Below are 55,529 nucleotides of genomic sequence, written 5' to 3'. Positions count from 1 at the left end.
AGCTGTTCTCCACGTTCCTGATGTGGCTGCTCGCGGACCTGTTCGAGACGCTGCCCGAGGTGGGCGACCCCGAGAAGCCGTCGCTGGTGTTCTTCTTCGACGAGGCGCACCTGCTGTTCGAGGGCGCGTCCAAGGCGTTCCTCAGGTCGATCACCCAGACCGTGCGGCTGATCCGGTCGAAGGGGGTCGGGGTTTTCTTCGTCACCCAGACGCCCAAGGACGTGCCGGCCGACGTGCTCGCGCAGCTCGGCGCGCGCGTGCAGCACGCCCTGCGCGCCTTCACCCCGCAGGACGCCAAGGCGCTGAAGGCGACCGTCTCGACGTTCCCCGCCTCCTCCTACGACCTCGAACGGCTGCTCACCGAGCTCGGCATCGGGGAGGCGGTCGTCACGGTCCTGTCCGAGACGGGGGCCCCGACGCCGGTCGCCTGGACCCGGCTGCGCGCGCCGCGGTCGCTCATGGCGCCGTCCGCCCCGGCGGTCGTCCAGGGGGTGATCGCCGCGTCCCCGCTGTTGCCGAAGTACGGCACCGCAGTGGACCGGCAGTCGGCGTACGAGATCCTCGCCGCGCGTCTGGCCCGGCAGCAGGAGCCCGAGCAGGAGGCACCGGCGAAGAGACCGGCGGACAGGCCGGAAAGATCGGAGAGACCGGCGGGGGCGCACCCGGGGTCGGTGCTCGAAGAGATGCTCGCCTCGAAGGAGTTCCGCTCGCTGGCCCGCACCGCCGCGACCGCGCTCGGCCGGGAGATCACCAGGTCGATCTTCGGCACGGCGAGACGGCGGCGCTGAGCGCGTCCGCGCGGTCCCGGTCCCGGGACTGTCGGTGAGGCGTGCGAAGGTGGGTGGCATGGGTTTCAGCGGGTTCCCTGACGAGGCGCTCATCTTCTACGAGGGCCTCGTCGCCGACAATTCGAAGGCGTACTGGACGGCCCACAAGGGGTTCTACGAGACCGGGGTCCGCGCGCCGATGCTCGCGCTCATGGACGAGCTGGAGCCGGAGTTCGGACCGGCCCACCTGTTCCGGCCGTACCGCGACGTCCGCTTCTCCAAGGACAAGTCGCCGTACAAGACGCATCAGGGGGCCTACTGCGGAGTGGGCGTGGAGGGCGTCGGCTACTACGTCCAGGTGGACGCCGACGGCCTCTTCGTGGCGGCGGGCTGGTGGTCGCCGGGTGAGCAGGTGGCACGTTTCCGGGAGGCCGTCGACGACGACACCGCCGGGCCCCTGCTGGAGGAGATCCTCACGGACCTGCCCGGTGATCTCGCGGTCGGCGGCGACCGGCTCAAGACCCGTCCCCGCGGCGCGCCGGAGGACCACCCCAGGCTCGGCCTCCTCCGGCACAGGACGCTGCACGCCGGGCGGCGGTTCGAGCCGGAGCCGTGGCTGCACACCCCTGAGACCCTCGACCGGGTCCGCTCGACCTGGCAGGCACTGGTCCCGCTGGTCGACTGGCTGCGCCGCCACATTTCCTGACACGGCCGCATCTCCCGAACGCCGCCGCGAGGCGACGGACCGGGTCAGGCGGCGTGGACCTTGACGACCCCGCAGCCGATCCGGGCACCGGCGTCGCCGGTCTTGCGCGTGGTCGCGTCCGGGCCCGTGGCGCCGGCGGCGTCGGGCCGGTGGAAGTACCGGTCCGGGATGTGCGCGAAGTTGTCCGGCTCGGCGTGCACCACGAACGCGCTGCCGTTGGCGTCGCCCAGCTGCTCCAGGGTGAACCTGTCGGTCACGAACGACGCGGAGGCGGTGCCGTCGGCGGCCGCCAGCAGCGGCGGCATGTCCCCGGCTCCGCCGCCGTGCTGCCCGGGGCCGAGGTGGCTTCCGGCGCTGGAGAACGCGCTGTCCGTCGCCCGGTCGACGGCGCGCGCGTCGCACACGCCGGTGGCGTGGACGTGGAAGCCGTGGAACCCGGGAGTGAGCCCCCGCACGCTGACGCTGACCCGCGACTTCTTCGCGTCGTACCGCTCGACCCGGACGGTGCCGAGGGTGCGCCCGGCGGCGTTCTTGATGACGGCGGTCGCCGACGCGCCCGCCGCCTGGTCCACCGGCTCGTGGGGGTGGGCCCGCTCGGCGGAGGCCGTCACCATCGTGGCGGACAGCACCGGCACGGCCGGGGCGGCCGCGGCGGCGGCGAGCCCCAGGGTGAGCCCGGCGGCCAGGGCGAAACGGGTTGTGCGGGGCATGGTCGCTCCTCCTCAGACACTCGTTGCCTGCGACAGCAGAGCACGGCCGGGTGGGCGGGGAGCGGCACACGACGCCATCCGTACCGGCCGTTTACCCGCTCTTGCCGGTGCGGCCCCCGCCGGCCCGGAGCTAGGCGGTGACGGGTGCGTCCCAGTGGATGTGGTGCTTGTGGACGGGGGCGAACATCTGCTCGGGGGTCGGCATGGCGGGCCTTTCGCCGGCCTGGCCGGCCTTGGCCTTGTTCTTGGCCGCGGCGTCTCCGCCGATCATCTCCACCCGGGGGCGCCGGAGGCGCTCGAACACCGCGAACGCCTCGGGCGCCGGCAGGTCGCGCAGGCAGCGGGCCAGTTCGACGGCGCTCTCCGCCGCCAGAGAGGCGCCCTGGCCGGAGCTGGACGACGGGGCGTGGGCCGCGTCGCCGACGAGGACCATGCGGCCGCGGTGCCAGTGGGGCACCGACGGCATGCGCTCCATCGGGCCGGTGATCATGAGGTCGCCGGGGTCGGTGCCCGCCAGCAGCTTCTCTCCCGGGACGTGACCGGAGTAGAGGTCGCGCAGGCGGGCCAGCCACTCCGCGGCGGGCACGCGGACGACCTCGGCGTAGGTGAGGGCCTCGGTGCGGGGCAGGCTCGCGAACCAGCAGATCCGGCCGTCGGGCAGCCGCCAGTAGCCGATGAAGGTGCGGCCGAAGGCGAAGTACATGACGCCGGGCTCCGCCCGCACGCCGCCGTCGCCGGCGTAGCCGCCGAAGCTGAGGACCCCGCCATACTCCGGGCCGGGCGCGCCGGGGTCGATCAGCGTGCGGACCGTGGACCGGATGCCGTCGGCGCCGATCAGCACGTCGGCGGTGGCGGTGGTGCCGTCCGCGAACGTGGCGGTCACCCCCTCGGGGGTCTCCTCGGCGGAGATGAGCCGCTTGCCGTACTCGATCCGCACGCCCGCCGCCACCGCGTGATCGGCCAGTGCCCGGAAGAGGGCGGCGCGCGGCATCGCCAGCGTGGGCGGCAGGCCGGGGAATCCGCCGAACTCGGCGAGCCGGGTTCCGGCGCCGTCGGCCATCACGACGCCGGGGACCTGCTGTCCCACGCCTCGCACCACCTCGTCGGCTCCCACGATCCGCAGCGCGTCGAGCCCGTTGGGGGCCAGGCTGAGCATCGCGCCGACGCCGTCGGCGGCGCTGTCGTGGGCCTCGTGCACGGTCGCCCGGATGCCCGCCTTGGCCAGAGCGAGCGCCGTCACCGGCCCGGCGATGCCGCCGCCGATCACCAACGCGCTGGTCACCTTGCTCATGCTCACCACTCCTCGTCTGCAGCGAGCCGTTGATCGCTCGCAGTGGAATAGTCGCATTGAAACTAGTTGCTCGTCAACTAGTTCGTTTGCGGCTAGGATGCGGGACATGAGTACAACCCTCCGCAGTTCCCCGCTCGCGCTGACCGTGCTGGCGCTGCTGCACCACGAGCCGATGCATCCGTACGCCGTGCAGCGGCTGATCAAGCAGTGGGGCAAGGACCAGGTCGTCAACGTGAGCCAGCGGGCCGGGCTCTACCGCACGATCGAGCGGTTGCACGCCGAGGGGCTGATCGCGGTTCGCGAGACCACCCGCGACCCGGCCTATCCCGAGCGGACCGTGTACGAACTCACCGACGCGGGACGGCGCGTCGCCCGTGAGTGGCTGGACCAGATGCTGGCCGTGCCGAAGCAGGAGTTCCCGCAGTTCCCCGCGGCGCTGTCACACCTGATGATGATCCCGCCGGCGGACGCGCTGCGGCTGCTGGAACGCCGTGCCGAGCGGCTGGCGGAGACGAGGGCGGGCCTGGAGGCCGCCCTGACGGCGCAGACGGGCGACCTGCCCAGGGTCACCGCCATCGAGAGCGAGTACGTGCTCGCGGTCACCGACGCGGAGGAGCGCTGGCTGCGGTCGGTCGTGGACGACCTGCGCGCGGGCCGGCTGACCTGGCCCACCGCGGACTCCTGACCGCTCGGCGTCGCGGCAGGCCCGGGAGCAGGACCGGGAAGGGCCGGGCGCGGTCCGCGGAGGCGGGCGTGGCCGGCGAAGGCGGGCGAAGGCGGGCGAAGGCGGGCGAAGGCGGGAAAGCCGAAGCCCCCGCCGATCGGATCCGCGGGGGCTCGGGATGACGGAGCTCAGCTGCCGCGCTTGGCGCGGGCGGCGGCGCGGCCACGGCTGGCCGAGTCGAGGACGACCTTGCGGATGCGCACGGTCTCCGAGGTGATCTCGACGCACTCATCGTCGCGGATGAACTCCAGGGCCTGCTCCAGGGACAGGACGCGCGGCGGGATCACCTTCTCGGTCTCCTCGCTGGTGGAGGAGCGCATGTTGGTGAGCTTCTTCTCCTTGGTGATGTTCACGTCCATGTCGTCGGAGCGGGAGTTCTCCCCGATGATCATTCCCTCGTACACCTCGGTGCCGGGGGAGACGAACAGCGTGCCGCGCTCCTGCAGGTTGAGCATGGCGAAGGCGGTGACCTGACCCGCGCGGTCCGCGACCAGCGAGCCGTTGTTGCGGGTGCGCAGCTCGCCGAACCACGGCTCGTACGTCTCGAACACGTGGTGCACGAGACCCGTGCCGCGGGTCTCGGTGAGGAACTCGGTGCGGAAGCCGATCAGGCCGCGCGCCGGCACCAGGAACTCCATGCGGATCCAGCCGGTGCCGTGGTTGGTCATGTGCTCCATGCGGCCCTTGCGTACGGCCAGGAGCTGCGTGACGGCGCCCAGGTACTCCTCCGGGCAGTCGACGGTGAGACGCTCGACCGGCTCGTGCACCTTGCCGTCGACGACCTTGGTCACGACCTGCGGCTTGCCGACGGTCAGCTCGTAGCCCTCGCGGCGCATCTGCTCCACGAGGATCGCCAGGGCCAGCTCGCCGCGGCCCTGCACCTCCCAGGCGTCCGGGCTCTCGGTGGGCAGCACGCGCAGCGAGACGTTGCCGACCAGCTCCTTGTCGAGGCGGTCCTTGACGAGGCGGGCGGTGACCTTGGAGCCCTTGACCTTGCCGACCAGCGGGCTGGTGTTGGTGCCGATCGTCATGGAGATCGCCGGCTCGTCGACCGTGATCAGCGGCAGCGGGCGCGGGTCCTCGGGGTCGGCCAGCGTCTCGCCGATCATGATGTCCGGGATGCCGGCGATCGCGATGATGTCGCCGGGCCCGGCCTCCTCGGCGGGCTTGCGCTCCAGCGCCTCGGTCATCAGCAGCTCGGAGATCTTGACGCGCTGCACGCTGCCGTCGGTGCGGCACCACGAGACCTGCTGGCCCTTGCGGATCGTGCCCTGGTGGACGCGGCACAGCGCGATCCGGCCCAGGTAGCTCGAGGCGTCGAGGTTGGTGACGTGGGCCTGGAGCGGCGCGGACGGGTCGTAGACCGGCGCCGGGATCGTGCTCTTGATCGTCTCGAACAGCGGCTCCAGGTCGGGGGAGTCCGGCATCCCGCCGTCGGAGGGGCGCTCCAGCGAGGCCCGCCCGGCCTTGGCCGAGGCGTACACGATCGGGAAGTCGATCTGCTCCTCGGTCGCGTCGAGGTCGATGAACAGCTCGTACACCTCGTCGACGACCTCGGCGATGCGGGCGTCCGGCCGGTCGACCTTGTTGATGCACAAGATCACCGGCATCTTCGCCGACAGCGCCTTGCGCAGCACGAAGCGGGTCTGCGGCAGCGGGCCCTCGGAGGCGTCCACCAGCAGGACCACGCCGTCCACCATCGACAGGCCGCGCTCGACCTCGCCGCCGAAGTCGGCGTGGCCGGGCGTGTCGATGATGTTCAGCGTCATGCCGCCGTGCCTGACGGCGGTGTTCTTCGCGAGAATGGTGATCCCCTTCTCGCGCTCCAGGTCGTTGGAGTCCATGACCCGCTCGTCGACGTCCTGGTTGGCCCGGAACGCGCCGGACTGCCACAGCATGGCGTCGACCAGCGTGGTCTTGCCATGGTCGACGTGCGCGATGATCGCGATGTTCCGCAGGTCGTCGCGGGTGTTCATAGGCATAGTGGAGTTTCTCGCTCTGGTTCGTCGGGGTGTCGTCCGCGTCCCGGGACCGAAGCGAGACGCACATCCGCCGCATGACACGGCCCAGCCATTTTAGTTGATCCCGGTCGCCGCCACGCGCCGCCGCCGTACGGGACCCTCGAAGGCAACGCCGTCGGCGCGAGTCGCATTCCATCCTGTCTAAAGGCCCGCCGTCTGGGCAGGTGGCGCGGCTGTGACGGATGAAGGTCTCGTGCTGCTGATCGCCTGGGCCGAGTTTCTCGTGCCGATCCTCGTCCTCGCCTACCTCCTGCTGCGGCGGCGCACATGATCCCGTCGGTCCGGCTGGCGCCGCCGGCCCTCCTGGCGGCGCTCCTGCTGTCCGCCTGCGTCAGCCCCGCGTGGGACGACGACGACTACGCGCTCAAGGCGGGGAAGACGGCGGAGTCGGCCGTCTCGGCCGTGCGCTTCGCCCGTTCCACGGTGGCGTACCGGGACCGGATGACCGGGCCGTACGCCGAGGTCGTGCTGACCGAGGCGGCGCGGGACCTGAGCAGCGTGAACGACCAGTTCGGCGGCGTGCAGCCGCCCTCGGACGCCTCCGACCGGATCAGGGACGAGGTGCTGCGCCTCACCGAGAAGGCCGAGAGCGAAGTGGAGGACCTGCTCATCCAGGTGCGCCGCGACGGGGTGAAGGACCCGGCGGCGGCCGTACGGGAGCTGGACAGGCTCGCGAGCGAGCTGAGCGACTTCGCGGAGAAGCACAGGTGAAGAGACTGGTCGCGGTCACGCTCGGCATCCTGACGGCCTTCGGCGGCTTCGTGGACATCGGCGACCTGGTGGCGAACGCCGTCGTCGGGTCGAGGTTCGGGATGTCCCTCGCGTGGGTGGTGGTCGTCGGCATCATCGGGATCTGCGTCTTCGCCGAGATGTCCGGCAGGATCGCGGCGGTGTCGCAGCGGCCGGTCTTCGACCTCGTCCGCGAGCGCATGGGTCCCCGCGCGGGGCTGGTCAACCTCGGCGCGTCGTTCTTCATCAACGTGCTCACGCTCGCCGCCGAGATCGGCGGCGCGGCGCTCGCGCTGGAGCTGGCGACCGGGCTCGACTATCTGCTGTGGGTGCCTCCCGTGGCCCTGGTCGCGTGGCTGGTGATGTGGCGGGTGAAGTTCGACACCATGGAGCGGGTCTTCGGGCTGGCCGGGCTCGCGCTCGTCGTGTTCATCGTCGCGCTGTGGCGGCTCGGGCCCGACTGGGGCGAGCTGACCACGCAGCTCACCCGGCCGCCGCAGGACGAGGGCGTGCCGACCTACCTCTACTACGCGATCGCGCTGCTCGGCGGGGCGATGACGCCGTACGAGGTGTTCTTCTTCTCCTCGGGCGGCGTCGAGGAGAAGTGGACCCGCAGGGATCTGGTGACGGCGCGGGCCAACGTGTTCGTCGGCTTCCCCCTCGGCGGGGTGCTGTCGCTCACGATCGCGGCCTGCGCGGCGACCGTGTTCATGCCGGTCGAGGCCGAGCCCGATTCGCTCGGGCAGATGGTGCTGCCGGTCGCCGAGGGACTGGGCAAGGCCGGGCTCGGCGTGGTGATCCTCGGGGTGTTCGCGGCCACGTTCGGCGCGACGCTGGAGACCGCCCTGTCGTCGGGCTACTCGCTGAGCCAGTATTTCGGCTGGCAGTGGGGCAAGTATGTGGCGCCGGGCCGCGCCGCCCGGTTCCACGTGACCGTGCTGGCCTCGGTGATCGTCGCGACCGCGCTGATCCTCACCACCATCGATCCGATCAAGGTGACCGAGTATTCGCTGGTCTTCTCGGCCGCGGCCCTTCCGCTCACCTACCTGCCGGTTCTCATGATCGCCAACGATCCCGACTACATGGGCGCGAAGGTCAACGGCAGATTCAGCAACGCGCTGGGAAGTTTCTACATGGTGCTGCTTCTCGTCGTGGCGCTGGCGGCCATCCCCCTGATGCTCGCGACGAAGGCGGGACAGTGACGGCACGGCAGAGGAGGGTGAGGCATCGATGAGCGAGCCCGCGCGGGTGCTGCACGCCCGCCTGCACCTGCTCGACCGGCAGGTCGTCAGGGAGAGCGACGACCGCCTGCTGTGCAAGGTGGACGACCTGGAGGTGCGGCCGGGCGACCGGCCGTACGTCACCGCGATCCTCTCCGGGCCGCCGGCGCTCGGCCCGCGGCTCGGTGGCCTCCCCGGGTGGCTGATGACCGAGACCGACCGCCTCTTCCGCGACGAGGAGCGGCCGGGGCCGTACCGCATCGAGATGAGCATGGTCACCGAGATCGGCAGCGCCGTACGCGTGGCGGGCCGACGGCAGGACCTGGCGCTGGAGCGCTGGCTGACCGGGAACGTCGTCGGCCGGATCCCGGGCGCGGCGGGCGTCGAGGAGCAGGACGCGCCGGACAGGGCCCTCCGGGTGCGGGAGAGGTGGGAGGACAGGCCGGACACGCCGCGAATCGGCGGACTGATCGGCCGCACCGTCCGCGGTCCGGCGGGGGAGGTCGCCGGCAACGTCGCCGACGTCTGCCTGGTGCAGGACGGGCCGCTCCTCGCGGAGGTCCACCAGGCCTTCCGGACGGCCGGGCTGCTGATCGCCCGGCGGCGCGCCGGGCGGCTCTTCGGGTACGAGCGCGGCCCCGGGCTGTGGCGGCCGTCGCTGCTCGGCGCCCTCGTCCGGCGCATGCACGGCGAGATCCGGTACGCCGAGTGGGACCAGATCGAGTCGCTGGACGACGGGGAGGTCAGGCTGGGGGTCGCCTGGGACCGGCTGCGCTCCACGGCCGACCTCTGAAAGATCCCCGTCGCACAGGGGGTGAAGTGGTGGGAAATAAGGTCGGGGGCATGGCTCTCGCTGCTGCTTTCGGAGCGATGCTGCGTACGGCGGACGGTGTCCGCATCGACGCGGCGCACACGCCCAACAGCTCACTCGGCCCTGCTTCTCTCGATCTGGGCATCGTCGTCGCGCACGGCTTCACCGGCACCTGGAGGGGGCTGGACACCCGGCGCATCGTGCACGTCCTGTCACGGTACGGCGGCGTGGTGTCGTTCGACTTCCGGGGGCACGGCCACTCCGGCGGCCGGTCCACGGTGGGGGACCTGGAGGTCCTCGACGTGGACGCGGCGGTCAAGCACGCCCGCGCGATCGGCTACCGGCGCATCATGACCGTCGGCTTCTCCATGGGCGCCGCCGTGGTCGTGCGGCACGCCGCGCTGCGCGGCGGCGTGGACGGGGTGGTGTCGGTGAGCGGCCCGGCCCGCTGGTACTACCGCGGCACCAAGCCCATGCGCCAGGTCCACTGGGCGATCGAACGCTGGCACGGCCGGTTGGCGGCCCGGCTGGTCAAGCGCACCAGGATCGCGGTCGGCGGATGGGACCCCGTGCCGCTCCCGCCGTACGAGGCTGCGGCCATGATCGCGCCCACGCCGCTGCTGATCGTCCACGGCGACAGCGACCCGTTCTTCCCCCTCGAGCACGCCTACCAGTTGTACGAGCACGCCGCCGAGCCGAAGGAGCTGTGGATCGAGCCCGGCTACGGCCATGCGGAGGCGGCGGCCACCCCCGACCTCGTCCGGAAAATTGGTCATTGGATCTCTCGAACCAAAACCCCATAAGGGTCGTCTATACGGATTGTGTGGTGAAGCGGGAACTCCAGACACCGCACCGTCGATTGGGGGATCGGCGCACACCCTCGCAGGGTGTGGCCCAGCGTCGCGGGGGCGCGCTGGGCGGTTTCACCGGCCCGGTGCGGCAGGCACGCCGCACCGGGCCGGAGGGACGCGTCAGCCCAGGCGGGCGATGGACTTGGTCTCCAGGTAGGCCGCCAGGCCCTCGGGTCCGAGCTCCCGGCCGAGGCCGCTGGCCTTGAAGCCGCCGAACGGCGTGTTCGGGTCGAGCGTGTGCATCATGTTGACGCCGTAGGTGCCGGTGCGCACCCGGCGGGCGACGTCCATCCCGTGGTCGGTGTCGGCGGTCCAGACCGAGCCCGACAGGCCGTAGTCGCTGTCGTTGGCGATCCGCACCGCGTCCGCCTCGTCCTCGTACGGGATCACCGTCAGCACCGGGCCGAAGATCTCCTCGCGGGAGATGCGCATGTCGTTGGTGGCCCCGGCGAAGACGGTCGGGGCGACGTACCAGCCCCGGTCGTACGGCCGGTCGAGGCCGCCGACGACGGGCTTGGCGCCCTCCTCGATGCCCGTCCTGATGTAGCCCTCGACCCGCTCCTGCTGCCGCCTGGCCACCAGCGGCCCGATCCCGGTGGCCGGGTCGGCGGGGTCGCCCACCTGCTGGCCCGTCACCATCTCGGCGACGGCCTGGACCACCTCGTCGTAGCGGTTGCGGGAGGCGAGGATGCGGGTCTGCGCGACGCACGCCTGGCCGTTGTTCATCAGCGAGGCCATCGAGAGGAAGCCCATGGCCGAGGGCAGGTCGCAGTCGTCCAGGATGATCGCCGCCGACTTGCCGCCGAGTTCGAGCGTGCAGCGCTTGAGCTGCTCGCCGCAGATCGAGGCGATCCTGCGGCCCGCGGCGGTCGATCCGGTGAAGGCGACCTTGTCGACGCCCGGGTGGGAGATGAGGTGCTCGCCCGCCTCACGACCGGCCGCGACGATGTTGACGACGCCGGCGGGAATGCCGGACTCGTTGATCATCTCGGCGAGCAGGTAGGAGTCGAGCGGCGTCTCGGGGGCCGGCTTGATCACCACAGTGCAGCCCGCGACGAGGGCCGGGGCCAGCTTGGTCATGAGGACGAACTGGGGGACGTTCCAGGGGACGACGGCCGCCACCACGCCGACCGGTTCGCGGCGGACGACCACCGGGCCGAACAGGCCGGGCCGCTCCTCCTCGACGGGGAACGTCGCGCCGAGGCCGGCGAAGTACTTGAGCATGCCGAGCGGCTGCGGCGCCTGGGCGAGCTGGGAGAAGGTGATCGGCGAGCCCATCTCCGTCGTGATGATCCCGGCCATCTCGGCCTGGCGCGCCTCGTAGATCTCCGCCAGCCGGCCCACGACCGCCGCGCGCTCGGCCATCGTCATCTGCGGCCAGGGCCCGTTGTCGAAGGCGTCCCTGGCGGCGGCGACGGCCCGGTCCATGTCGGCGGCGGTGCCGTCAGGGACCCGGCCGACGACCTCCTCGCTGTGGGGGGAGATCACCTCGATCGTGTCCGTGCCCGCGGGGGCCACCCAGTCGCCCCCGATGAACAGCGTGTCGTGGTGCAGCATGCCTGCCTCCTGCTCGGGCGCGTCTTCGCGCACTCAGTCAGACCGAACCATGTTCTGATCGGCCTTGGCAAGAGCTGCCGGAGCCCGGCCCGCGCCGGGTGGCGCGGGCCGGGCCGCGGGTCCTACGGATGCGCCCGTCCGAGCAGATGCGTCATGGCCCGGCGCGCCAGGTCCGTCCGCATCGCCTGGGTCGTCGCGCCCTCCGCGCCGAAGCCGAAGTAGACCGTGTCCTTCGTGGTGATGCCCGCGCCGTCGTCGAGCGTGCGGTCGCTGCGCGCCCAGTCGTTCAGCGCGGTCGCCGATCCGGGAGGCGGTCCGGCGACGGTCCAGCCGCCCAGGTCGTCCTCGAACGAGGTCTCCGCGACGGTCGCGCCGTCCGCCCTGACGGTCATGTCGTCCAGCCACACGCCGAGGCCCTGGGTGCCCCAGTCGCTGATGTAGGAGATCGACACCTCGACCTTCTTGCCCGCGTACGGCGTGAGGTCGGCCGACCACTGCTGCCAGCCGTTCGACGAGCCGGAGGCGGCGTGCCACGCGCCCGTCGTGCCGGTGGCGGTGCACGACGACGCGCCGTCGTACGTCTGGTAGTGGGCGGTGAACGGATGGATGTCCACCCAGCCGCTGGCGCAGCTGTCGCCCGCCTCCTGGGAGGTGTGCCCGTTGGCGTCGGGCAGCGTCGTCCAGTCGTCCTGGCCCGCCGTGTGCGCCTCGACCGTCAGGAAGTCCCAGCCGGGCTCGGTGTTGTACGACGTCCAGAACGACAGCTCGCCACTGGTCTTGCCGGTGAGGTCGATCGTCCTCGTCAGGCGCTTGTAGGACACGTCCGCCTGGCCGCTCTGCACGTCCCAGGTGCCGGTGTGCGGGCTGAACGGCGATCCCGCGCCGTACTGCCACTTGAGCGGGGCCGAGCTGGCGAACTGCGGGAACCGGTCGGCCGGCAGGACCGAGGACGTCGTGACGAACGCGGAGGTGTGGTCCTGGTTGCCGGGCGAGTCGCCGCCGTTGAGCGTGCCGGTGAAGCCGGCGAAGGCGCCGCCGGCGCCCCACAGCGGCAACGTGTTCCCTTCGGCGTCCTGGCCGCCGCCCTCCACGTAGGTGTAGGCGCCCAGGTAGTACTGCACGAAGTCGTTGCTCAGCGAGAGGCAGGGGGGCTTGCTCAGGGTCGTGCACTCGGGTTGCGCCGGGTAGTCCGGCTCATACCAGTAGGAGCCGTTGGTGTTCTGGGCGTACAGCGCGTACTTGCCGGTGGCGAGCAGCTTGCCGCCCTCGTTGAGGTAGTCGCGGAACGCGAGTTCCAGAGCCTCGGCCAGGTTGGCGGCGCTGCCTGCGGGCTGCCCGGACGCGCGGGGGATGACGTCGTCGCCGGTCTCCCAGACGACGGCCTTGTAGTGGCTGAGGACCCCGAGCGGGTGGGGCGCCTTACGGCCGTTCCTGTCCACGTCGTACACGTCGGAGGAGTAGCCGGCCGCCGCGAGCGCCTTGGCGTAGTCGTCGGCGTACTTCGCCTCGGTGACGCCCTGGGCCGGGCTGACGCCCGTGACGTCCTCCGCCGCGACGATCAGGACCTTGCCGCCGACGTCCGTGGAGACCTTGTAGGTGAACTCCTCGCTCTTCTTCGTGGGCGAGCGGAACCACACCTTCACGGTGTCGCCGGGTCTCGCACCCTTGACCGTGCCCCTGAGCTGGTGGAAGTAGGTGTCGTAGCCGTCGCCGTAGCGCTCGCCGCCCTTCCACTCGGAGGTCGGGACGTTCTTGGTGTGGCCGCCGTTGATCTGGTAGTTGAGGAAGACCGGGCCGAGCTTGCGCTTGGCGTTCACCTGCACGACCTGGTCGGCGCCGTAGCTGACGTCGAACGGGTCAAGGACGAAGTCGGGCACGGTGTTGCCGAGGTGGCTGACCGGATCGCTCGGGTCGAGCGCCGACTTCGCGACGTCGAGCGCGAAGGGAAGCTGCTTTTCGAACTCGGCCTGCACCAGCGCCTCGTCGTCGGGGAAGACGAAGCCGCAGCCGTCGCAGCCCTCCTCCAGCTCCGGCGTCCAGGCGAGCGTGCCGTACGCCTTGTGCGCGTGATCGGTGGTCTCGCCGTTCGTCGTGTAGAGCTCGGCGCCGACCCCCGGGTCGAAGCCGGGGACGGCCGGGTTCTCGTCGGTGCCGGTCAGCGCCAGGTAGACGGGATCGTCGGCGGTCTTCGTCGCGACCTGCCAGCCCTCGGGATAGAGCAGCAGCGGGCCGTACGAGTGGTAGTTGACCTGCGCCTTGAAACGCAGCCGCTTGAGCAGGCCGTCCATGGCCCGCGCCTCGGGCTCCGACACCGGGGCGGTGCCGCGGTAGGTCTCGCTGCTGAAGACGCTGGACGAGCCCTCCTCGTCGTACCCCCAGCGGGTGGGGAAGTTGCGGTTGATGTCGACGCCGTCGTTGCCCGTGATCTGGCCGTCGCCGTCGTTGTCCCGCAGGTTCTTGCGCCAGAGCCGGTTGCCCTCGGTGAAGGTGAAGTCGTAGCCGTCGGGGTTGGCGACCGGCACGAACCACACCTCGGTGGTGGTCAGCAGCCGGCCGACGTCGGATTTGTTCTTGTTGGCCACCAGGTATTTCAGCAGCCGCATGTCGACTTCGGTCGCGATCCACTCGCGCGCGTGCTGGGTGGCCGAGTAGAGCACCGACGGTTTGACGCCGTCGGGCAGCACCTGGGCCAGCTTCGTCAGCTTCAGCGCGAGGATGTCCCTCCCTTGGAGGGTCTTGCCGATCGTCTCGAGCTTCGCGACGTCCTTGTTGGCGTTCGCGATGGATCGGAGCTGGTCGGCGATGCCGCCCTTCTCCGAGTAGGACTTCCAGACGGTGTATCCGCCGGCCGCCTGCGCCTTCGCGGCCTGCGACTGCGTCTGGCCCTGGGGATTGCGCACCGGCTTCGGCCGGTAGCCGAGGATCTGGAGCTTCTTGAGCTCGGCGGGGGTCGCGGTCAGTTCGACGTGCTCCTTGTCGCCCGCGAGGTGCCGCTGGACGACGTCGAAGCCCTTCTGGGTCAGCGTGCCCGAGGTGCCGGGCGCGCTGTCGAGCTGGTAGAGGTCGGCCTGGTCCGATGGGGGGAGCGGGTCGCCCTGGCCGGCCTGCGCCGGGGAGCCCGGCAGCAGGAGCGCCGCGCCGAGAGCCGCGGCGGCCAGAGTCGAGACGATCTCTCGTCGGGACATCGGTGAGCCCTTCGTGGGGGGTGACGATCTCCCGAATGTCTGCCGGGGTCAAATCGCGTTCAAGTGCGGTAAGGCGACGCGTAAGTCTCGAATTGGTCACATCGTGGGAAGTCCGGCGCTTGTCCGCTTTAGGCCCAAGAGTTTCACCTGTTCCGCTAGCAGACGTAAAGATCGTCTTCTATAGTTTCAGGCCGAATCCGAGTGGAGGTCGCGTGCGGTCGGGACGCTGGGCCAGGCTGGCGGTGGTCACCACCGCGCTGCTCGTCGCACCATCTGTCTTCGGCGCCGCCTCGGGTGCGCTCACTGCTGAGGCCGAGCCGGACCAGCAGGCCAAGCTCCGCAAACTCACTCAGGAGGCCGCCGCGCTCCAGAAGGAGTACCGCGGCGAGATCCTCAGCCTGGACGACGCGAAGAGGGCCGCGCAGAAGGCGTCCGGCAACGTCAAGAAGCTGAAGTCGGACCTGCTCGCGGCCCAGCGGCAGGTGGCCGCGTTCGCCCAGACCTCGTACATGAGCGGGGGCGCGGACGCCTCCCGGATCTTCTCCCTGTCGGCCGACCCCAGCTCGCTGGCGACGCTGGCCTATCTCGGCAACGCCAGGACCGAGCGGCTCAACGGTGTCAAGGACCTCGTCGCCAAGCAGAAGAAGGCGGCCGCCTCCGCCGCCGACGAGATCGACAAGCTGCAGGCCCACATCAAGGAGCTCAAGTCGAGGCGCGGCGAGGTCGAGCGGCTGATGGCCAAGTACGGCTTCCAGACGCCCGACGCCGGCAGCGGCCTGACGCAGCGCCTGATCACCGTGCGCAACGCGATCATGTCGCAGTTCCCGATGCCCTTCAGCGTCGGCTGCCTGCGGGTCGGTGACCCGGGGGAGCACGGCAAGGGCCGGGCCTGCGACTTCATGATGAGCAGCGGCGGCCGAATGCCCGACGCGGTGGCCAAGGAGCGTGGCGACGCCCTCGCTCAGTGGTGCATCCAGCACGCGAGCGAGTACGGGATCATGTACATCATCTGGCAGCAGCGCTACTACGACATGCGTACGCGGGCCGGCTGGCGGATGATGTCCGACCGCGGCGGCATCACCGCCAACCACTACGACCACGTTCACGTGTCGGTGCTCTGAGCCTCCAGGAACTTCCGCAGCCAGTGGTAGGACGCCTTCGGGGTGCGCTGCTGGGTGTCGAAGTCGACGTGGACCAGGCCGAACCGCTGGTGGTAGCCCTCGGCCCACTCGAAGTTGTCCAGCAGCGACCAGACGAAGTAGCCCCGCAGGTCCACGTTCGCCCGGCGCATCGCCGTGATGTGGCCGTCGAGGTAGGCGATCCGCTCCTGGTCGTCCAGGCCGTCGTAGGAGCAGCCGTTCTCGGTGATGTAGACGGGCGGCAGCGCGTCGCCGTACCTGGCCTTGAGGGAGTCGAGCAGCTCGCGCAGGCCGTCGGGGACGACGGGCCAGCCGAACGCGGTGGTGGGAACGCCGGAGATCTCCTCGAACCGGAACGGCAGGCCGTCCCCGCCGGGGCCGCCGATACGGGTGGGGTTGTAGTAGTTGATCCCCAGCCCGTCGAGAGGCTGGCCGATCGCCTCCAGGTCGCCGGGTCTCACCGGGATCTCGACGCCGAACGCCGTCAGGTCGGGGTAGGCGCCGGTGAGGACCGGGTCGTTGAACAGCCGGTTGTGCAGGATGTCGTACGTCTCGGCGGCGGCCAGGTCCTCCGGTGAGTCCGAGGCCGGCCAGACCGGGGTGCAGTTGTTGGTGATCAGCACCTGCTCCGCGCCGGCCGCCCGCAGTGCCTGCGTGGCCAGGCCGTGCCCGAGCAACTGGTGGTGGGCCACCGGCAGCGCGTCGAACATGAGCGCCCTGCCCGGGGCGTGGATGCCCAGGCCGTATCCCTCCACCATGTGGACGAACGGCTCGTTGAGCGTGATCCACATGCGTACGCGGTCGGTCAGCCGTTCGGCGACGACGGCGGCGTAGTCGGCGAAACGGCGGGAGGTGTCACGGTCGAGCCAGCCGCCCTCGTCCTCCAGCGCCTGCGGCAGGTCCCAGTGGAAGAGCGTCGGCACGGGGGTGATGCCGCGCTCGCACAGCGCGTCCACCAGACGGTCGTAGAAGTCGAGACCGGCCTGGTTGACCGGGCCGGCGCCGGTGGGCGTCACCCGCGGCCAGGCGATGGAGAAGCGGTAGGCGTTGACGCCGAGGCCGGCCATCAGCGCCACGTCCTCGGGGTAACGGTGGTAGTGGTCGCAGGCCACGTCCCCCGTGTGCCCGTCGCGGACCTTTCCCGGCGTGTGGGAGAAGGTGTCCCAGACGGAGGGCCCTCTGCCGTCCTCGTTCACCGCTCCTTCGATCTGGTAGGACGCGGTGGCCGTGCCCCAGAGGAACATAGTGCCGCCTCTCTCAGCTAATATGAGGGAAACTCATGTTAACTCGGTTGACCGAAAAGCGGGAGAGAATGGCGGAATGACGACAGGGGGAGCGCTGCGCCGACGGCCGGCGCAGCGCCGCAGTCAGGAGCGGGTCGGGCGCATGCTGGACGAGTGCGCCCTGCTGCTCGACGAGGTGGGGTACGCCGCCCTGACCACCAAGGAGGTCGCCCGCAAGGCCGAGGTGCCGATCGGGACCTTCTACCAGTTCTTCACCGACAAGCAGAGCCTGGTCCGCGCGCTCGCGCTGCGGAACCTGGAGGCGTACCTGGACCGGATCACGTCCCGGCTGGCCGCCGCGCCGCCGTCCGACTGGACCGACGCCGTGGATATGGTCGTCGACGAGTTCGTCCGGATGAAGCGGACCACGCCGGGCTTCGGGGTGGTGGACTTCGGGGAGGTGCTCGCCGCTCCCGGCGGTCCCGCCCTGCCCGGAACCCAGCGGATGCTCGACGAGGCGCTGGAGAACAACGTGGTCGTCGCCGACCGGCTGCGCTCCCTCATCGTCGACCGGCTCGGCGTGGCGCCGGGCGACGGCCTGTCGCGCGCCTTCGTGGTCGCTGTGGAGGCCGCCGACGCCGTGCTCAAGCTGGCCTTCCGCGTCCACCCCGACGGCGACCCCGACCTCATCGCCGAATGCAAGCGCCTCGTCCGCCGCTACCTCTCGGACCACCTTCACTAGCGGCGCGGGGACCGGCTGAAGGGCTTGAGTTCGGAGCCGGAGCGGCGGAGGGCTGTACGCCCCGGAAGGCCTGCCGACTCCATACCGTTGCGGCATGATTACTCTATGCATCGCCCTGGGTCGGCCCTGGCCGGGTTCATCGACGAGTCGATCCACACGAGTGTGGGGCTGTACGCGATCGGACTCGTGCTCGCCGCGCCTGCTCTTAGCGAAGAAGCCCGCAGACGTTTGTGCTCCGTGGTGCCGGCGGCACGGACGCCGCACTGGTCCCAGGAGGACGCCTGGATACGCGAAAGCCGGGCCACCACCTGCGGAGGTTAACCCGGCTTCACTTCGTAACCCCGAGTGGATTGCGCATTACTCATCGTATTCAACGATGGCCCCCTGTCAGGGAGTGGCCGGTGGCAGTGCGGCCGTCGTGATGAGCCGCACCGCTCCGATCGCGATTCGAGGACGACCGGGACGACAGGAACGGGCATGACTCCTGGCAGGTCAGTCGCGCGACGCCGCCGCGGCGGTCAGCGGCGCTGCCAGAGCAGCATGGACGCGCCCCGGCTCGATTGTCGTGATCGCGTGGGTCGCGACGCCGTTCACGACGAACGGGTCCTCGGCGCTGATCCGCTCGATGGCCTCGCGGTCCACGCCGCACGCCACGATGGCGCCGCCCTGCGAGGACGGCACCGTCTGCCCCGACACCAGGAAGACGCCGTCCGCGTGGTGCCGTTCGAGATATTCGACGTGATCGCGAACGAAGGGGGCGGCGTCTTCCTCGGAGCCGGTGTAGGAGACGATCAACAGGTGCAGCATGCCGCCATTCAAGCAGCCCGACCGGCCAGGAGGCTGGCCGTGATGGTCGCCAGGCGCTCGCCCTGGTAGCGGGCGGCCGCGAGAGTGTCCTCGGACGGGGCGCCCGTGCCGCCCGGGTGGGCGGTGCCGTACGGGTTGCCGCCCGCGGGGTACACCACCGGGTTGGTGTAACCGGGCGAGACGATGATCGAACCCCAGTGGTGGAAGGTGTTGTAGAGGGCGAGGATCGTCGACTCGTTGCCGCCGTTGGCGTTGTGGGCGCTGGCGAACCCGGTGGCGGGCTTGTTGGCCATGACGCCCTGCTGCCAGATGCCGCCCGTGGTGTCGATGAACTGCTTGAGCTGTGAGGCGATGTTGCCGTAACGGGTCGGCGAGCCGAAGGCGTAGGCGTCTGCCCAGACCAGATCGTCCAGCGTGGCGACCTCGACGTCCTTGGTAGCCTCGACGTGTTCGCGCCAGGCCGGGTTGGCGTCGATGGCGGAGTCCGGCGCCAGTTCGGCGACCCGGCGCAACCGGACCTCGGCGCCGGCCTTCTCCGCGCCCTCGGCGACCGCCTTGGCGAGCTGGTGGACGTTGCCGGTGGCCGAGTAGTAGATGACGGCGATCTTGGCACTCATGATGACGTCTCCTCCGAACGACGACGATCAAGCGGATAGCTATCCGCTTCGAAGGCAGTAAATCGGATAACAATCCGGTTCGCAAACCGGAGACCGGATCTCCGGTCCGGTAGCCTCGGGACATGCCCCGCACCGAGCTTCGCGTCACCGGACAGGCCCCGCCGGAGCGCGCGGACGCCGCTCGGAACCGGCGGAAGATCCTCGACGCGACCGCCCGCCTGATCGCGGAGCAGGGCCCGGCGGCCGTCACCATGAACGCCGTGGCGCACGCCGCGGGCATGGGCGTCGGCACCGTCTACCGCCGGTTCGGCGACGTCAGCCGCCTGCTGTTCGCGGTGCTCGACGACGGCGAGCAGCGCTTCCAGCAGGCCTTCATGACCGGTCCACCGCCCCTCGGCCCCGGCGCCCCGCCCGCCGAGCGGCTGCGCGCCTTCCTCCACACGGTCGCCGACCGGGTCATCGAGCAGGGCGAGATCATGGCGGCGGCGGAGAGCGCCTCACCGGGCGCCCGCTATCAGAGCGGCGCGTACCTCACCATGCATACGCACGTGTCCATGCTGCTACGCGAGATGAGACCGGAATCGGACCCCACGATCCTGGCCCACCTGCTGCTCGCGCCGTTCGTGCCGAGCCTGTTCGCGCACCTCACTGCGGACCGTGGAGTGACGAAGGACAGGATCAAGGCCGGCATCGACAGCCTGCTCGGGCTTTAGCCGGCTCCCAGAGGGACGGCCGCCCGCATCATCGGGATGACCGTGGCCTGACGACCCATACACCGGTGCCGTACATGGCCAGCCCGAGCACGACGAAGGCGGCGGCGACCGGATAACGCAGCCCAGGCGGCATGTACGTGGCCAGGAACCACGTGTGGCGCAGCATGCCGTTCGCCACGAAGACGGCGGCGATGATGCCCTGGGGGACCAGTGGGATGGCGCCGAAGCCGAAGCACCACCAGGCGATCGTCTTGTGCGTCTTGGACAGCTGCTCGAAGCGGAACTTCATCGTCGCCTGCGGCTTGCGGCCGGTCCGCATCACGTCCAGCAGTTCCGGGCCCTGCGACCGCAGTCGCCGCTCGGCGAGCAGGCCGAAGCCCCAGTGACACAGCACGCCGGTCACGACGCCGACGGCCACGCCGGCCCAGCCGTACCAGATCGCCACCAGGCCTGCCGGCACGGCCGTCAGGAGCACCAGCACCAGCATCAGATAGGCCAGCCCGGTCAGGCCGCCGTCGTCCTCGCTGGTGCGCAGCGGGTTGCCCGCGCGGCGATGCGGGTCGGTGCCGGGCACCAGCCCGTACGCCGAGACCAGCGGCACCAGCCCGGTCGCGCCGCCCAGCAGGGCGGGCAGCAGCGCCAGGATCAGGGGCCACGGCCCACCGGTGACCGCGGTGAACGCCACGGTCAGCACGATCGCCACCGGCGCGTGTGCCGACAGCCAGGCCAGCTGCCTGCCGCGCACGTCGCTCGCGCTCGGTGTCATCAGCGTCAGCCACAGCGCGGTGCCGTCGGTGCCGTACAGGTTGGAGGTCATGGCCGCGGCCATCACGATGAAGATCGGACCCGCGTACGGCAGCATGCCGTCCCAGCCGAGGACCAGCGGGCTGGCCGCGAAGCAGACGCCGTACGACAACGCGAAGGTCAGCTGGTGGTTGCGAACCAGGTCGCGCGACCAGGTGCGCAGCTCCTTGGCGACGATCGCGCCGTTGGCGGTCGCCGGCCGCATCGGGCGTCTGCCCCGAGTGGAGGGTCGCGCGGCGCCCGCACGCCTGCTGAGCAGCGCGGCCCACGCGCCCAGGAGCAGCAGCGCCAGGAGGGCCAGCGCTCCAAGCGCCCACCACTCGCCCCGGACGGCCAGCAGGCCCCACCCGGAGGGCAGGTACCAGACCACGGCGGGCACACCGGTCTGGCCGAAGAGCATGAAGAAGACCCAGATCTGGCCGAGCGCCGCCAGTATCGCGCCGTTGAGCAAGCCGGAGACGATCGCTCCCGGCCGGGTGCGCAGCGCCAACCCGACCACCGCCACGGAGACCTTCGACAGCAGCACGAAGACAGCCAGCTGCAGCGCCATCGCCGGCACCGCCACCAGGGCGTTGGCGACGCCGAGCCTGACTCCCGCGACCAGCAGCCCGAGCAGGGCGGTCAGGCTCACCAGTGGCGCCACGCCGACGAAGGCCGAGACCAGCAGCCCGGCCGCCAGCCGGCGCGGTGACAGGCCCAGCAGCGAGAAGTACTCCGGACGCAGCGTCTCGTCGCCGCCGCCCATGAAGATCGGGCCGAGTATCCAGCCCAGCAGCCAGACCGCGTACCCGGCCGCCAGCAGGTCCGAATCGGTGAAGGCCAGATAGATCGTGCCCGCCGCGAGCAGTGCGCCGAGCACCGCGCCCGTGCCCGCGGTCTGCGCCCGCGTGCCACGGAAGGCATGGCGCAGCATCGCGACCTTCATCCGGGCCATGGTGACCGTGGTCAGTGCGACAGCCACGACAGCTCCTTGAGCCCGTTGTCCTGCTCGCCGACGAGTTCGACGAAGGTCTCCTCCAGGGAGTTCGCGCCGCGTACCTCGTCCAGGGTGCCGGCGGCGGCCACCGTCCCCTTGTCGATCACCGCGACGCGGTCGCACAGCTGCTCGACCAGAGCCATGACGTGGCTGGACAACACGATCGAGCCGCCGCCCGCGACGAAGCCGCGCAGGATCGTCTTGATCGTGGCGGCCGACACCGGGTCGACCGCTTCGAACGGCTCGTCCAGCACCAGCAGCCGCGGCGCGTGCAGCAGTGCGGTGGCCAGCCCGATCTTCTTACGCATGCCGGTCGAGTACTCGATGACCAGCGTCTTGTCCACGCCGTCCAGCTCCAGCACGGCCAACAGGTCCTCGGCCCGTCGCGCCACCACCTCCTTGTCGAGCCCCCGCAGCAGGCCCAGATAGGTGAGCACTTCGCGCCCCGTCAGCCGCTCGGGCATGGCCAGCCCGTCGGGCAGCACCCCGACCATGGCCTTGGCTCGCTCGGGAGCGGCCCAGACGTCCTCGCCGAAGATCCTGGCGCTGCCGTCGTCGGGGCGCAGCAGGCCGACGGCCATGGACAGGGTGGTGGTCTTGCCGGCCCCGTTCTGGCCGACGAGCCCGAAGAAGGAGCCCTGGGGGACGCTGAGATCGATGGCGTCGACGGCGAGCTTGTCGCCGAATCGCTTGGTCAGCCCGCTGATCTCCAACGCTGGCGTCATGATGTGCTCCGGGGTGGCGAGGGAGAAGGTCATGGCGGTCGTCTGCGCCAGGATGCGCGGCACCAGGCGTCCTCCGTGAGCGTCCGCTCTCCGGATGCCACGTTCAGGACCCTAAACGCTCACCCAACGTTCGACAAGATCTACCGGCCGAGGGCGCCTGCGGCGGGGCAGGCTTCGGCTTCCCGCCGCAGGCGCTCTTCGCAGGCGCCCTTCGCGGGCGCGGACGCGCCCCGGCGCGTCAGGCGGGGGCGTCGAGGCGGGCGATCTGCTCGCCGTCGAGTTTGACGTCGGCGAGCAGTTCGTCGAGCTGGGCGATCGAGCTGACGCCGACGATCGGGATGATGTCCTGCGCCCGCAGCCAGGCGAGCACGACCTGGTTGCGCGTCGCGCCGAGCTCGCCGGCCACCTCGTCCAGCACGGCCAGCCGCCTGCTGGTGCCCGGGTGGTCGTAGTGCTCGGGCAGCGGCTTGCCGGCGTACGCGCCCGCGAGCAGCGAGGTGTAGACCCACAGCGTCAGGTCGCCCTCGGAGCGCACGTAGTCGAGCAGTTCCTCGGTGACCAGGGTGTGCCCGCCCTCGGGCAGCCGTACGCCGGGCCGGGGGCGGAGGTAGGAGTGGCGCAGCTGCACGTGGCTGTAGCGTGTGGCGCCGCGGGCCGCCGCCAGTGAGCGGGCCCGATCCAGCCGCCACACCGCGTGGTTGCTCGCGCCCACCTCCTTGGCCTTGCCGGCGAGCACCAGCTCGTCGAAGGCGGCGACCGTCTCCTCAAGCGGTGCTGACCTGTCGTCGATGTGGGCCCAGTAGACGTCCACGTGATCGGTGCCGAGACGCCGCAGGCTGCCGTCGATCGCGGCCCTGACCACACCGGCGGACAGGCCCTCGGCGGCGTCGAGCGTACGGGCGCCGGGCACGGACGGGCGGGCGCCGCACTTGGTGCTGATCACCACCTGGTCCCGGTTGCGCCGGGAGGCGAGCCATCGGCCGATGGTGGCCTCGCTCTCGTCGCCGGTCGCGCCCTCCTGCCAGAACGGGTAGTTGTTGGCCGTGTCGAGGATCGTTCCGCCGCCTTCGACGAAGCGGTCGAGGATGGCGAACGAAGTCGCCTCGTCCACGGTGGTCCCGAAGGGGATGGTCCCCAGAGCGATTCTCATACCGATCACCCTGCCGCCTGGAGCGCACTCCAGCACAAGCGGCTTTCACCGGCGGCGGGTGAGGGCCTTACGACCGCGCGCCACGATGGTCTCGACGTCCGTCAGGTCGCTCATGTCGTGGGCCCTCGCCAGCGCCTCCTTCGCCGCGTCGTAGGCGTCCAGGACCGCGTTCCAGTCCACCTCGCCGGTCCGGTCCGCCACGCTGTCGATCTCCTCGCCCAGCCGGGTCACGTTCTCCTCCTGGACGCGTCTGGCGTCCTCGAACCGGACCGCTCTCTCGGCGGCCGCCTCCCTGGCGGCTCTCCTCCGCCGCACCCTGGCCGTGGTCAGCCCGGCGACGATCCAGAAGGCGACCAGACCGGTGACGCCGAAGAAGATCAGCCAGCCGGTGGACATGCGGCTGGAGGACCCCGACAGGTCGACGTCCTCGGCGAAGTCCTGATTCAGCCCGGTGACCTCGGCGTCTTCGAAGGTGGCGCCCCGCAGCTCGGCATCGCTGAGATCGGCGTCGGTCAGGACGGCCTTGCGGAAGACCGCGTCGCGGTACTTGCCGTGGTGGAGGTATGCCCGGTCCATCCTCGCGCCGGTGAAGTCGGCCTGGTCGGCCGTCACGCTGATCAGCTCCGCGTCACGGAGGTCGGCGCCGACCAGCTTGGCCTGTGTCAGGGTGGCGCTGCCGAGCGCCGCGTCCGACAGGTCGGCCCGGGAGAGATCCGCCCCCGCGAGGTCGGCGCTGCCGAGCTTGGCGCGCCGCAGCCGTGCGCCCCGTAGGTCGGCGCCTTTCGCGGAGCGGAGGCTCGCCCCGGCGGCGGAGACGTCGCGGAGGATCGCCCGGTTCAGCTTGACCCCCGTCAGGTCGACGCCGTCCAGCTTGGCGCCGGTCAGGTCGGCGCAGCTCAGGTCGTCGGGGAAGTCCGTCACCGCGGTCAGGTCCCAGCCCCGGTAGTCCTGACCGGTGCCGGGCGCGCACGACGGGTCCGGCGCCGGCAGGAACCTGGGCACGCCCTTGCTCCCGGTCAGCCGGGCGTCCCTGACATCCCGCAGGTCGGCCCCGGTGAGGTCGGCCCCCCTGAAGTCCGCGCCGGTCATGACCGACTCGTACAACTGCGCGCCGCTGAGATCCGCCTGCCGCAGGACGGTCCTGATGAAGGTGGCGCCGTAGAGCCTGGCCTTCGCCGCCTTGACCCGTCTGAGGTCGGCCCGGCGCATGTCCGCGCCGTAGGCGGCGGCGTCGGTCAGGTCGACGCCGACCAGCTTCGCGTCGTCGAACTGCGCGTCGTACGTCTTGGCCCGCGCCATCGTGGCCCCGCTGAGGTCGGCCCCCTCGAAGTGCGCGTAGTAGGGCGAGGAGTCGTCCATCGTGGCCTCGCGCAGGTCGCTGCCGCGCAGGTCCGCGTAGTACAGCTCGGCCTCGGACAGGTCGGCCTTGCGCAGCCTGGCACCGGCCATCTGCGCGTACCCGAGGTGGGCGCCCTTGAGCGAGGCTCCGGTCAGATCGGCCCCGGTGAGCAGGCTCCGCACGGTCAGGCCGTCGAGCTTGGCGCCCCGCAGGTCCGCGCAGGACAGGTCGGCGGGCAGCGTCATGCGGGTGAGGTCCCGGCCGGCGAGATGCGGGCCGCTGCCCGGGCGGCAGGGAAGGCGGTCGCCGGGCGTCGCCGCGGCGGCAGGGGCTGCGGCAGGGGTCATCGGGATCGACAGCAGAACCGCGGCGATGAGGGTCACCGAGGCGGCCGTCGAGCGGGGGGTGCCGGGCATTTCTCACTGGCTCCATCGGGGACGCCGCCCGGACGCTCCCCGGGGAGCCGCGGGCACCGGATCATACGTGCACGACCCGTTATAAAGCCGCGGGTTGCGATCCGCTTGCGAAACACCTACAGAAGGGGCGATGTGCCAGGATCAATGGTGTGGCCGTGTACACACCTGGACAGGTCGTCGAGGAGACCGGTTTCAGCCTCGACACCCTTCGGTATTACGAACGGATTGGGCTGCTGGAGCCGGTCGGCCGTAACGCGGCAGGCCAGCGGCGGTTCAGCGAGGACGACGTGAGCTGGCTCGGCATGATCCGCTGCCTGCGCGACACCGGCATGCCGATCGCGGAGATGCTGCGCTTCGCCCAGCTCGTACGGCAGGGCGAGCACACCGTCGAGGACAGGATCGCGCTGCTGGACGAGCACGACCGGAAGGTCGAGGCCCAGATCGCCGACCTGCGCCAGAAGCAGGGCGGGATCCAGCGGAAGATCCAGTACTACAAGGACGTGCTCACCATGCGCGACATGCTCCCGGACTGCGAGCAGGCCTCCTGAGACGCACGCCTGCCCGGCCCGCTGGTGAGCGGCCGGGCAGGTGGCTCGGGCAGGTAGCTCGGGCGGGTGGTTCAGGCCGAGCGGTAGGCCTCGGCCTGGAGGTTGTAGAGGTCGGCGTAGAGACCGTCGAGGGCGATCAGTTCCTCGTGCGTGCCGTGCTCGCGGACCTTGCCGTGGTCGAGCACGTAGATGCGGTCGGCGTAGCGCACGCTGGCGAGGCGGTGGGTGATGAGCAGCACGGTCCGGCCGTCGGCGTGCTCCCGGATCCGCTCGAACAACGCGTGCTCCGCCCTGGCGTCGAGGGCGGCCGTGGGCTCGTCGCAGATCAGCAGGGGCGCGTCCCGGTAGAACCCGCGGGCCACCGCGATCCGCTGCCACTGCCCGCCCGACAGCTCGTGGCCGTTCTTGAACCGCCGGTCGAGCAGCGTGCGGTAGCCGTACGGGAGCTCGGCGATGACCTGGTCGGCGCCGGCGACCTCGGCGGCGCGGGTCACCTCGGCCTCGCCCTTCTCCGTGCCCATGGTGATGTTGTGGCGGGCGGTCAGCGGCCACCGGGTGTGGTCCTGGGCGATGACCGCGATCCTGCGGCGCAGGCTGTCGGGATCGACCTCGGCCAGGTCGGCGTCGTCCCACCGGACGCGGCCGCCGTCCGGCTCGTACAGCCCGGCGAGGATCTTCGCGAGGGTCGTCTTGCCCGAGCCGTTCTCGCCGACGAGAGCCACGACCTCCCCGCGTTCGATACGGACCGACACCCCGCGCAGGGCGGGGGCCGGCGCGGCGGGATAGGAGAAGGTGACCTCCTCGACCGTGATGCGGCCGAAGTCGCCGGGGGCCGTCCGGTCGCGGGCGGGCGGGATGCGCCCCTCGGCGTGCGCGATGAAGTCCAGGAAGTCGGTGAAGTAGAGCCCCTCCTCGTAGAGCCGGTTCGTCGCGTACATGAAGTTCGACAGCGAGGTCTGCCCGGACCGGATGGCGAGCACCGCGGTGCCGGCCACCGCGAGGGGCACCGCGCCCGCCGCGAGCAGCAGGCCGAGCGCGACGTAGACCATGCCCTGCCCCAGGCCGCCCAGTGCCTCGCCGAGGACGCGGGCGACGGTCTGCCGCCGCGCGAGGTCGAGCATGACCCGCTGCTCGCCCCGGGCGACCGTGTCGAACATCCGCAGCAGGAAGCCGCGCATGGTGAACGTGCGGACCTCGGCCGCGGTGTCCTTGTCCGCCAGCAGTTCCTCGATGATCCACTTGCGCCGTCTGGCCGGGACGAGCACCAGGGCGGTCGTGTAGCGCATCCGCGCGGCCCGTACGGCCGCCCAGGCGTCGGGGACGACCGCGAGCAGGAGCAGCGGCAGCAGCACGGGGTGCAGCACGCCCAGCACGCCCGCCGCGGCCGCGATGCCGACCAGGCCCGCCAGTGTGTCGATGGCCGTGCTCACGACCATCTCGGCCATCTGCATACCGCGCATGCGGGCCCGCTGCAGCGCGTCGTGGAACTCGGGATCGTCGAAGCAGACGAGGTCGACCCGGCTGGTCAGGGTGTAGAGGCGCTCTTCCGTGATCCGGCTGACCTGCGGTTCGAGCCGGGACTGGGCCCAACCGGCGCCCGCCTGCAGGGTCGTGCGCGCGGTGGCGGCAAGGCCCACGAGCAGCAGGCTGGGCAGCGCGGCCCGGATCCGCTCCGGAGTCGGGCCCGCCTGGAACAGCGCGGTCAGCACGCCCGTCGTGGCGAGCAGGCCGAAGGCGGTGAAGACGCCGCCGAGTGTGCTCAGTGTGACCGTGGCCACGGTGTCGCGGGGACTCGCCTCCCAGGCGATGCCCAGCGCCTGCCGGATCAGCCGGGGCAGCCGCCGCGCGACCGTGAGGAAGCCCAGCCCCGCCATCGTTCCGTAGTGTCGCGCCCATTGCGGAGACTCGACGTCGGCCATGTCCGGCAGGTCGTCCTCCGACAGATGATCAGGTCCCCCCTGTTGTGTGACCGTCATGCCTGCAGTGTGAGCGCCGGCGCCGACAATTTCCCGCGCCCCGGTCGCGCCGATCGCTTTGACGCATGCCCCTAACACCTAGCCAGGGCCGGTATGCAGAGACGTTATCGGCACAAACTTGACGGCGTGCCGCTGAAAGTGGGTTGATGGGGCCTGCTGACAACGTTGTCAGCCATATGTGTCTTCGGGGGCCCGAAATCCTCGTGAAAAGCAGGAAAGGAATGTTGCGATGAGACGACGGTGGATGGCGGCCGTCGCGGTCTCTGTTGCAGGTCTGCTCACTCTTTCCGCCTGTGGTGGCGGTGACAAGCAGGAGAGTGGAGGCGGTCAGGCCGCGAGGAAGGTCGAGGTCTTCTCGTGGTGGACGGGCCCCGGTGAGGCCGACGGCCTCAAGGCGATGCGTGAGATCTTCGCCAAGCAGAACCCGAACTTCGAGTTCTTCGACGCCGCGGTGGCGGGCGGCTCGGGCGACCAGGCCCGCGCGCTTCTGTCGAGCAAGCTGCAGGCCAACCAGCCCCCGGACACCTTCCAGGGCCACGCGGGCGCCGAGCTCCAGGGCTACATCAAGAGCGGCAAGCTGGAGTCGCTGAACTTCCTGTACGACGAGCTGAAGCTCAAGGAAGTCTTCCCGCAGCAGCTCATCGACCAGATCTCGGTGCAGGGCCAGGTGTACTCCGTGCCGGTGAACATCCACCGGTCGAACGTGCTGTGGTTCAACCCCTCGGTTCTCAAGAAGGCCGGCATCGACGGCGCGCCGAAGACCGTCGAGGAGTTCATCACCGACCTCGACAAGGTGAAGAAGTCCGGGAAGATCCCGCTGTCGATCGGCTCGCAGTGGACCCTGGTGCACCTGCTCGAGTCCGTGCTGCTCGGCTCGCTCGGCACCGACGCGTACAACGCCCTGTGGACGGCGAACGCCGACTGGTCCAACGCGAACGTGACCAAGGCGCTGGAGAACTTCAAGACCATCCTGTCGTACGCGGGCAGCCCGCAGGACGACTGGCAGCCGGCGGCCAAGCAGGTCGCCGACGGCGAGGCGGCCTTCAACATCATGGGCGACTGGGCCTACGGCTACTTCCACAACCCGCCGGAGGGCGGCCTCGGCAAGGAGTCGCACAAGGACTTCGACTGGGCCGCGTCGCCGGGCACGGACGGCACCTTCATGTGGCTGTCCGACAGCTTCACCCTGCCGAAGGGCGCGCCCAACCGCGACGGCGCGATCGCGTGGCTGAAGGTGGCCGCCAGCAAGGAGGGCCAGGACGCGTTCAACCCGCTGAAGGGCTCGATCCCGGCCCGCAAGGACGCCGACCAGTCCCTCTACAAGGACTACCTGTCGTGGGACCTGGAGCAGTGGGCGAGCGACAAGCTGGCCGGCTCGATCCAGCACGGCGTGGTCGCCAACGACCAGTGGCGTCAGGCCATCACCGACGCGGTCGGTCTGTTCCAGCAGGACAACGACGTCGCCAAGTTCCAGCAGGCGCTGGTCGCGGCGGCCAAGAACAGCGGCCAGTGAGCTGATCTCCTCGTACGGCCCACGCCGGGTCCACAACGGCGTGGGCCGTACTCGACTCCTGAGAGGTACAAGTGACACGGGTGCGCAGATGGCTGCCCGGGCTACTCCTGGTGTCGCCGTCGATCATCCTCATCGCGGTCTTCGTGTACGGCCTGCTCGGCTGGAACTTCAAGCTCGCCATGACCGACAAGCACGACGAGATCGCGGAGATCCCCGGCAACTTCGTCGGGCTGGAGAACTTCACCGGAATCTGGAGCGAGGAGCGCTGGGGCCTTTCGGTCCGGCACGCGATCGTCTTCACCGTGGTCTTCGTCGGCGGCGCGCTCGTCCTCGGCTGGCTCCTCGCCTTCCTGATGGAGAAGGGCATCCGGGCGGAGAGCGGCTTCCGCGCCGTCTACCTGTTCCCGATGGCCGTCTCCTTCATCGCCACCGGCGTGGTCTGGCGCTGGCTGATGAACAGCGCGACGGGTGAGCACGCGGTCGGGCTCAACCGGCTCTTCCACTATCTCGGGCTCGACTTCCTGCAATGGCAGTGGTTCCGCGATCCCGACTGGGGAATGGCCGCCATGGCGCTCCCGGCGGTCTGGCAGATGTCCGGATACATCATGGCGTTGTTCCTCGCCGGGTTCCGGGGCGTGCCGGAAGAGCTGCGCGAGGCCGCCCGGGTGGACGGCTGCAGCGAGTGGGGGGTCTACCGGCACGTGGTGCTGCCGATGCTGCGCCCGGTGACGCTGTCCGCGCTGATCATCCTCGGCCACATCTCGCTGAAGGTCTTCGACCTCGTCGTCGCGGTGTCGGGCAAGCAGATCATCACCGACGTGCCCGCGACGTTCATGTGGACGGCGGTCTACGACTCCCACGACCCGGCGAAGGGCGCGACGATCGCGTCCTACATCGTGCTGTCCGTCGCCGTCTTCGTCGTGCCCTACCTGATCTGGGACGCCCGTAAGGGGAAGCGCTCATGACCGCGCACGTCGCCGAGAAGGCCCCGCGCACGGCGCCCGCCGCCCCGGTCCGCGACAAGGGCCGGGCCGGCATGTGGGTGCGGCTCGTCCTGCTGCTGCTGTTCGTCCTGGTCTTCCTGATCCCGGTCTACGTGCTGCTGGTCACGAGCTTCAAGCCGCTCACCGAGGCCGACCCCACGCAGGCGTGGAACCTCCCCAAGGTGTGGACGACCGAGGCGTGGAGCGTCGCCTGGGAGAAGCTCGAACCCGGAATCGTCAACAGCTTCCTGCTCGCGGTCCCCGGTTCGCTGATCTCCGCCGCCCTCGGGGCGCTCAACGGGTACGTGCTGTCCAAGTGGCGCTTCCCCGGCGCCGACGTGCTGTTCACGCTGTTCCTGTTCGGCATGTTCATCCCCTACCAGGGCGTGATGATCCCGCTGGTGCAGCTCATGGTGAACGTGGGCGACACGCTCGGCGTGCAGCTGTACGGCGGCATCCCCGGCCTGGTCCTCGCCCACGTGGTGTACGGCATCCCGATCTGCACGCTGATCTTCCGCAACTACTACGTCACGATCCCGGACGAGCTCATCGAGGCGTCCCGCGTCGACGGCGCGGGGATGCTGCGGACGCTCTGGTCGATCGTGCTGCCGGTCTCCGGCCCGGCGTTCGCCGTGGTGATCATCTGGCAGTTCACCTCGATGTGGAACGACTTCCTGTTCGCGGTCTTCCTCACCGGGCCGAGCTCCTGGCCGACCACGGTCATGCTCAACAACATCGCGGGCGCCGTGACGACGCCGTACAGCCAGCAGATGGCGGCGGCGATCCTGGCGTCCATCCCCACGATGGTCATCTACGTGCTGCTCGGCAGGTTCTTCATGCGCGGCCTCATGGCGGGCGCGCTCAAGGGCTGAGTCTCAAGGGCTGAGTCTCAGGAGCCGAGGGAGTCGAGGCGGCCGGCCACCAGCGCGTCCCCGAGCGGGGTGCGGCGGTAGAGGACCTGCCGTCCGACCCGGGCGCCGGCGACCAGCCCGGCCGCGCGCAGCGCGGTCAGGTGGCCGCCGGCCGTGCCCAGCGCCAGCCCGAGGCGGGCGGCGAGCTGCGTGGTGGTCGCCGGGGTCTCCAGCTCGGCCAGGATCCGGGCCCGAGACCTGCCGACCAGCCCGGCGAGCGCGGTCGCGCCGCCCGCCCGCGGCTGCGCAGCCGCCACCCCACGGGCGGGATACACCAGCGCGTACGGCCACGCCTCGTCGAGGTAGGCGATCACCTTGCGGACGAAGAGGCTGGGCAGGAACAGCAGGCCGCGGCCGCCGAGCCGGTGCCGTTCGTCCCGGCCGCCGGGTGCCGCCACCTCGATGCGGGCCGACGCCGGCCGCCAGCGGACCCGCGGGCCGAGGTCGTCGAGCGCCGCCGCCCAGCCGTACGTCGCCAGCCGCCCGGCCCGCTGGATCACGTCGCGCTCCAGGATCGCCCGGAAGCGGGGCCACTGCGGCGCGACCAGCTCGGTCCAGGTGCGCTCGATCCCGTCGGCCAGGAGCGCGACGACGTCGTCGTCCTCCAGGACCCCCATGATCTCGGCGGGCGGCGGCGGCCGCCCGTCCAGGGACATCGCGATCTCGGCCCGCGCCCGCTCCAGGGGTGTGGCCCGCATCGCCGCGATCTCCTCGGCGAAGGCGACGTCGATCCCGGTGGGCGGCGGCGCGATGAAGTCGGCGATGTAGGCGCCATGCCGGAACAGCGCGACCATCGCGCGCGCTCCCGGGCTGCCGGACAGCAGCCGAGCGAACCGGGGACGCGCCGTCGCGGCCCAGGACGCGTGCGCGCCCGCCTGCATCCGGCCCGACAGCATCCACATCGCGTGCATGGTCTCGTTGAGCGGGGAGATCGCGAACCGGCTGGCGGCGATGTCCTGCGGGCTCACCTCGATCCGGTACACACGCTCACCCTTCGGCCATTTCCGAAACGTTAGCGCGCCCGGGGGCCCCGCGCCGAGCATGGGCGCCGGGAGGTGCGCCGTGACCCAAGCCGCGAACCAGGCCGCGAACGAGGCTGCGAACCAGGAGAGATCGACGTTCCGGGCGTGTTTCGCCGTCGCGGAGTTCCGTGTGCTGTTCGGGAGCCAGCTCCTGCTGGTCCTGGGTGACACGGTGAAGATGCTCGCGTTCTCCGTGCTCGTCTACGCGCGGACGGGGTCGCCCGGGCTGGCCGCGCTGGCGTACATGATCGGGTTCCTCCCGCAGGTGGCGGGCGGGATGCTCCTGCTGTCGCTCGCCGACCGGTGGCGACCGCGGGCCCTCATGGTCGCGGGCGACCTCCTGCGGGTGGGCACGTGCCTGGTGCTCGGTATCGGCGGCCTCGGTATCGGTGACCTGCCGATCGGGGTCATGCTCGCGCTGGTGTTCGCGGCGGGGGTGCCCGCACCCCTGTTCTCGGCCGCGCGCGCCGCCGTGCTGCCCGACGTGCTGGCGGGGGACGCGTACGTGCTCGGCCGCGCCGTGTTCACCACGACCTCGGCGGGCGCGCAGGTCACCGGCCTGGCCGTCGGCGGGGCCCTGCTCGCCGTGACCGGCCCGCACGGGGCGCTGCTGATCACCGCCGCGCTCTCGCTGGGCAGCGCGGCGCTGACCCGTCGGGGGTTGCGCGACCGCCCGGCGCGTTCCCCCCGCCCCACGCGTTCCCCCCGCCCCACGCGTTCCCCCCGCCCCACGCGTTCCCCCCGCCCCACGCGTTCCCCCCGCCCCACGCGTTCGACTCGACAGGCGCGTTCGACTCGGCACACGCGTTCGACTCGGGACACGGGGGCCGTACGGACGACGCTGCGGGTCAACCGGGCGCTGCTGGCCGACCGGGCCGTCAGGGGACTGCTGCTGGCCGGGTGGCTGCCGCCGATGCTCTCGGTCGGTGCGGAGGCCGTCTACGTGCCCTACCTCACAGGTGAGGGATCGGCGTGGGGCGCGGGGGTCGTGCTGGCCGCCGCGGCGGCGGGCATGGGCGTGGGGGAGTTCGCCGTCGGCAGGTTCGCCGCGCCCGCCACGCGCGAACGGCTGACCCTCCCGCTGGCGCTCCTGCTGGGCGCGCCGCTGCTCGGGTTCGCGGCCCGCCCGGGGGTCGCCGGGGCGGCGGCGCTGGCCGCCCTGGCCGCGGCGGGGCTCGCCTACAACCTGGGGCTCCAGCGTCGGTTCCTCGATACGGTTCCCGAGGCCGCGCGCGGGCAGGCGTTCGGCCTGCAGACCTCCGGGTTGATGACGGCCCAGGCGCTGGGCGCCGCCGCCGTGGGCGCTGTCGCCGAGCTCGTGCCCGCCCATCTCGCCATCGCGTTGTCGGGCTGCGGCGTGATCGCCGTCGTGCTCGCGCTGCGCGGTGACCTGCGCGGTGACCTGCGCGGCGATCTGCGGGCGATCCGCGCGGCGGCCGGTCAGGGCGGGTCAGCCCGCCGTACGGTCCCGGAGGGGGAGGGGAGGACGCTCGCCCGAGCCCCGCGGAACCAGCCGCGTAGCCAGCTCGATCCTGCAGGTCGGCTCCTCGTCCCCGGACAGGCGCATGAACAGCAGGTCGGCGGCCGTACGGCCGAGCCGGGCGGGATCCTGGGCCACCACGGTGACGCCCAGCAGGTCGGCCAGTTCGAAGTCGTCGAACCCCACCAGGGCGAGGCCGGCTGCGGAGCCCGCGTCGGCGGCGTCGGTGAGCGACGCCAGCGCACGCAGGGTCTCCACGGTGGTGCGGCCGTTGCCGGTCAGCAACGCGGTCGGAGGCTCGGACGCCGTGAGCAGCCGGGTCAGGTCGGCCCGCATCCGCGCCGGGTCCGCAGGCCCCATGGCCACCAGGCCCTCGTCGTACGGCAGGCCGGCGGCGGCCAGCGCCTGCCGGTAGCCGCGCAGCCGTTCGGCGGCGGTGAAGATCCGGGGGGAGTCGCCGAGGAAGGCGATGCGGCGGTGGCCGTGCGCGATCAGATGGGCCGTGCCCATGCGGGCCCCGCCCACGTTGTCGCACAGGACGGTGTCGGCCTCGCATCCCGCGCCCGGCGGCCGATCGGCGAAGACCACCTTGATCCCGGCTTCGAGCTCGGGCGCGAGGTAGCCGTGGTCGCTTCCCGCCGGCACGATGATCAGCCCGTCCACGCGGCGGGCGCAGAAGGCCAGCACGACGTCGCGCTCGCGGGCCGCGTCCTCCCGGGACGACCCGGTGAACAGCAGATAGCCGTGGTGCAGCGCGGCGTCCTCGACGGCGCGGCTGAGGCTGGAGTAGAAGGCGTCGGCCACGTCCTCGATGACCAGGCCGATGCTCGCCGTGCGGCCCCGGCGCAGGATGCGCGCGCTGTCGTTGCGGCGGTAGCCGAGGCGCTCGATCGCCGCCTGCACGCGGCTCGCGGTCGCGGCGTTGACGCCGGGCTCGCTGTTGACGACGCGGGAGACGGTCTTGAGTGCCACACCGGCCGCGGCGGCCACGTCGTTCATGGTCGGACGGCCGCGTCTCGTCTCTTCCACGCAGGGATCATCTCCCATTTCACAACCCTAGACAACGTTGTCACTCTTCTGGTGAAAGTTGGTCGTTTTTGTGGGGAAGTGGGGGCGTGCGGGGGCCGAGTGCGCGGAGGCCGAGTGCGGGGGCCGGGTATGCGGGTGGGCGGCGCGGGTCACGGACTGCCGGGCTGTGCGCGGCTCGCGCCTCCGGTGGCGTGCAGGTCGGCCTCGATCCCGGCGGCGGTGGCGAGCAGCGGGGGGAGCAGGTCGCGGCGGGCCGACTCCACGGTGGTGCGGCTGGCGTGCGAGGAGATGTTGACGGCCGCCATCACCCGGCCGCCGCGGTCCCTGATCGGCGCGGCTATCGAGCGCAGCCCCTCTTCCAGTTCCTGGTCCACCATGGCCCAGCCCTGGGCCCGTACACGGTCGAGCGCGGCGCGCAGGGCGTCCGGCGAGGTGGTGGTGTGCGGGGTGAACCGCTCCAGGGCGGCGCGGGCGAGGTAGGCGTCGAGATCCTCCGGAGGGAGCCCCGCGAGCAGCACCCGGCCCATGGAGGTGCAGTAGGCGGGGAAGCGGGTGCCGATGGCGATCGTCACCCGCATGATCCGGGCCGTCGGCACGCGGGCCACGTAGACGATGTCGGTGTCGTCCAGCACGGAGACCGACGCCGACTCGTGCACCTCGGCGGCGAGCCGTTCCAGGTGCGGCAGCGCGACCTCGGGCAGGGAGAGGCTCGACAGGTAGGCGTAGCCGAGTTCGAGCACCCGGGGCGACAGCGCGAATAGCCGCCCGTCGGTCCGTACGTAGCCCAGGTCCGCGAGCGTCAGCAGGAACCTGCGCGCCGCGGCCCGGGTGAGACCGGTCTTGCGGGCCACCTCGCTGAGCGTCAGCTCCGGGCTCGCGGCGTCGAACGCCCGGATCACCGCCAGACCCCGGGCCAGCGACTGGACGTGCTCCTCCGCCATGGCCGCCCACCTCCCGACCGAACCCTAGCGCCAGGGCGGCCGGGGACGGACGGCCCTCGCGACACCGCGCCGGTAGGGTTTGGCGGGTGATGAGGGAGATCGTGGTTCGCCGCGGGGATGCGCTGCTCATCGCCGGATTCGTCCTGGCGGCGCTCAACCTGAGGCCCGCTCTCGCGGGCGTGTCACCGCTCCTCCCTGCCATCATGCGGGACCTCGGTCTCAGCCCCGCCGGAGGCGGCGCCATCACCACGGTGATGGTGGCGTGCCTCGGCCTGCTCGCCCCGGTCGCGCCCGCGCTGGCCGCCCGCATCGGGCTGGACCGCACGTTGCTGGCCGGCCTGCTCGTCCTGGCCGCCGGCGTCGCCCTGCGCAGCGCGGACGGCGTGCCCGCGCTGTACTGCGGCGCGGCCCTGGCCGGCACGGCCATCGCCGTCATGAACGTCGTCATGCCGGGCCTCGTCAAGCAGCACTTCCCGGACCGGGTCGGGCTCTTCACCGGCCTGTACGTCTCGGTCATGGTGAGCGGGGCGGCGGCGGCCTCGGCGGCGATGGTCCCGCTGGCGGGGCAGACCGGCTGGCGGGCGGCCGCGGGGGCGCCGGCCCTGCTCGCGCTGCTGGCGGCGGCCCTGTGGCGGCTGGCGCTCACCAAGGCTGCGCCACCTCGGCCGCCGCGGGCCCGGACGAAGGCTGCGCCGCCTCCGGAGCCGCGAGCCCGGACGAAGGCGGCCCAGCCGGAGGTCCCCCCGGCCGAGACGGCACGAGCGGCGGCGGGCGCGCAGCAGCTCGCGTCTCCGGCGCCGTCGTCCCCTGAGACACGCGAGGCCCGCGGTTCCCGGCCCGGGGACCCCGGCCGCCGGCCGTACGCGACGCTGCTCCGCGCGCCGGCGACGTGGCCGGTCATGGCGTTCATGGGGCTGCAGTCGCTGACCTTCTACGTCGTGCTGGCCTGGCTGCCGACCGTGTTCCAGGCCGCCGGACTGCCCGCCGACGAGGCGGGATACCTGCTGGGCCTGACGAACCTCGTGCAGATCGTTGCGGCGCTGGTCGTCCCCCTGCACGCGGGCCGGGCCCGCTCCCAGGCGCCGCACGTGGCCGCGGCCGCGCTGCTGACCGTCGCCGGATATCTGGGGGTGCTGCTCGCGCCCACCGTCACACCGTGGCTTTGGATGATCGTCCTCGGGCTCGGCCAGGGGGCCTCGATCGCGCTCGCCCTGCTGATCATCACGCTGCGGGCGCCCGATCCGGCCTCGGTGACCGCGCTGTCGGCGGTCGCCCAGTCGAGCGGCTACCTGCTGGCCGCGATCGGGCCGCTCGCGTTCGGCCTGCTCCACGAGCTGTCCGGCGGCTGGACGGTGCCCCTGCTCGCCGGGCTCGGGGCGTGCGCCCTCCAACTGGTGTCGGGGATGCTCGCCGCCCGCCCGGCGCCGGAACAGGCGGGATAGTCAGCGCGGCAGCCGATCGAGGTCGATGGTGATGGGGAAGGGGGCGTCCACCGCGAGGCGGGCGTGGTGGACGCCGGTCACCTGATATCCGGCGCCGTCGGCGTCGAGTTCGAAGGAGTAGACGAAGGGCCGGAAGTCGGTGCTCTCGACCCGCCAGAAGTGGGGGATGCCGGCCGCCGCGTAGTGCCGCGGCCGCATGTCGCGGTCCGGCTCGGCCGAGTCGGGGCCGACGACCTCGATGACCAGGCGCACCTCCTCGGCGAGGTAACAGGTCCTCCGGTCGTCGGAGGCGGCGAGGTCGTCCACCAGGGACACGTCGGGACGGGCGCGCCGATCGGGGCCCAGCAGGACGTCCATCCGGCTGACCGCCACCAGGTCGCCAGGGACCTGCGCGTTCAGGACCGTGCGCAGGCCGTAGGTCATGCGCTCGTGGAATCGGGTCTGGGGGCTCGTGGGGATGAGGCCGGCGTCGGGGCGATCGGCGCCGGAGTGGTCGGCGCGGTCATCGCCGTCCCGCCGCTCGGCGGCGGGGGGCCGGAGCCGGGAGAACCGATCGGAGACGCCCCCGGCCCCGCCTCCCGGGCGGGGCTGGAGCCAGTCATCGAGCACGCTGGTCATGGCAGAAGCCTAGCGTCACCGTGTGTGATGAACGAACTACTCGCGTCGCCCTAAGCCGGGTCGAGCGGGCGCAATTCGTCGGCGTATCCGACCGAAAGACGGCGCATGGTCCCGTCATCGGTGATGGAGTACTGCCCCATGCGCCACAGCGGTGGCGAGTACGCGTGGATCGAGACCGAGCCGGGCGCCTCACCGGTCAGCCGGTGGATGTGGTCGGGCCCGAACGAGAAGGCCTCGCCCTCCACGACCGGCGTCTCCAGGTGGACGCCGCCGATGCGCGGGTTGCACTCCTTCAGCTCGCCGGCCACCACGCGGACCGCGCCGGAGGAGACGTCGTGGTCGTGCCAGCCGGTGTCGTCCCCGGGCCGCCAGCACAGCAGCCATACGTCCACGTACGAGTCGCGGTGCAGCGAGACGTAGTGGCGTCCCCCGTCCTGCGCGCCCTCGAAGCCGAGGTGGTGACGCCACAGCTCGGGCCGGGCGGCCAGGTCCTCGACCAGGGCGAGCAGCTCGCGGCGGTCGAGCGCGCGGGCGGGCAGGTCCCCGAAGGGACCGGACGAGGAGGCGCAGAGCGCGCCTTCCTGGATCGTGGGCGTGCTCATTGGTGCGACTCCTTCCGGGACAGCAGGCGGCCGGGGTTGGCCACGCGGACGGCATGATCGACAGCTCGTTGTGCGGGGTCGCCGGGGTCCGGCCACGCCGACTCGGCGTACGGCTGGTCGCTCCCGGCGACGAGGACGTCGATCCCCAGTTCGCGGATCACCGCGTCGGCGGCCCGGGGGCCGTAGGACGACGTCTCAAGGAACAGATCGGGATCCACCAGGCCGCGACCGGTGGCGCCCCGGCTCAGCTGGCGCTCCCTGTGCAGCGGGGCCAGCCCGGCCAGCAGCGCGAAGCACACCTTCAGCCGGGGATGCCGGGGCCGGCCGAACGCCTCGAAGGCGTACCAGGCGGCGTGCATCTGCTGCACGTACGGCACGACGGCGGCCCACCAGGCCGGGCCCGCCGCCGCGGCGGGACCTGGGTGGACGAACAGCGGCAGGCCGCGCTCTTCCAGCACGTCGAGCAGCGGGGCGGCCAGGGCCAGCCCCCGGGCGTCGCCGAGCGCGGTCGCCGGAAGCTGCAGCCCGGCCAGGCCCTGGTCGAGGGCGTGCGAGAGCCGTACGGGATCGGGGTCGGTCACCGGGGCGGCGGCCCAGGCCCCGAACGGCGCGGGCAGCGCGTGGGCGTCGGCGTGATAGGCGTCGATGAGCGGCCACGCCTCCTCCGGCGGCAGCTGCTCGATCCCGAGCGGGCTCGACAGGGAGACGAGGGCGAGGTCGAGGTGGGCGTTGCGCTTGCGCCGGATCTCCACGTCGTGGTCGGCCGGATCCGCCTCGTACGGCGGCTCGCCGTCGAGGACGAGCGTCCATCCGTCCAGGTATGGCGGGCGGGTGCGGTGGCGCAGCGCGTCGACGAGGGACGGCGTCCACAGGTGCTGGTGCACGTCCACGCTCATCGGCCGGCTCCTTCGCGAAGTACTAATTCCCTACTGAGAATACATGCTTTCGCGTCAGGTGTGACCCCGGGGCGGATGACGCACCCGCCCCGGGCCGGTCAGTCGTCGCCGAGGATCATGTTGAGGATCCAACTGATCACGCCGACGACGATGGCGCCCCAGAAGGCGGCCACGAATCCGTCGACGTGGAAGGGGAGGTCGAGCTGCTCGGCGAGCCAGCTCGTGAGCAGGAGCAGGGCGGCGTTCACCACCAGGGCGAACAGCCCGAGCGTGAGCACGTAGAACGCGCAGCCGATCGTCTTGATGATCGGCTTGATGACGGCGTTCACGAGGCCGAAGATCAGCGCGACCGCGAGGAGGGTGCCGATCTGCTTGGCGGTGGAACCGGCGCTGACGGTGATGCCGTCCACCAGCTTGGTGGACGCCCACAGGGCCGCGGCCACCACGATGATCTTGAGTATGACCTTCACCTCAAGAATCCTTCCATGGCACGGCAAAGAGTGCGCGGTTCGCGGGTGGCCGGAATGGGCGGCCCGCGCCGAGGGCGGGAGGAGCTGTGCCGAGGGCCGGGGGGACCGTAAAAAGCCGGTCCGATTCCGGCGGTCTTTCTCCCACCTCGGGGGTATAAGCGGCAAACCTGGGGGAAACCGACGAGTTGGGGGTGAGATCGGATGGACGTGGAAGAGCTCGAGTCGCTCCCCGCGAAGGAGCTGCACGACCGTGCCGTGCGCTACGCCGTACGGCACGGCGACCTGGGATTCCTGTGGGATCTGCTGAAGGTCATCCCGGCGGCCGAGGCCGCGAGCGGCAACAGCGACGAGACCGCGAACGACCTCAGCAGGGTCTCGGCGCTGCTCAGCGACGCGATCGGGGCGGGCGAGGGCGAGCTCGGCGACGCGCTCCGGCCGGTCTATGTCGATTATCTGTCCAAACACCCTGACGCCTGAGCAAAGGGACGAACGCTCAGCAACTTCTCATCTCCGCACGTCACAATGGCGATGTGGTCAAGACACAGGTGCTGGTCGTCGACGACGAACCCGAGGTCCGCGACGCGATCGCGCGGGCGCTGCGCGTGGAGGGGTACGGCGTGGCGACCGCCGCGGACGGCATGGACGCCCTCGACGCCATCGACGGTGCGGCGCCCGACCTCGTGGTGCTCGACGTGCTCATGCCGGGCATGAACGGCATCGAGGTCTGCCGGACGCTGCGCGGAGACGGCAACCGGCTGCCCGTGCTCATGCTGACGGCCCTGGACGGCATCGGCGACAGGGTGGCCGGCCTGGACGCGGGAGCCGACGACTACCTGGTGAAGCCGTTCGCGCTCGAGGAGCTGTTCGCCCGGGTGCGCGCCCTGCTCCGCCGCGCCGCGCCGCCCCCGGAGGCCGGGTTCGCCGACCTGGTCCTGCTGCCCGACAGCAGGCAGGCCCGCCGCGGCCGGCGGCTCATCGACCTGACCAGGACCGAGTACGCCCTGCTCGATCTGCTGATCCGCAACGGCGGCCAGGTGCTGACCCGGCAGCTCATCCTCGAACGCATCTGGGGCTACGGCTTCCGGCCCGGGTCGAACCCCCTGGAGGTCTACATCGGTTATCTGCGCAAGAAGACCGAGGCGGGGGGCGAGCCGCGGCTGATCCACACCGTCCACGGCCTCGGGTACGCGCTCAGGGAGCCCACCGCTTCTCCCGTCACCGGGGAGGAGCCGTGAAGCTCCGGTGGCGGCTCGCGATGGCCTCCGCGCTGGCCGGCGCGGTGAGCGTGATCGTCGCGATCGTGGCCGCCTACGTCATCACCTGCCGCCGGGTCGATTGGGCGATGGACCACTACGGGACGTACGAGCGCTACGGAGGCTACGGCGATGCGCCCCCCAACGGCGTGCTGGCCGCCCTCGCCGACGTCGACGACCTGGGCTGGCCGTTCTTCGCCGTGGCGCTCGGCGGCCTGGTGCTGTCGGGGGCGCTCGGCTGGCTGGCCGCCCGGGCGGCGCTGCGGCCGGTCAACGCGCTCAAGGACGCGGCGGGACGGGTGGCGACCACCCGGGATCTGACCACCAGGATCGACGTGACGGGGGACGACGAGCTCGGCAGCCTGGCCCGCAGCTTCAACACCATGCTCGATGCCCTGGAACGCTCCGCGAAGTCGCAGAAGCGCCTCGTCGCCGACGCCTCCCACGAGCTGCGCACCCCGCTCACCGCCCTGCGGACCAACATCGAGCTGCTGATGAGAGGTGACCTGCCGCAGGAGGTCCACGAGGAGGTGAGCCGGGCCGTGATGAGCGGTCTGGAGGAGCTCACGGCGCTCGTCTCCGACGTGGTCGAGCTGGCCCGCGACGAGGAGCCCGCCGTGCTCGTGGAGAGCGTGCACCTCGACGAGCTCGTGGAGCGGGAGGTCACCAGGGCGGCCAGGCACTGGCCGTCGACGGCGTACTCCCTGTCGGCGGAGCCGACGGTGGTGCGGGGAGTGCCCGACCGGCTCGCCCGGGCCGTCGCCAACCTGCTCGACAACGCGGCCAAGTACAGCCCGTCCGGCGGTCTGGTCGAGGTGTCGTTGCGGGGCGGCGTGCTGACGGTGCGCGACCACGGGCCCGGCATCTCCCCGGATGACCTGCCGCACGTCTTCGACCGCTTCTACCGCGCGCCTTCGGCGCGGTCGCTGCCCGGATCGGGGCTGGGCCTGGCCATCGTGGGCCAGGTCGTGGACAGCCACGGCGGTAGCGTGTCGGCCAGTACCGCCCCAGGTGGAGGGACGCTCGTCCGGCTGGCGCTGCCAGTAGGGTGAGGTCATGGGCTCTGTACGCGTCGAGCGCACCGAAGACGGGTTCGTCGCCCGCAACGAGCGCGGTGCCGAGATCACGATGGGCTCCGGTGACGGTCTGTTCACCCCGGTGGAGCTGCTGCTGGCCGCCGTCGGCGGCTGCAACGTCATGACGGTCGAGCCGCTCACCGCCAAGCGCGGCCACCGGCTTGTACGGCTGGCCGTCGAGGTCTCCGCCGAGAAGGAGAGCCCGACGCTGCTGCGATCGGTCACCGTGACCTACGACGTGGAGTTGCCTCCGGAGGACACCGGCGAGGTCTTCGAGGCCGTCGCCGAACGGGTCCACGAGCGCCACTGCACGGTGAGCCGGTCGCTCCAGAAGGGCACCGAGGTCAGGCTGGACCTCGGGAAGTAGCACGGGCGGGCGGAGCCCGTTCGGATGTAGGCCGGAAATCAACCTGCCTATGACGAGTTCATGACAGGGCCGCTTGTACTGTTGAAGCAGGTCCTCGGAAGAGGGCGACAGACTTTCTTAATAAAGGACGCGGATGGGGGAACCGCGTCCAGAAAGCGGGGGCCCGCCGGTGCCTTTGGGGAGGGCATTCCTGGCGGAACCGCTTTGATCCGGAGCCGGGCAGTTGGGGGACTGCCCGGCTCCGGCATTTCCAGGGTCCTGTACCCGTTCTCCGCCCCGTCGTCCCCTCCTCGCCGGCGGGGTGTCCACGAGCTTCGGCCGGGTCGGACACTGCGCCGAGCTCCGATCCTCCGCGAAGCCCGCTCCGCTCCACTCATGTCCGAGCCTTCGGTGCGGCCCGCTCCGCCCGCGTCCGGGCCTTCGCTCCGGTCCGCTCCGGTCCGCTCCGGTCCGCTCCGGTCCGCTCCGCTCCGCTTCACCCGTGTCCGGGCCTTCGCTCCGGCCTCCCCACCACGGTGAACATCGATGGACAGTGCACTGGACAGGGAACGGGCCTCGGCCCGGGCCGCCCTCGGTGAGCCCGAAAGTGTCCTCTGCGTCCTCGCCGGCGAACGGGCCTCGCTCCCGCCGTCCCGGCAGAGTCCGATAATCCCCTCCCCGTCCTTGCGACGGAGCGGGGCTCGTCCCGGCCCATCCCGGGGAAAACGACCTTTGCCTTGGTAAACCGGCGGTCTTCCTCTCGCTCGGCGGCTCCACTTTTGCTGTGAGCTGCTTCAGCGCGCCGTCCCCGGTGATTTCCTTTGTGGTCTCTTGCCGTACGGCCTCTGCGCTTTACCGTGTGTGGATCGCGCCTGCGGTCACGCACCGTCAACATCACAAAGGTGAGGCGGCGAGCCGTGGGCCCTCTTGGGGTAAACAGGGCCAGGGGTAGATCTTCTGGGCGCTATGCGACGTATACTTTGCTTCATCCTGACTCGTCCTGTAGTGTCCTATTTGCCGCCGACCGGTGGCTGGATTGGACTTGGAGAGGAGATCACCGTGGGTGACCCCACATCGACCTCTGAGCCAAGGCATCTCGGATCACACGTCTGACTCACGACGGCCTTCCGGCCGATCGCCATAGCTTCAGCGCACACGCCTCCGGGTGACCGACTTCTTCCGCCCGGACACGTGGCCCGTCTTCGTGGTCTGCCGCACGCAGGTCCCTAGATGACGCATGGCCATTCTTTGTCGTCTCACGAAAGATCCCCAGCCCTGATGAAGACTCTGTTTGGCCTGCGTGGCAACCGACGCCTCACCGCCGCGGCGACGCTTGTCGGTGCGGCGGCCGTCACCGCGTCCCTCGTGGCCGCCGTGCCCGCGCCCGTCGAGCAGCCGGTCAAGGAGGCCGCAAACGTTTCCGCCGCCCTGCCGGCGCTCCAGCCCTCCCTCGCCATTCCGGCGCACGAAGAGGTCCTGCTCCAGGGCAGCACCACCGGCTCCTACTTCTGGGACGACGCCTCGGGCCGCCAGGGCGACACGGGCACGCCGGCCATCGGCGCACCCATGCAGCAGGGGCTGTTCGCCAGCCCGAGCTGGCCGCTCGGCACCGAGGGCTACATCTTCTACAAGGGCAAGAAGGCCAAGTTCTTCATCGGCGACCGCGGCCCGGGCGTTCCCTCGGACAGCGGCGTCATGCTCGACATCGACGGCAAGACCTTCGCCGAGCTCACCGGCACCACCTGGAACGAGGACACGCTGAGCGTCAGCGGCGACGAGGGCCACATCCCGATCCAGTACGTCATCACCAAGTGGGGCGACGGGCCGGGCCTGCGCGGCGAGCCGGTTCCCTTCTCCAGCGGCGCCTGGCGGAGCTGAGCCACGACATACCGATCACCGAGCGATGTGCGCGACCTTCGCGGGACTGCTAAGGTTACGGACATCGCGGGCGCCGCTAGCTCAGTTGGTTAGAGCAGCTGACTCTTAATCAGCGGGTCCGGGGTTCGAGTCCCTGGCGGCGCACCAGATGAAAGCCCAGGTCGGCATAGCCGACCTGGGCTTTCTCTATCTCTGCGGCCCTCCGCGCCCTGCCTTCCCCGCGCCGTCTTCCGTGCCCCCGTCTTCCGTCCCCCTGCCTTCCCCGCGTGGCCTGTCGTGCCCCCCGCCTTCCCCGCGTGGCCTTCGGCCCCCGTCTTCCGGGCCCCCGTCTTCCGGGCCCCGTCCTCCGCGTGCGGTCTTCCGCTCCGCTCCGCTCGCTCGATCTCGGCTTGTGGATAGGGCGTCGGTTGTGATCCCACGTTTGTGCTGGTCAAGCTTGTTTTCGAGCACGTGTTCGGCTAGCCTCTGAAGTAGTTGTTACGGATCATGCGGTTGGCGTTCTGGTCTGTGGCCTCTGTGCCGGTTGATGAAGTAGCCGAGTCTGTGTGAGTAAGTTCCGGTCCAGGTGACCGGGAGCCCATGGTGCTTTCGTCTTCGGCCTGTGAAGGAGGTCCCCGCCGATGCCAGGCCCGTCCGCGTCCGCCTTGTTTCAGGTGCCCTCCACGCGGCCCAGGACACAGGGACGGTGCGGGCAGAGCGTCCCGTCCGTCGCTCGCGCGCCTGGCGCGCCCACTTCGCCGCCTGCGCCGTCCGCTTCTGATCGTGCCCGCTCCTCCTCTCCGCACAGGGTGAGCGGGGCCGGCGCGTCGCCGCCGCCGCGCACTGCGGTTCCGATTCCGGACGGGCTCACGATGACACCTCCAGGTGCCGAACTGGCCGGGCTGCTCGCCGAGGTGAATGTGGAGCGCGTCTCGGGGTTCGACACGGTGGAAGTGCTCAAGGCGGCCTACCGGCAGGTCTGCCATGACCGGGCGTGGTTCTTGCGGACCTTGCTGGAGGTGGGACTGCGGGACTCGTTCTCGGGCAACGACGTGGTGCGGTTGGAGGTGCCGGACGAGTTCGGCCCGGATGAGGCGCGGGCGGCACTGGTGTGGTCACGCCGCCGCGCCGATTCAACCTTCGAGCTGGCGTGGAATGTTCACCGCCGGTTGCCGATCCTGGGCGAGGCGATGCTGGCCGGGATCTTGGACGAACCCCGGGCGGTTGCGTTCGTCCGTTGGACCGTGGGGTTGACCGACGAGCAGGCCGCTCTCGTGTGCGACCAGCTCGTGCCCCAGGCGTCCTCTTGGACGGTGGGGGAGTTGATCGAGCGGATCCAGCGCCTGGCGTTGGCGATCGATCCTGCCTGGGCCGAGCGCCGGTACGCCGAGGCGGTACGCCGCCGCCGTGTAGTGGGGACTCGCACTGAGGACGGCACCGCAACCGTGTCCGGACTGGATCTGCCACTGGATCGGGCGGCGGCCGGGTGCGACCGAATCGACGAATTGGCGCGGGCGTGTAAGCGGGCCGGCGACCGTCGTCCAATCGACCACATCCGGGTGGACCTCTTCCTCGGAAGCCTGGACGGTACGTTCGAGGGGATGTCGGATGAGGAGATTGTCACCCACGTCCTCTGCCACCCCTTTCACGACAACCTCGCCGCCCAAGAGGACGATGACGGTGACGCGCCCGATGGTGACCCCAGCGTCGGCGGCAGTAGCGGGGGCGGCGATGACGGCCCTGACCGCCCCGGAGGCCGTGACGGCGTTCGTCCTGGCACCGACGACCCCAACCTTTCTGACGGTGACACCAGCGTCGGCGGCAGTAGCAGGGGCAGTGGTGACGGCCCTGACCACCCCGGAGGCCGTGGCATGCGTCCTGACGGTGACCTTGATGAGTCGGGTGGCGGTCACATCGGCGGGGCCAGCGGCGCCGACGGTTTCGCCGACGCCGACGCCGACGCCAACGCCGACGCCGACGCCGACGCCGACGCCGACGGTGGCGCGGCCGCGGACGTCCGTGACGCCGAGACCTGCAGCCATTCAAAGGATGGAGCTGGCGGGTTGTCGCCCGCGAGCGGCTCACACTTAACGGAGCCATACCCGGCAGGGCCGGAAGGAACAGCGCCTCAAGTGCCTACGCCTGATCAGCAGACAGGGCGGGGTGGGGCCGAGTCTGACAAGCGAGTGCCCGACATAGCTGGGTCCGGTAAAGCCGGGCCCGCTAGGGCGGGGTTCCGGCATGCCCAAGCTCGTACTCAGGCGGATGCCGATGCCCGGCCGGGCACCGGAGGGTGGATGGTGCGAGAGATCCGGGTGGAGCTCACCACGCTGCTCGGCCTGGACGAGCATCCCGCCCAGCTGCCTGGCTGGGGAGTTGTCCACCCCTGCCTGGCCCGGCGCATCGTCGAGGGCATGCTCGCTGGGCAGTGGCGATACGCCATCTGCTACGACAGTGGCCATCTGGCGCTGACCGGGCTCACCCGGGCCCGCCCCCACACCCCCGGCCGGAACCGCCCCGCCCGTGACCGGCGGCGTGGCGGTCTCGTCGAACTACAGATCACCCTCAGTCACCTGCGGATGCTGGTCGCCCAGCCCGTCGGCGTCCTAGGAGCGTGGGCGCCGGTCGTCGCGGAGTTGTCTACCCACGCCGCCCCCCTCCTGACCACCGGCGAGGCCGCCACCGCTTCCGTCGGCACCGTGTCCGTCGGCGCTGCACCTGATAGCACCGCATTCGATGGCACCGCCCTGGGCGGCCCCGTCCAGAGTGCTGCCGTACAGGACCGCGATGAGGCAGACGCCCGGCACGGGGACCGGTACGGGAACGGCATGGCGGACGGGCGAGCAGAGGGGTCGGCGGACGGCGCGGCGGATTCGGAGCGGCGGCGTCAGGCCGGAGCGGCGTTACGACGATATGTGCAAATCCGGGGCCGGGTCTGCTCCTGGCCCGGTTGCCGCACGCCCGCCACCCGGACCGACCAGGACCACATCCTCCCATGGGCTGAGCAGGGGCCCACGAAGGCGGAGAACCTGCACCTGGCCTGCCGCCACGACCACCGCGCCCGGCACCACGGCGGCTGGCGCGTCAGCACCGCCGGCCCGCACCTGGTTGTCTGGACCAGCCCGCTGGGGCACCGCTACCCCAGCCCTCTTCCGAAGATCATCATCACCACCTGCAGTCCTCATCCCCGCAGCCAGACCAGCACACCGGCCTACCGGTACCTCGGCGACCTCTCCGACACCCCCACCATGAGTCCGGCCAGCGAACCACCGCTCCCGCAGGAGGCTCCCCAAGCGTAGACGGGAGTAGCAACGCCACCGAAGCCGGAGGGCGAGGCCGGGACGCACGGATCGTTGCTCGGAGGCGAACGTGACGAACCGCCGTTCTGACACCTCCCAGGACCGACAGGCAGGGCTGGACACGGAGCGGTCGAACATGGAGCGGTCGAACACGGAACGGCCAGGCCGCCGAGCGACCAGCCACCGAGTGACCAGGCGCGGGGCGACCAGGCACGGGGCGGGAAGGCATCGAGCGAGCAGGCACAGGGCGACCAGCCATCGAGTGACCAGGCACCGGGCGAGCAGGTACCGAGCGACAGCCGAGCCGGTGGGAGGGGCCGGGTGGGTCGATTGGGCCGGGTCGCCTCCCGCGGGGCCGCCCCGCGCCGCGCGAGCCCGCGCCGGCTCCGCCGCCGGGCCGGCCGCGCCAGGTCGACTGGGCCGGGTGGGCTCGGGACGTCCGCCTCGTTGTGACCGTCACCGGCGACCGCGTCGTGGTGCGGATCGATAACCTGCCGTCGCCGGCACCCGTGAGCGGGCGCTCTCCGAGGCGAATCCGTGGGACGAAAGGCGCAGCGGGGGTGCAGTGGCGATGATTCGATCCGATTCGCCCATAGGATGAGATTGGGGTGCCGGGAAGTCTGGTCGGCGGTCGTCGAACCGAGCCCGGAAACGGAGCGCCCATGGCCCCGAGCCGCCGTCTGTCCCTTCTCGGTCCCAGTTCCCGGGCCGAGACCCGGCGCATCGCCGACATCCTCCGTAAGGAGACGATCGGCGGCGCGCTGCTCCTGATCGCCGCCGTCGCGGCCCTCGTCTTCGCCAACTCGCCCTGGTCGGAGGCGTACGCGGGACTGCGCTCGGCGACGATCGGGCCGGCCGAGTGGCACCTGGACCTCAGCCTCGCCAAGTGGGCCTCGGACGGGCTGCTGGCGATCTTCTTCTTCGTTGCCGGCCTTGAACTCAAGCGCGAGTTCGTGGCCGGGGATCTGCGCGATCCTCGCCGGGCCGTCGTTCCGGTCGCGGCGGCGGTCGGCGGTGTGATCGTCCCGGCCCTGCTCTACCTGCTGGTCAACTCGCTCATGGACGGCGAGGTGCGGGGATGGGCGACCCCGACGGCCACCGACATCGCGTTCGCGCTGGCGGTGCTCGCCGTGGTGGGGCGGCGACTGCCCGCCGCGCTGCGCACGTTCCTGCTCACGCTGGCCGTCGTGGACGACCTGCTGGCCATCGTGATCATCGCGGTGTTCTACACGTCGCACCTGTCGGTGCTGCCGCTGCTGGCGGCGCTGGTGCCGCTCGGCGTCTTCACCGTGCTGGTGCAACGGCGGGTGCGCTCGTGGTGGCTGCTGCTCCCGCTGGCCGCAGTGACCTGGGGGCTGGTCCACGCCTCGGGCGTGCACACGACGGTGGCCGGGGTGCTGCTCGGCTTCGCCGTTCCCGTCCTGCGCAGTGAGAAGGCGGGCGGCCCGGAAGCGGGGCCTGGGCTCGCCGAGCACTTCGAGCACCGGTTCCGCCCGATCTCGGCCGGGGTGGCCGTGCCGCTGTTCGCGTTCCTGTCCGCGGGGGTGCCGCTCGGCGGGCTGGGCGGGGTGACGAACCTGCTCGCCGACCCGGTGTCGCTGGGCGTCGTCGTCGGGCTCGTCGTGGGCAAGCCGCTGGGGATCATGGCGGCCACCTGGCTGACCGCCCGCTTCACCCGCGCGGACATCGACGAGGGGCTGGCGTGGGTGGACGTCGGCGGGCTGGCGATCCTGTCCGGCATCGGATTCACGGTGTCCCTGCTCGTCGGTGAGCTGGCGTTCGGGCTGGGCACGGCCCGCGACGCCCAGGTGAAGCTGGCGGTCCTGACCGGCTCGCTGGTCGCGGCGCTGCTGGCGACGGTGGTGCTGCGGCTGCGCGACCGCGCGTACCGGCGACTCGCCGAAGCCGAAGCCGAAGCCGAAGCCGACGCCGACGCCGGCACCGGCACCGGCACCGAAGCCGGCACCGACGCCGACGGGTTCGCGGCCGGGTCCACGTTCACCAAGTGACGGGCAGCGCCTGAAAGCCTCCGGCCAGCCTGTCGGTGTGCGCCTTCAGCTCCTCGTACGGCACCGCGAGCGCCAGCGTGGGGAAGCGCGTGAAGAGGGAGCCGAAGACCGCGCGCAGTTCGACCCTGGCCAGGGACGCCCCGAGGCAGTGGTGCGGCCCGTGGCCGAACCCGACGTGCGGCTGGGGATCGCGCCGCCGGATGTCGAACGTGTCGGGGTCGGGGTAGGCGCGTTCGTCCCTGTTGGCCGCCGGGGTGGACAGCATGATCAGCTCGCCTGCCCGGATGCGCACCCCCGCGACCTCGACGTCCTCGTGCGCGTAGCGCACCAGCCCGTGTTCGCTCGGCGAGGCCACCCGCATGATCTCCTCGACCGCGCCGTCCACGAGGGTGGGGTCGTGCAGCAGCGCGTCACGCTGGGCGGGGTTGCGCAGGAACAGCAGCACGCCGTAGTCGATCTGGTTGACCGTGGTCTCGTGGCCGGCGAACAGCAGGCCGCCCGCGATCCTGGCCACGTCGTCCTCCGGCAGCGAGGCGTTCGCCAGGTCGGAGTAGACGTCCTCGCCCGGGTCGTCCCGCTTCGCCTTCACGATCTCGTAGGTGTACGTGTTCATCTCCAGCTGGGCGGCGGCGGATCGCTCGGGATCGGTCAGGTCGGTCATCGCCTCGGCGATGGCCCGGAACCTGTCCCTGTCCTCGTATGGCACGCCGAGGAGCTCGCAGATCACCTGGATCGGCAGCGGGAGCGACAGGCCGGCGTGCAGGTCCGCGGGCGGGCCCTGCTCGGCGAGCCCGTCGAGCAGGTTCTCGACCAGCGAGCCGATCCGGTCCGACAACCTCCGCATGCGGCGGGCCGAGAACGCGGGGGTGAGCAGGCGCCGCATCTCCTTGTGGACCGACCGCTCCTTGGCGTACTCGCCGGTCGGGCCGCCGAGCAGGGCGTTGTTCGACAGGCGGGCCGCGGTCTCGGGGGTGGGGTGGGAACGGCCGAACCTGTCGTCGGCGAACACCTGCCGTATCTCCTCGTAGCCCGTGATCAGCCACGCCTCGTCGCCCATGGCGGTCGTGACCTTGGTGATCGGCGCTCTGGCTCGCATTTCGCCGAAGCCGGGGGATATCCCCAGGACGTCGGGCCGCTCGAACGGCAGTCGCGGGAGTCCGGGCATAAGTGACCTTCCCTTCGTCGGATGTCGGCCCTCTCGAATTTCTCCCCTGACTCTCTGTCCGGCAAGGTAGTAAAACCATGTCTGGCATGACCGGAGAAGGGACGTTTGCCGCGGATGCCGCCTCGTGCCCGGCCGCGCTCGTTCAGGTCGCGCTCGTTCAGGTCGCGCTCGTTCAGGTCGCGCTTGTTCAGGCCGCGCTTGTTCAGGCCGCCTTCTCGTACCCAGCCACCCATGCCCCACGAACACCAGTGCCGTTCCCGCGGCCCGGCATGAGACGGGTGGTACGGGAGGAACGGGGATCAAGTCGTGGTGAAGTCACCGCAACCGGCGGAAGATCTTCATCGGGGCCGGGGTGGCGGCGCCGCCGGAGGGGGGAGACCGCTTCTCACTACCAATCGTGTCCGGATGAGCACACCGTTGTCTCCCGGCACAGAGCCTGGAGGTGGTGACGAGTGCGGTTCTCAGCCGAGGACGCTGCCTGGAGACAACTGAGCAGCGAGTACGCCGGTCGCTGGTCGATCTGGAGGAGCGACGCCGGCCGCTGGTACGCGACCCGGCTGACCAGGTCGCTGTCCCGGATCGAGATGGACCGGGGCCTGATCATGACCGCATGCGGCGAGAGCGCGGACGAACTGCGCGCGTTGCTCACCGCGCAGGAGGGCCTGACGGGCCAGACGCTCTCCTCGTGACGCCCAGACGTGGGCCCGGCCCCGCTGCCGGGCTCACGCCCCAGGAATCCGTCGCAGCTCGGCCCTGAGCCCTCTCCGCAAGGCCCCTGCGAGGGTCATGGGATGGATGGGAAAATCCCTCTCATGACAGAACCTGCGGTTCGCGAACCCGTCCCCCCGACCGGCACGCAGCACACGATCGCCGCGCACGGATACGCGGCGACCGTCACCGAGGTGGGCGGAGGCCTCCGGGCCCTGACGTACAACGAGCGGCCGCTGGTCATGTCGTACCCCGCGGACGCGCAGCCGGTGGGCGGCGCCGGGCAGTTGCTGCTGCCTTGGCCCAACCGGGTGCGCGACGGCAGGTACGACTTCGACGGCGAGACCAGGCAGCTCGCGATCACCGAGCCCAGGACCGGCAACGCCGCGCACGGCTTCGCCCGCCTGATGCCCTGGACGGTCCTCGACCGGGACGACGCCTCGATCCGGCTCGGGCTGCGGCTGTTCCCCCAGCTCGGCTATCCCCACGTGCTCGACCTGACCGCGTCGTACGCCCTGGGAAAGGCCGGCCTGGAGGTCGAGGTGACGGCTGTCAACGTGGGAGAGGGCGTCGCGCCGTACGGCATGGGCGCGCACCCCTACCTCACCCTCGGCGAGGAGACGGTGGACGACGCCGTGCTCGAGGTGCCCGCGGCCGAGTGGACCCCGGTGGACGAGCAGCAGATCCCGGTCGGCCGCCGCCCTGTCGAGGGCACAGAGTACGACTTCCGCGCGGGACGCCGCATCGGCGGCACGGTGCTCGACACCCCCTACACGTCCCTGCGGCGCGACGGCGACGGGCTGATGCGGGCCCGGCTCCGGACGGCCGACGGCTCGCGGGGCGTGGAGATGTGGGCCGCGCCCGGCGTCGAATGGCTCCAGGTCTTCACCGGGGACACGCTGGCCGAGCCGTACCGGCGGGCCGGAGTGGCGGTCGAGCCGATGAGCTGCCCGCCGAACGCCTTCGCGACCGGCGAGTGCCTGGTGCGCCTGGCCCCGGGGGCGCGGGTCGCCCATCGCTGGGGGATCACCGCGCTCGGGTGAGAGGACAGTTCGGACGAAAATGTCCTTATGCCTCACAGTGGACACGCGAGATGATTCGGTCTGCGCGCATCGCAAGTCAGGGATGGTCGTATTTCAGCTATTTTCACGGTGACCCCAGTTGTGTGGGCACGTTCCGTGGTCGCGGGGTGGCGGCCGGGAGCGCCGGGTGCGGCGCCGCTGACGTGCGCACTCCCGGCGCAGCGCGGAAGAGCGACGGCGTTTCCTCCTTCGCGCCCATCACAGATCGGGCATTGACCGGAAACAATCTTGTTTCTTTGAATTCACATGACTGCGTTGCGTGCCGTATCTTGAGCCGTGGGAGCGCTCCCATGAGCCTAAGGAGGCGCGCGTGACTCTCCCCTTCGGTACGGCGCCGGTCGACCCGGCCCCCGTCTGGACCGCGGAATGCCTCCTGCCCGCCGTCGGCGCGAGTGTCGCCGAGGCGCGCGCTCTCGTCCGCCGCGAGCTCGGCCGGTGGGGCCTGGACGAGCTCGTGGACGACTGCTCCCTCATCGTGAGCGAACTCGCCTCCAACGTCGTACGGCACGGCGGGAACGTTTTCACCCTCCGGCTCGGCAGCAACGGCACCTGGGTGTACGGGGAGGTCTTCGACCAGGGCGACGGCGTGCCGCACCAGCGCGAGGCGGACGTCGATTCGATCGGCGGCCGTGGCCTGCTCATCGTGGACGAACTCGCCGACGACTGGGGAGTGGCCGGCTCGGGCCGGGGCGGCAAGACCGTCTGGTTCCTCGCAGGGGCGGGCAGCCCGTCGCCGCTGCCGGTCGTCCCGCACCAGATGCGCATCGCCGTCGGCTGACCCGCCGAGCTGACACACGCGGCGGCCCGCCCGGGAGCGGGCGGGCCTTTCGTCGCCGCAGGGCCTTGCCGCAGGGCCTTTCAGGGGGTCTTCGCGCCGTCGAGACGCGCGAGCACCGCGGCCGCGATCTCCTCGGGCTTGTGAGTGGAGGGGTCGACCGTCAGGTCCGCGACCTCGTGGAACCCCGGCAACCGCAGGTCGCGCTGCTCGGTCAGCATGCGTACGAGGTCGGGCTTGAAGTGCGGGCGGTGGGGGCTCGACCTCATCCGCTCGGCCAGCACCTCGGGCGGGCCGTCGAGGAAGACCACGAAGGCGGGGGCCAGCGCGCGGCGCGTCTCGGGGTCCTCGACGGTGCTGGCGGCGGCGGCGATGACAGGGGTGGGACGGGCCGCCAGCGCCTCCCGCAGCACCAGCGCCTCTCGGGCGTGCAGCTCGTCCGCGCCCAGACCGGCGGCCATCGCGGCGGCGGTCGTGCCGTACCTGGCCTCCAGATCGGCGTCGCTGTCGCGCATGGGACGGCCGAGCGCGTCGGCGAGCAGCCGGGCGACGGTGCTCTTCCCCGCGCCCATGAGTCCCATCACCACAATGGGGATATCGGTCATGACTCGCATGGTGCCCTATCCGGGCACCCACATGCGACGTTTGGAATCCGTGGAGGGGATAGAGCAGAAGGCGAAGGAGGAAACGCCATGACCATCGCCGGAAGCATCATCCTCATCATGCTGGGGGCCATCCTCACCTGGGCGGTCGACTTCACCATCGCGGGCCTCGACATCCAGGTGATCGGGGTGATCCTCATGGTGGGCGGTCTGGCCGGGCTGCTCTTCGGCATCTGGCGCCTGACGACGGTCCGCCGCAGGACCACCGTCACCGCCGCCGCCCCCGTGGACGCCACCGCCACCCGCCGCCACGTGTACGAGGAGCGGCGCTACGACGACCCCACCATCTGACCCCCTCCAACGGACTTCCGACGGTCTGAAGGGAGGCATGGACCATGCCAGGACGTAAGGAACTGCCCTCGACCCTGGAGCGCTCGCCCAAGGAGGCCCAGGAGACCTGGATCAAGGCGCACGACTCCGCCGTCGAGACGTACGGCGAGGGCCAGCGCGCCCACCGTACGGCGTTCGCCGCGCTCAAGCACTCCTTCGAGAAGGTGGGCGACCACTGGGAGAAGAAGGAGGGGCGCGGACCGTCGGACGAGCAGGCGAGGAAGGGCACGCCGAAGCAGGGCAAGACCGCCGAGGGCGTCGACGCGAACGCCTCCAAGCAGCATCTCTACGACGTCGCCAGCCGCCTCGGCATCCAGGGCCGATCGAAGATGACCAAGGACGAGCTCGTGGACGCCATCAAGAAAGCCAACCGCAAGGCGACCGCCAAGGCTCGCTGACCTCTCCCGTCACGCCGCCGGCCGCCCCACGAGGGCGGCCGGCGGCGCTCTCACGTGGACGGCGGTCCTCGAACTTCAACGCGTCGGCCACCTGGTCGGGCCGCGCCCGCACGACGAGCCGCACGCGCCGCCGGTCCGCGTTGAGGCCCTGACGGAGGCACGCCAGGGCCGCGTCGGCCGGCAAATCGAACCGCACGACCTCCCGGTCGTCGATCGCCTCGGCGAGACCGGCCAGAAGCGCGGCGTTCACCGGGGGCACGTGGCGGACTACCCGCGGGACGCGGGGACGCCGACGGCCCGCGCCCTCGCCGCCCACCGGTAGCGGCGTTCGACCGAGCGTTCGACTGAGCCCCCGACCGAGCGGTCAGCGGAGCAGGGACAGCACGGCCTCGCGGATGGCGCCCCTGTCGACGCCGGCGTCCTCCAGCTGCTCCTGGGAGGTCGCGCTGCCGGGCATCCGCGACACGCCCAGCTTGCGCACGGCTACCGGCACCGGCGCCGGCGCGTCCGCGAGCGCCGCGAGCACGGCGTCGCCCAGCCCGCCCTCCGGCCAGTGGTCCTCCACCGTGACGACCTTCCCGGTCGCCCTGGCCACCTCGACCAGCTCGGCCGAGTCGAGCGGCTTGATCGAGTACGCGTCGATCACGGTGACGGAGACGCCGTCCTCGGCGAGCAGGTCGGCGGCGGCCAGGGCCTCGTGCACGGTGATGCCCGCGGCCACCACGGTCGCCTGGCCGCCGGTGCGCAGGATTTTGCAGCCGCCTACCGGGAACTCCTCGTCCGGGCCGTAGATCACCGGTGTCTCGCCGCGCGTCGTCCGCAGGTAGCGGACGCCCTCCAGGCCGGCCATGTCCGCCACCAGCCGGGCCGTCTGGTTCGCGTCGCAGGGGTACAGCACGGTGCTGCCGTGCACCG

General features: G+C 71.1%; 51 protein-coding genes, 1 tRNA gene and 2 pseudogenes (2 of these 54 cut by a window edge). 30 read left to right on the top strand and 24 right to left on the bottom strand.

The genetic code is table 11. The annotated features are described in order from the left end of the window. Positions 1-788, top strand: partial view of a helicase HerA-like domain-containing protein gene (locus BXA11_RS27185; protein ID WP_076439049.1) — the 3' portion only. 736 nt of this gene lie to the left of the window's left edge; only the last 788 of its 1,524 coding nucleotides appear in the window; the start codon falls outside the window, past its left edge; its stop codon occupies positions 786-788. A 58-nt stretch (positions 789-846) separates the two neighbouring features. Next, positions 847-1,473, top strand: a complete 627-nt coding sequence (locus BXA11_RS27180) for a DUF2461 domain-containing protein (RefSeq protein WP_076439046.1) — start codon at positions 847-849, stop codon at positions 1,471-1,473. Between the two features lie 44 nt (positions 1,474-1,517). Here the strand turns inward: BXA11_RS27180 and BXA11_RS27175 are convergent, their stop codons facing one another. Both BXA11_RS27175 and BXA11_RS27170 read right to left on the bottom strand, forming a co-directional pair. After that, the gene (locus BXA11_RS27175) at positions 1,518-2,183 is read right to left on the bottom strand and encodes a superoxide dismutase family protein (protein ID WP_076439044.1); all 666 of its coding nucleotides are present in this window, start codon (positions 2,181-2,183) and stop codon (positions 1,518-1,520) included. 130 nt (positions 2,184-2,313) lie between these two features. Beyond that, complete coding sequence (locus BXA11_RS27170; protein WP_076439042.1) at positions 2,314-3,474, bottom strand: FAD-dependent monooxygenase; 1,161 nt, start codon at positions 3,472-3,474, stop codon at positions 2,314-2,316. Positions 3,475-3,580: 106 nt separating this feature from the next. Here BXA11_RS27170 and BXA11_RS27165 point away from each other — a divergent pair, with 106 nt between their 5' ends. Further along, a complete protein-coding gene (locus BXA11_RS27165) occupies positions 3,581-4,159 on the top strand; it encodes a PadR family transcriptional regulator (RefSeq protein ID WP_030506019.1) in 579 nt (192 codons plus the stop codon). Positions 4,160-4,326: 167 nt separating this feature from the next. Here the strand turns inward: BXA11_RS27165 and typA are convergent, their stop codons facing one another. Then, the gene (typA, locus tag BXA11_RS27160) at positions 4,327-6,180 is read right to left on the bottom strand and encodes a translational GTPase TypA (protein WP_030506018.1); all 1,854 of its coding nucleotides are present in this window, start codon (positions 6,178-6,180) and stop codon (positions 4,327-4,329) included. Positions 6,181-6,486: 306 nt separating this feature from the next. On the opposite strand from typA, the gene BXA11_RS27155 reads away from it, so the two are divergent. Genes BXA11_RS27155 through BXA11_RS27140 form a run of 4 tightly spaced genes read left to right on the top strand, consistent with a single transcriptional unit; the run spans position 6,487 to position 9,782 of the window. Further along, positions 6,487-6,930 carry a hypothetical protein gene (locus BXA11_RS27155; protein WP_076439040.1) on the top strand — a complete coding sequence of 148 codons (444 nt, stop codon included), beginning with the start codon at positions 6,487-6,489 and terminating at the stop codon, positions 6,928-6,930. Further along, positions 6,927-8,150, top strand: coding sequence for an NRAMP family divalent metal transporter (locus tag BXA11_RS27150; RefSeq protein WP_076439038.1), 1,224 nt, complete (start codon positions 6,927-6,929; stop codon positions 8,148-8,150). The genes BXA11_RS27155 and BXA11_RS27150 overlap by 4 nt, the downstream gene beginning before the upstream one ends. A 28-nt stretch (positions 8,151-8,178) precedes the next feature. Next, positions 8,179-8,961, top strand: a complete 783-nt coding sequence (locus BXA11_RS42435; protein ID WP_076439036.1) for a hypothetical protein — start codon at positions 8,179-8,181, stop codon at positions 8,959-8,961. A 50-nt stretch (positions 8,962-9,011) separates the two neighbouring features. Then, positions 9,012-9,782 carry an alpha/beta hydrolase gene (locus BXA11_RS27140; protein ID WP_239105108.1) on the top strand — a complete coding sequence of 257 codons (771 nt, stop codon included), beginning with the start codon at positions 9,012-9,014 and terminating at the stop codon, positions 9,780-9,782. Between the two features lie 168 nt (positions 9,783-9,950). Here the strand turns inward: BXA11_RS27140 and BXA11_RS27135 are convergent, their stop codons facing one another. Continuing rightward, positions 9,951-11,387 (bottom strand): aldehyde dehydrogenase, encoded by a 1,437-nt coding sequence (locus tag BXA11_RS27135; RefSeq protein ID WP_076439032.1) that lies wholly within the window; start codon positions 11,385-11,387, stop codon positions 9,951-9,953. Between the two features lie 122 nt (positions 11,388-11,509). Further along, positions 11,510-14,572: a M14 family metallopeptidase gene (locus BXA11_RS27130; RefSeq protein ID WP_083744612.1), complete on the bottom strand. Its 3,063-nt coding sequence runs from the start codon at positions 14,570-14,572 to the stop codon at positions 11,510-11,512. A gap of 212 nt (positions 14,573-14,784) precedes the next feature. On the opposite strand from BXA11_RS27130, the gene BXA11_RS27125 reads away from it, so the two are divergent. Further along, positions 14,785-15,693: a coiled-coil domain-containing protein gene (locus BXA11_RS27125; RefSeq protein WP_076439030.1), complete on the top strand. Its 909-nt coding sequence runs from the start codon at positions 14,785-14,787 to the stop codon at positions 15,691-15,693. Here the strand turns inward: BXA11_RS27125 and BXA11_RS27120 are convergent. After that, positions 15,675-16,955, bottom strand: coding sequence for a GH1 family beta-glucosidase (locus BXA11_RS27120; RefSeq protein ID WP_076439028.1), 1,281 nt, complete (start codon positions 16,953-16,955; stop codon positions 15,675-15,677). The genes BXA11_RS27125 and BXA11_RS27120 overlap by 19 nt on opposite strands. 76 nt (positions 16,956-17,031) lie before the next feature. On the opposite strand from BXA11_RS27120, the gene BXA11_RS27115 reads away from it, so the two are divergent. Continuing rightward, the gene (locus tag BXA11_RS27115) at positions 17,032-17,676 is read left to right on the top strand and encodes a TetR/AcrR family transcriptional regulator (RefSeq protein ID WP_076439026.1); all 645 of its coding nucleotides are present in this window, start codon (positions 17,032-17,034) and stop codon (positions 17,674-17,676) included. A 492-nt stretch (positions 17,677-18,168) separates the two neighbouring features. Here the strand turns inward: BXA11_RS27115 and BXA11_RS27105 are convergent, their stop codons facing one another. Both BXA11_RS27105 and wrbA read right to left on the bottom strand, forming a co-directional pair. Next, on the bottom strand, positions 18,169-18,483 hold the full coding sequence (locus BXA11_RS27105; RefSeq protein WP_076439022.1) for a YciI family protein: 315 nt from the start codon (positions 18,481-18,483) through the stop codon (positions 18,169-18,171). Between the two features lie 8 nt (positions 18,484-18,491). Continuing rightward, complete coding sequence (gene wrbA / locus BXA11_RS27100) at positions 18,492-19,100, bottom strand: NAD(P)H:quinone oxidoreductase (protein WP_076439019.1); 609 nt, start codon at positions 19,098-19,100, stop codon at positions 18,492-18,494. A gap of 122 nt (positions 19,101-19,222) precedes the next feature. Between wrbA and BXA11_RS27095 the strand changes: the two genes are divergently transcribed. Next, positions 19,223-19,813: a TetR/AcrR family transcriptional regulator gene (locus tag BXA11_RS27095; protein ID WP_076439017.1), complete on the top strand. Its 591-nt coding sequence runs from the start codon at positions 19,223-19,225 to the stop codon at positions 19,811-19,813. 28 nt (positions 19,814-19,841) lie between these two features. Here the strand turns inward: BXA11_RS27095 and BXA11_RS27090 are convergent, their stop codons facing one another. The 4 genes from BXA11_RS27090 to BXA11_RS27075 all read right to left on the bottom strand — a co-directional run bounded on the left by BXA11_RS27090 (position 19,842) and on the right by BXA11_RS27075 (position 25,223). Beyond that, on the bottom strand, positions 19,842-21,578 hold the full coding sequence (locus BXA11_RS27090) for a hypothetical protein (RefSeq protein ID WP_076439015.1): 1,737 nt from the start codon (positions 21,576-21,578) through the stop codon (positions 19,842-19,844). Then, positions 21,563-22,318 (bottom strand): ABC transporter ATP-binding protein, encoded by a 756-nt coding sequence (locus BXA11_RS27085; RefSeq protein ID WP_030506004.1) that lies wholly within the window; start codon positions 22,316-22,318, stop codon positions 21,563-21,565. Before BXA11_RS27085 ends, BXA11_RS27090 begins: the two co-directional genes overlap by 16 nt. Positions 22,319-22,556: 238 nt before the next feature. Beyond that, positions 22,557-23,468 carry an aldo/keto reductase gene (locus BXA11_RS27080; protein ID WP_076439013.1) on the bottom strand — a complete coding sequence of 304 codons (912 nt, stop codon included), beginning with the start codon at positions 23,466-23,468 and terminating at the stop codon, positions 22,557-22,559. Positions 23,469-23,513: 45 nt separating this feature from the next. Continuing rightward, a complete protein-coding gene (locus BXA11_RS27075) occupies positions 23,514-25,223 on the bottom strand; it encodes a pentapeptide repeat-containing protein (protein ID WP_076439011.1) in 1,710 nt (569 codons plus the stop codon). A gap of 155 nt (positions 25,224-25,378) precedes the next feature. On the opposite strand from BXA11_RS27075, the gene BXA11_RS27070 reads away from it, so the two are divergent. Next, positions 25,379-25,771, top strand: coding sequence for a MerR family transcriptional regulator (locus BXA11_RS27070; RefSeq protein ID WP_308441071.1), 393 nt, complete (start codon positions 25,379-25,381; stop codon positions 25,769-25,771). Between the two features lie 71 nt (positions 25,772-25,842). Here the strand turns inward: BXA11_RS27070 and BXA11_RS27065 are convergent, their stop codons facing one another. Beyond that, on the bottom strand, positions 25,843-27,747 hold the full coding sequence (locus tag BXA11_RS27065) for an ABC transporter ATP-binding protein (RefSeq protein ID WP_076439007.1): 1,905 nt from the start codon (positions 27,745-27,747) through the stop codon (positions 25,843-25,845). 229 nt (positions 27,748-27,976) lie between these two features. On the opposite strand from BXA11_RS27065, the gene BXA11_RS27060 reads away from it, so the two are divergent. The 3 genes from BXA11_RS27060 (at position 27,977) to BXA11_RS27050 (ending at position 31,115) form a co-directional block, all read left to right on the top strand. Beyond that, positions 27,977-29,260 carry an ABC transporter substrate-binding protein gene (locus BXA11_RS27060; RefSeq protein WP_076439005.1) on the top strand — a complete coding sequence of 428 codons (1,284 nt, stop codon included), beginning with the start codon at positions 27,977-27,979 and terminating at the stop codon, positions 29,258-29,260. Positions 29,261-29,340: 80 nt separating this feature from the next. Continuing rightward, on the top strand, positions 29,341-30,225 hold the full coding sequence (locus BXA11_RS27055) for a carbohydrate ABC transporter permease (protein WP_239105107.1): 885 nt from the start codon (positions 29,341-29,343) through the stop codon (positions 30,223-30,225). Continuing rightward, positions 30,222-31,115 (top strand): carbohydrate ABC transporter permease, encoded by an 894-nt coding sequence (locus BXA11_RS27050; RefSeq protein WP_083744611.1) that lies wholly within the window; start codon positions 30,222-30,224, stop codon positions 31,113-31,115. The genes BXA11_RS27055 and BXA11_RS27050 overlap by 4 nt, the downstream gene beginning before the upstream one ends. 17 nt (positions 31,116-31,132) lie before the next feature. Here BXA11_RS27050 and BXA11_RS27045 read toward each other — a convergent pair whose 3' ends face one another. Further along, entirely contained in the window at positions 31,133-32,137 is a 1,005-nt protein-coding gene (locus BXA11_RS27045; RefSeq protein ID WP_076439003.1) for an ArsR/SmtB family transcription factor, read from the bottom strand. Here BXA11_RS27045 and BXA11_RS44875 point away from each other — a divergent pair. Further along, positions 32,064-33,299: pseudogene (locus tag BXA11_RS44875) on the top strand (MFS transporter); the annotation flags it as partial. The gene BXA11_RS27045 and the pseudogene BXA11_RS44875 sit on opposite strands and share 74 nt — an antisense overlap. A 327-nt stretch (positions 33,300-33,626) precedes the next feature. Here BXA11_RS44875 and BXA11_RS27035 read toward each other — a convergent pair. Both BXA11_RS27035 and BXA11_RS27030 read right to left on the bottom strand, forming a co-directional pair. Continuing rightward, positions 33,627-34,685: a LacI family DNA-binding transcriptional regulator gene (locus BXA11_RS27035; protein WP_239105106.1), complete on the bottom strand. Its 1,059-nt coding sequence runs from the start codon at positions 34,683-34,685 to the stop codon at positions 33,627-33,629. Positions 34,686-34,834: 149 nt separating this feature from the next. Next, complete coding sequence (locus BXA11_RS27030; protein ID WP_076438999.1) at positions 34,835-35,626, bottom strand: IclR family transcriptional regulator; 792 nt, start codon at positions 35,624-35,626, stop codon at positions 34,835-34,837. An 89-nt stretch (positions 35,627-35,715) separates the two neighbouring features. Here BXA11_RS27030 and BXA11_RS27025 point away from each other — a divergent pair, with 89 nt between their 5' ends. Then, positions 35,716-37,068, top strand: a complete 1,353-nt coding sequence (locus BXA11_RS27025) for an MFS transporter (RefSeq protein WP_083744610.1) — start codon at positions 35,716-35,718, stop codon at positions 37,066-37,068. On the opposite strand, the gene BXA11_RS27020 is transcribed toward BXA11_RS27025, so the two are convergent. From BXA11_RS27020 to BXA11_RS27005, 4 genes are all read right to left on the bottom strand, one after another. Next, entirely contained in the window at positions 37,069-37,686 is a 618-nt protein-coding gene (locus tag BXA11_RS27020; protein WP_076438997.1) for a Uma2 family endonuclease, read from the bottom strand. It abuts the gene before it with no gap. A gap of 50 nt (positions 37,687-37,736) precedes the next feature. Next, positions 37,737-38,288, bottom strand: a complete 552-nt coding sequence (locus tag BXA11_RS27015; RefSeq protein WP_076438995.1) for a cysteine dioxygenase — start codon at positions 38,286-38,288, stop codon at positions 37,737-37,739. Beyond that, the gene (locus BXA11_RS27010; protein ID WP_076438993.1) at positions 38,285-39,184 is read right to left on the bottom strand and encodes an amidohydrolase family protein; all 900 of its coding nucleotides are present in this window, start codon (positions 39,182-39,184) and stop codon (positions 38,285-38,287) included. Before BXA11_RS27010 ends, BXA11_RS27015 begins: the two co-directional genes overlap by 4 nt. A gap of 98 nt (positions 39,185-39,282) precedes the next feature. Continuing rightward, complete coding sequence (locus tag BXA11_RS27005) at positions 39,283-39,654, bottom strand: phage holin family protein (protein ID WP_076438990.1); 372 nt, start codon at positions 39,652-39,654, stop codon at positions 39,283-39,285. 201 nt (positions 39,655-39,855) lie between these two features. On the opposite strand from BXA11_RS27005, the gene BXA11_RS27000 reads away from it, so the two are divergent. The 9 genes and pseudogenes from BXA11_RS27000 (at position 39,856) to nhaA (ending at position 49,494) form a co-directional block, all read left to right on the top strand. Beyond that, on the top strand, positions 39,856-40,131 hold the full coding sequence (locus BXA11_RS27000; protein ID WP_076438988.1) for a hypothetical protein: 276 nt from the start codon (positions 39,856-39,858) through the stop codon (positions 40,129-40,131). 53 nt (positions 40,132-40,184) lie between these two features. After that, positions 40,185-40,889, top strand: coding sequence for a response regulator transcription factor (locus tag BXA11_RS26995; RefSeq protein WP_076438985.1), 705 nt, complete (start codon positions 40,185-40,187; stop codon positions 40,887-40,889). Beyond that, on the top strand, positions 40,886-41,959 hold the full coding sequence (locus tag BXA11_RS26990) for a sensor histidine kinase (protein WP_076438983.1): 1,074 nt from the start codon (positions 40,886-40,888) through the stop codon (positions 41,957-41,959). The genes BXA11_RS26995 and BXA11_RS26990 overlap by 4 nt, the downstream gene beginning before the upstream one ends. Before the next feature lie 4 nt (positions 41,960-41,963). After that, complete coding sequence (locus tag BXA11_RS26985) at positions 41,964-42,350, top strand: OsmC family protein (RefSeq protein ID WP_076438981.1); 387 nt, start codon at positions 41,964-41,966, stop codon at positions 42,348-42,350. Positions 42,351-43,607: 1,257 nt separating this feature from the next. Then, complete coding sequence (locus BXA11_RS45820; protein WP_076438979.1) at positions 43,608-44,207, top strand: hypothetical protein; 600 nt, start codon at positions 43,608-43,610, stop codon at positions 44,205-44,207. A 70-nt stretch (positions 44,208-44,277) separates the two neighbouring features. Continuing rightward, positions 44,278-44,354: transfer RNA gene (locus BXA11_RS26975), tRNA-Lys, on the top strand. A gap of 473 nt (positions 44,355-44,827) precedes the next feature. After that, a pseudogene (locus tag BXA11_RS45815) lies at positions 44,828-45,691 on the top strand (DUF222 domain-containing protein); the annotation flags it as partial. A gap of 792 nt (positions 45,692-46,483) precedes the next feature. Further along, entirely contained in the window at positions 46,484-47,485 is a 1,002-nt protein-coding gene (locus tag BXA11_RS41560) for an HNH endonuclease signature motif containing protein (RefSeq protein ID WP_083744608.1), read from the top strand. 662 nt (positions 47,486-48,147) lie between these two features. Continuing rightward, the gene (gene nhaA, locus BXA11_RS26965) at positions 48,148-49,494 is read left to right on the top strand and encodes a Na+/H+ antiporter NhaA (RefSeq protein ID WP_083744607.1); all 1,347 of its coding nucleotides are present in this window, start codon (positions 48,148-48,150) and stop codon (positions 49,492-49,494) included. Here the strand turns inward: nhaA and BXA11_RS26960 are convergent. Beyond that, the gene (locus tag BXA11_RS26960) at positions 49,484-50,659 is read right to left on the bottom strand and encodes a cytochrome P450 (RefSeq protein ID WP_076438975.1); all 1,176 of its coding nucleotides are present in this window, start codon (positions 50,657-50,659) and stop codon (positions 49,484-49,486) included. The genes nhaA and BXA11_RS26960 overlap by 11 nt on opposite strands. A 452-nt stretch (positions 50,660-51,111) precedes the next feature. Between BXA11_RS26960 and BXA11_RS26955 the strand changes: the two genes are divergently transcribed. From BXA11_RS26955 to BXA11_RS26945, 3 genes are all read left to right on the top strand, one after another. Then, positions 51,112-51,348: a hypothetical protein gene (locus BXA11_RS26955; RefSeq protein WP_030505980.1), complete on the top strand. Its 237-nt coding sequence runs from the start codon at positions 51,112-51,114 to the stop codon at positions 51,346-51,348. 123 nt (positions 51,349-51,471) lie between these two features. Continuing rightward, positions 51,472-52,410, top strand: a complete 939-nt coding sequence (locus BXA11_RS26950) for an aldose 1-epimerase family protein (protein ID WP_076438972.1) — start codon at positions 51,472-51,474, stop codon at positions 52,408-52,410. Between the two features lie 349 nt (positions 52,411-52,759). Beyond that, positions 52,760-53,227, top strand: a complete 468-nt coding sequence (locus tag BXA11_RS26945) for an ATP-binding protein (protein ID WP_051761290.1) — start codon at positions 52,760-52,762, stop codon at positions 53,225-53,227. An 80-nt stretch (positions 53,228-53,307) separates the two neighbouring features. On the opposite strand, the gene BXA11_RS26940 is transcribed toward BXA11_RS26945, so the two are convergent. Further along, entirely contained in the window at positions 53,308-53,829 is a 522-nt protein-coding gene (locus tag BXA11_RS26940; RefSeq protein ID WP_076438970.1) for a shikimate kinase, read from the bottom strand. A gap of 87 nt (positions 53,830-53,916) precedes the next feature. Between BXA11_RS26940 and BXA11_RS26935 the strand changes: the two genes are divergently transcribed. Together BXA11_RS26935 and BXA11_RS26930 are read left to right on the top strand one after the other, a co-directional pair. After that, positions 53,917-54,177, top strand: coding sequence for a DUF6458 family protein (locus BXA11_RS26935; RefSeq protein WP_030505976.1), 261 nt, complete (start codon positions 53,917-53,919; stop codon positions 54,175-54,177). 44 nt (positions 54,178-54,221) lie between these two features. Beyond that, positions 54,222-54,614 (top strand): ChaB family protein, encoded by a 393-nt coding sequence (locus BXA11_RS26930; RefSeq protein ID WP_076438968.1) that lies wholly within the window; start codon positions 54,222-54,224, stop codon positions 54,612-54,614. Here the strand turns inward: BXA11_RS26930 and BXA11_RS26925 are convergent. Both BXA11_RS26925 and BXA11_RS26920 read right to left on the bottom strand, forming a co-directional pair. Further along, a complete protein-coding gene (locus tag BXA11_RS26925; protein WP_076438966.1) occupies positions 54,574-54,864 on the bottom strand; it encodes a hypothetical protein in 291 nt (96 codons plus the stop codon). The two genes, BXA11_RS26930 and BXA11_RS26925, sit on opposite strands and share 41 nt — an antisense overlap. 114 nt (positions 54,865-54,978) lie before the next feature. Further along, a protein-coding gene (locus BXA11_RS26920) for a transketolase (protein WP_076438964.1) crosses the window boundary here: on the bottom strand, positions 54,979-55,529 show its 3' portion. The gene runs 1,288 nt beyond the window's last position; the window shows 551 of its 1,839 coding nt (coding positions 1,289-1,839); its start codon lies beyond the right edge, outside the window; it ends in the stop codon at positions 54,979-54,981.

This window comes from Microbispora rosea, assembly GCF_900156315.1.
Lineage (GTDB): Bacteria > Actinomycetota > Actinomycetes > Streptosporangiales > Streptosporangiaceae > Microbispora > Microbispora rosea.
The sequence above is the reverse complement of the archived record's forward strand: the minus strand, read 5'-3'. Positions and strand labels throughout refer to the sequence as shown.

What these genes read in the sequence shown, in the direction of transcription:
- BXA11_RS27180 (WP_076439046.1), top strand. Translation starts at nt 847, where the DNA reads ATGGGTTTCAGCGGGTTCCCTGACGAGGCGCTCATCTTCTACGAGGGC.
- BXA11_RS27175 (WP_076439044.1), bottom strand. Translation starts at nt 2,183, where the DNA reads ATGCCCCGCACAACCCGTTTCGCCCTGGCCGCCGGGCTCACCCTGGGG.
- BXA11_RS27170 (WP_076439042.1), bottom strand. Translation starts at nt 3,474, where the DNA reads ATGAGCAAGGTGACCAGCGCGTTGGTGATCGGCGGCGGCATCGCCGGG.
- BXA11_RS27165 (WP_030506019.1), top strand. Translation starts at nt 3,581, where the DNA reads ATGAGTACAACCCTCCGCAGTTCCCCGCTCGCGCTGACCGTGCTGGCG.
- typA (WP_030506018.1), bottom strand. Translation starts at nt 6,180, where the DNA reads ATGCCTATGAACACCCGCGACGACCTGCGGAACATCGCGATCATCGCG.
- BXA11_RS27155 (WP_076439040.1), top strand. Translation starts at nt 6,487, where the DNA reads ATGATCCCGTCGGTCCGGCTGGCGCCGCCGGCCCTCCTGGCGGCGCTC.
- BXA11_RS42435 (WP_076439036.1), top strand. Translation starts at nt 8,179, where the DNA reads ATGAGCGAGCCCGCGCGGGTGCTGCACGCCCGCCTGCACCTGCTCGAC.
- BXA11_RS27140 (WP_239105108.1), top strand. Translation starts at nt 9,012, where the DNA reads ATGGCTCTCGCTGCTGCTTTCGGAGCGATGCTGCGTACGGCGGACGGT.
- BXA11_RS27135 (WP_076439032.1), bottom strand. Translation starts at nt 11,387, where the DNA reads ATGCTGCACCACGACACGCTGTTCATCGGGGGCGACTGGGTGGCCCCC.
- BXA11_RS27130 (WP_083744612.1), bottom strand. Translation starts at nt 14,572, where the DNA reads ATGTCCCGACGAGAGATCGTCTCGACTCTGGCCGCCGCGGCTCTCGGC.
- BXA11_RS27120 (WP_076439028.1), bottom strand. Translation starts at nt 16,955, where the DNA reads ATGTTCCTCTGGGGCACGGCCACCGCGTCCTACCAGATCGAAGGAGCG.
- BXA11_RS27115 (WP_076439026.1), top strand. Translation starts at nt 17,032, where the DNA reads ATGACGACAGGGGGAGCGCTGCGCCGACGGCCGGCGCAGCGCCGCAGT.
- BXA11_RS27105 (WP_076439022.1), bottom strand. Translation starts at nt 18,483, where the DNA reads ATGCTGCACCTGTTGATCGTCTCCTACACCGGCTCCGAGGAAGACGCC.
- wrbA (WP_076439019.1), bottom strand. Translation starts at nt 19,100, where the DNA reads ATGAGTGCCAAGATCGCCGTCATCTACTACTCGGCCACCGGCAACGTC.
- BXA11_RS27095 (WP_076439017.1), top strand. Translation starts at nt 19,223, where the DNA reads ATGCCCCGCACCGAGCTTCGCGTCACCGGACAGGCCCCGCCGGAGCGC.
- BXA11_RS27085 (WP_030506004.1), bottom strand. Translation starts at nt 22,318, where the DNA reads ATGACGCCAGCGTTGGAGATCAGCGGGCTGACCAAGCGATTCGGCGAC.
- BXA11_RS27080 (WP_076439013.1), bottom strand. Translation starts at nt 23,468, where the DNA reads ATGAGAATCGCTCTGGGGACCATCCCCTTCGGGACCACCGTGGACGAG.
- BXA11_RS27075 (WP_076439011.1), bottom strand. Translation starts at nt 25,223, where the DNA reads ATGCCCGGCACCCCCCGCTCGACGGCCGCCTCGGTGACCCTCATCGCC.
- BXA11_RS27065 (WP_076439007.1), bottom strand. Translation starts at nt 27,747, where the DNA reads ATGACGGTCACACAACAGGGGGGACCTGATCATCTGTCGGAGGACGAC.
- BXA11_RS27060 (WP_076439005.1), top strand. Translation starts at nt 27,977, where the DNA reads ATGAGACGACGGTGGATGGCGGCCGTCGCGGTCTCTGTTGCAGGTCTG.
- BXA11_RS27050 (WP_083744611.1), top strand. Translation starts at nt 30,222, where the DNA reads ATGACCGCGCACGTCGCCGAGAAGGCCCCGCGCACGGCGCCCGCCGCC.
- BXA11_RS27030 (WP_076438999.1), bottom strand. Translation starts at nt 35,626, where the DNA reads ATGGCGGAGGAGCACGTCCAGTCGCTGGCCCGGGGTCTGGCGGTGATC.
- BXA11_RS27025 (WP_083744610.1), top strand. Translation starts at nt 35,716, where the DNA reads ATGAGGGAGATCGTGGTTCGCCGCGGGGATGCGCTGCTCATCGCCGGA.
- BXA11_RS27020 (WP_076438997.1), bottom strand. Translation starts at nt 37,686, where the DNA reads ATGACCAGCGTGCTCGATGACTGGCTCCAGCCCCGCCCGGGAGGCGGG.
- BXA11_RS27015 (WP_076438995.1), bottom strand. Translation starts at nt 38,288, where the DNA reads ATGAGCACGCCCACGATCCAGGAAGGCGCGCTCTGCGCCTCCTCGTCC.
- BXA11_RS27010 (WP_076438993.1), bottom strand. Translation starts at nt 39,184, where the DNA reads ATGAGCGTGGACGTGCACCAGCACCTGTGGACGCCGTCCCTCGTCGAC.
- BXA11_RS27000 (WP_076438988.1), top strand. Translation starts at nt 39,856, where the DNA reads ATGGACGTGGAAGAGCTCGAGTCGCTCCCCGCGAAGGAGCTGCACGAC.
- BXA11_RS26985 (WP_076438981.1), top strand. Translation starts at nt 41,964, where the DNA reads ATGGGCTCTGTACGCGTCGAGCGCACCGAAGACGGGTTCGTCGCCCGC.
- BXA11_RS45820 (WP_076438979.1), top strand. Translation starts at nt 43,608, where the DNA reads ATGAAGACTCTGTTTGGCCTGCGTGGCAACCGACGCCTCACCGCCGCG.
- BXA11_RS41560 (WP_083744608.1), top strand. Translation starts at nt 46,484, where the DNA reads ATGGTGCGAGAGATCCGGGTGGAGCTCACCACGCTGCTCGGCCTGGAC.
- nhaA (WP_083744607.1), top strand. Translation starts at nt 48,148, where the DNA reads ATGGCCCCGAGCCGCCGTCTGTCCCTTCTCGGTCCCAGTTCCCGGGCC.
- BXA11_RS26960 (WP_076438975.1), bottom strand. Translation starts at nt 50,659, where the DNA reads ATGCCCGGACTCCCGCGACTGCCGTTCGAGCGGCCCGACGTCCTGGGG.
- BXA11_RS26950 (WP_076438972.1), top strand. Translation starts at nt 51,472, where the DNA reads ATGACAGAACCTGCGGTTCGCGAACCCGTCCCCCCGACCGGCACGCAG.
- BXA11_RS26940 (WP_076438970.1), bottom strand. Translation starts at nt 53,829, where the DNA reads ATGACCGATATCCCCATTGTGGTGATGGGACTCATGGGCGCGGGGAAG.
- BXA11_RS26935 (WP_030505976.1), top strand. Translation starts at nt 53,917, where the DNA reads ATGACCATCGCCGGAAGCATCATCCTCATCATGCTGGGGGCCATCCTC.
- BXA11_RS26930 (WP_076438968.1), top strand. Translation starts at nt 54,222, where the DNA reads ATGCCAGGACGTAAGGAACTGCCCTCGACCCTGGAGCGCTCGCCCAAG.